The 57,671-nt window shown below is 69.6% G+C and carries 50 protein-coding genes (1 of these 50 running past the window's edge); 22 read left to right on the top strand and 28 right to left on the bottom strand.

The window, feature by feature from the left end; all coding sequences use genetic code 11:
* The 4 genes from tssF to GGR16_RS24335 form a co-directional block, all read left to right on the top strand.
* A protein-coding gene (tssF, locus tag GGR16_RS24350; protein ID WP_053193322.1) for a type VI secretion system baseplate subunit TssF crosses the window boundary here: on the top strand, positions 1-1,833 show its 3' portion. 123 nt of this gene lie to the left of the window's left edge; the window shows 1,833 of its 1,956 coding nt (coding positions 124-1,956); the start codon falls outside the window, past its left edge; its stop codon occupies positions 1,831-1,833.
* 16 nt (positions 1,834-1,849) lie between these two features.
* The gene (gene tssG, locus GGR16_RS24345; RefSeq protein ID WP_019401767.1) at positions 1,850-2,944 is read left to right on the top strand and encodes a type VI secretion system baseplate subunit TssG; all 1,095 of its coding nucleotides are present in this window, start codon (positions 1,850-1,852) and stop codon (positions 2,942-2,944) included.
* A gap of 15 nt (positions 2,945-2,959) precedes the next feature.
* On the top strand, positions 2,960-5,626 hold the full coding sequence (gene tssH, locus GGR16_RS24340) for a type VI secretion system ATPase TssH (protein ID WP_183318692.1): 2,667 nt from the start codon (positions 2,960-2,962) through the stop codon (positions 5,624-5,626).
* A gap of 350 nt (positions 5,627-5,976) precedes the next feature.
* A complete protein-coding gene (locus tag GGR16_RS24335) occupies positions 5,977-7,494 on the top strand; it encodes a caspase family protein (protein WP_183318690.1) in 1,518 nt (505 codons plus the stop codon).
* A gap of 654 nt (positions 7,495-8,148) precedes the next feature.
* On the opposite strand, the gene GGR16_RS24330 is transcribed toward GGR16_RS24335, so the two are convergent.
* The 7 genes from GGR16_RS24330 to GGR16_RS24300 form a co-directional block, all read right to left on the bottom strand.
* Entirely contained in the window at positions 8,149-10,788 is a 2,640-nt protein-coding gene (locus tag GGR16_RS24330) for a caspase family protein (protein WP_183318688.1), read from the bottom strand.
* A gap of 84 nt (positions 10,789-10,872) precedes the next feature.
* Positions 10,873-11,361: a nucleoside deaminase gene (locus tag GGR16_RS24325; protein ID WP_183318686.1), complete on the bottom strand. Its 489-nt coding sequence runs from the start codon at positions 11,359-11,361 to the stop codon at positions 10,873-10,875.
* Positions 11,358-11,987, bottom strand: a complete 630-nt coding sequence (locus GGR16_RS24320; RefSeq protein ID WP_019401772.1) for an ankyrin repeat domain-containing protein — start codon at positions 11,985-11,987, stop codon at positions 11,358-11,360. The genes GGR16_RS24325 and GGR16_RS24320 overlap by 4 nt, the downstream gene beginning before the upstream one ends.
* 99 nt (positions 11,988-12,086) lie before the next feature.
* Complete coding sequence (locus GGR16_RS24315) at positions 12,087-12,809, bottom strand: hypothetical protein (protein ID WP_019401773.1); 723 nt, start codon at positions 12,807-12,809, stop codon at positions 12,087-12,089.
* Between the two features lie 28 nt (positions 12,810-12,837).
* On the bottom strand, positions 12,838-13,377 hold the full coding sequence (locus GGR16_RS24310) for an invasion associated locus B family protein (protein ID WP_157672229.1): 540 nt from the start codon (positions 13,375-13,377) through the stop codon (positions 12,838-12,840).
* 50 nt (positions 13,378-13,427) lie between these two features.
* Positions 13,428-17,795, bottom strand: a complete 4,368-nt coding sequence (locus GGR16_RS24305) for an autotransporter domain-containing protein (protein ID WP_183318684.1) — start codon at positions 17,793-17,795, stop codon at positions 13,428-13,430.
* The gene (locus tag GGR16_RS24300) at positions 17,716-18,147 is read right to left on the bottom strand and encodes a hypothetical protein (RefSeq protein WP_019401776.1); all 432 of its coding nucleotides are present in this window, start codon (positions 18,145-18,147) and stop codon (positions 17,716-17,718) included. The genes GGR16_RS24305 and GGR16_RS24300 overlap by 80 nt, the downstream gene beginning before the upstream one ends.
* A gap of 155 nt (positions 18,148-18,302) precedes the next feature.
* Here GGR16_RS24300 and GGR16_RS24295 point away from each other — a divergent pair, with 155 nt between their 5' ends.
* A complete protein-coding gene (locus tag GGR16_RS24295) occupies positions 18,303-18,815 on the top strand; it encodes a hypothetical protein (protein WP_019401777.1) in 513 nt (170 codons plus the stop codon).
* A complete protein-coding gene (locus tag GGR16_RS24290) occupies positions 18,812-19,171 on the top strand; it encodes a hypothetical protein (protein WP_156332683.1) in 360 nt (119 codons plus the stop codon). The genes GGR16_RS24295 and GGR16_RS24290 overlap by 4 nt, the downstream gene beginning before the upstream one ends.
* Here GGR16_RS24290 and GGR16_RS24285 read toward each other — a convergent pair.
* Complete coding sequence (locus GGR16_RS24285) at positions 19,155-20,111, bottom strand: helix-turn-helix transcriptional regulator (protein ID WP_019401779.1); 957 nt, start codon at positions 20,109-20,111, stop codon at positions 19,155-19,157. The genes GGR16_RS24290 and GGR16_RS24285 overlap by 17 nt on opposite strands.
* A gap of 204 nt (positions 20,112-20,315) precedes the next feature.
* Here GGR16_RS24285 and GGR16_RS24280 point away from each other — a divergent pair, with 204 nt between their 5' ends.
* The gene (locus GGR16_RS24280) at positions 20,316-22,316 is read left to right on the top strand and encodes a hybrid sensor histidine kinase/response regulator (RefSeq protein WP_019401780.1); all 2,001 of its coding nucleotides are present in this window, start codon (positions 20,316-20,318) and stop codon (positions 22,314-22,316) included.
* 75 nt (positions 22,317-22,391) lie between these two features.
* On the top strand, positions 22,392-22,823 hold the full coding sequence (locus GGR16_RS24275; RefSeq protein ID WP_019401781.1) for a globin family protein: 432 nt from the start codon (positions 22,392-22,394) through the stop codon (positions 22,821-22,823).
* Between the two features lie 75 nt (positions 22,824-22,898).
* Here the strand turns inward: GGR16_RS24275 and GGR16_RS24270 are convergent, their stop codons facing one another.
* From GGR16_RS24270 to GGR16_RS24255, 4 genes are all read right to left on the bottom strand, one after another.
* A complete protein-coding gene (locus GGR16_RS24270; protein WP_050996538.1) occupies positions 22,899-23,648 on the bottom strand; it encodes a response regulator in 750 nt (249 codons plus the stop codon).
* Positions 23,649-23,762: 114 nt separating this feature from the next.
* Positions 23,763-24,692: a hypothetical protein gene (locus GGR16_RS24265; protein ID WP_019401783.1), complete on the bottom strand. Its 930-nt coding sequence runs from the start codon at positions 24,690-24,692 to the stop codon at positions 23,763-23,765.
* A gap of 9 nt (positions 24,693-24,701) precedes the next feature.
* Entirely contained in the window at positions 24,702-25,010 is a 309-nt protein-coding gene (locus GGR16_RS24260) for a hypothetical protein (RefSeq protein ID WP_019401784.1), read from the bottom strand.
* A 106-nt stretch (positions 25,011-25,116) separates the two neighbouring features.
* Positions 25,117-25,650 carry a hypothetical protein gene (locus GGR16_RS24255; protein WP_019401785.1) on the bottom strand — a complete coding sequence of 178 codons (534 nt, stop codon included), beginning with the start codon at positions 25,648-25,650 and terminating at the stop codon, positions 25,117-25,119.
* Between the two features lie 189 nt (positions 25,651-25,839).
* Between GGR16_RS24255 and GGR16_RS24250 the strand changes: the two genes are divergently transcribed.
* A complete protein-coding gene (locus GGR16_RS24250; RefSeq protein ID WP_019401786.1) occupies positions 25,840-26,916 on the top strand; it encodes a DUF1176 domain-containing protein in 1,077 nt (358 codons plus the stop codon).
* 23 nt (positions 26,917-26,939) lie between these two features.
* On the opposite strand, the gene GGR16_RS24245 is transcribed toward GGR16_RS24250, so the two are convergent.
* The 9 genes from GGR16_RS24245 to GGR16_RS24205 form a co-directional block, all read right to left on the bottom strand.
* A complete protein-coding gene (locus GGR16_RS24245; protein ID WP_019401787.1) occupies positions 26,940-27,518 on the bottom strand; it encodes a hypothetical protein in 579 nt (192 codons plus the stop codon).
* A gap of 122 nt (positions 27,519-27,640) precedes the next feature.
* Positions 27,641-29,257 (bottom strand): GMC family oxidoreductase, encoded by a 1,617-nt coding sequence (locus GGR16_RS24240; protein WP_026015073.1) that lies wholly within the window; start codon positions 29,255-29,257, stop codon positions 27,641-27,643.
* Between the two features lie 37 nt (positions 29,258-29,294).
* The gene (locus tag GGR16_RS24235) at positions 29,295-31,499 is read right to left on the bottom strand and encodes an alpha-ketoacid dehydrogenase subunit alpha/beta (RefSeq protein ID WP_040404137.1); all 2,205 of its coding nucleotides are present in this window, start codon (positions 31,497-31,499) and stop codon (positions 29,295-29,297) included.
* A 293-nt stretch (positions 31,500-31,792) separates the two neighbouring features.
* A complete protein-coding gene (locus GGR16_RS24230; protein WP_019401790.1) occupies positions 31,793-32,551 on the bottom strand; it encodes an SDR family NAD(P)-dependent oxidoreductase in 759 nt (252 codons plus the stop codon).
* Positions 32,548-33,342 (bottom strand): shikimate dehydrogenase family protein, encoded by a 795-nt coding sequence (locus GGR16_RS24225; RefSeq protein ID WP_183318682.1) that lies wholly within the window; start codon positions 33,340-33,342, stop codon positions 32,548-32,550. Before GGR16_RS24225 ends, GGR16_RS24230 begins: the two co-directional genes overlap by 4 nt.
* Positions 33,343-33,360: 18 nt before the next feature.
* A complete protein-coding gene (locus GGR16_RS24220; protein ID WP_019401792.1) occupies positions 33,361-34,065 on the bottom strand; it encodes an ABC transporter ATP-binding protein in 705 nt (234 codons plus the stop codon).
* Positions 34,049-35,866, bottom strand: coding sequence for a branched-chain amino acid ABC transporter ATP-binding protein/permease (locus GGR16_RS24215; RefSeq protein ID WP_246373297.1), 1,818 nt, complete (start codon positions 35,864-35,866; stop codon positions 34,049-34,051). Before GGR16_RS24215 ends, GGR16_RS24220 begins: the two co-directional genes overlap by 17 nt.
* 22 nt (positions 35,867-35,888) lie before the next feature.
* Positions 35,889-36,761, bottom strand: coding sequence for a branched-chain amino acid ABC transporter permease (locus GGR16_RS24210; protein ID WP_053193324.1), 873 nt, complete (start codon positions 36,759-36,761; stop codon positions 35,889-35,891).
* Positions 36,762-36,842: 81 nt separating this feature from the next.
* Positions 36,843-38,057 carry an ABC transporter substrate-binding protein gene (locus GGR16_RS24205; protein WP_183318680.1) on the bottom strand — a complete coding sequence of 405 codons (1,215 nt, stop codon included), beginning with the start codon at positions 38,055-38,057 and terminating at the stop codon, positions 36,843-36,845.
* A 228-nt stretch (positions 38,058-38,285) separates the two neighbouring features.
* On the opposite strand from GGR16_RS24205, the gene GGR16_RS24200 reads away from it, so the two are divergent.
* The 7 genes from GGR16_RS24200 (at position 38,286) to GGR16_RS24170 (ending at position 43,683) form a co-directional block, all read left to right on the top strand.
* On the top strand, positions 38,286-39,290 hold the full coding sequence (locus tag GGR16_RS24200) for an NAD(P)H-quinone oxidoreductase (RefSeq protein WP_053193325.1): 1,005 nt from the start codon (positions 38,286-38,288) through the stop codon (positions 39,288-39,290).
* Positions 39,283-40,062, top strand: coding sequence for a 3-oxoacyl-ACP reductase FabG (locus tag GGR16_RS24195; protein WP_183318678.1), 780 nt, complete (start codon positions 39,283-39,285; stop codon positions 40,060-40,062). The genes GGR16_RS24200 and GGR16_RS24195 overlap by 8 nt, the downstream gene beginning before the upstream one ends.
* Positions 40,059-40,811, top strand: coding sequence for an SDR family NAD(P)-dependent oxidoreductase (locus tag GGR16_RS24190; RefSeq protein ID WP_183318676.1), 753 nt, complete (start codon positions 40,059-40,061; stop codon positions 40,809-40,811). The genes GGR16_RS24195 and GGR16_RS24190 overlap by 4 nt, the downstream gene beginning before the upstream one ends.
* A gap of 47 nt (positions 40,812-40,858) precedes the next feature.
* Entirely contained in the window at positions 40,859-41,575 is a 717-nt protein-coding gene (locus GGR16_RS24185) for a FadR/GntR family transcriptional regulator (RefSeq protein WP_019401799.1), read from the top strand.
* A 316-nt stretch (positions 41,576-41,891) separates the two neighbouring features.
* Complete coding sequence (locus GGR16_RS24180; RefSeq protein ID WP_026015075.1) at positions 41,892-42,404, top strand: superoxide dismutase family protein; 513 nt, start codon at positions 41,892-41,894, stop codon at positions 42,402-42,404.
* 38 nt (positions 42,405-42,442) lie between these two features.
* Positions 42,443-43,174: a cytochrome c oxidase assembly protein gene (locus GGR16_RS24175; RefSeq protein ID WP_343059947.1), complete on the top strand. Its 732-nt coding sequence runs from the start codon at positions 42,443-42,445 to the stop codon at positions 43,172-43,174.
* Positions 43,171-43,683, top strand: a complete 513-nt coding sequence (locus GGR16_RS24170; RefSeq protein ID WP_019401802.1) for a CopD family protein — start codon at positions 43,171-43,173, stop codon at positions 43,681-43,683. The genes GGR16_RS24175 and GGR16_RS24170 overlap by 4 nt, the downstream gene beginning before the upstream one ends.
* On the opposite strand, the gene GGR16_RS24165 is transcribed toward GGR16_RS24170, so the two are convergent.
* Entirely contained in the window at positions 43,647-44,147 is a 501-nt protein-coding gene (locus GGR16_RS24165) for a DUF2231 domain-containing protein (RefSeq protein ID WP_019401803.1), read from the bottom strand. The genes GGR16_RS24170 and GGR16_RS24165 overlap by 37 nt on opposite strands.
* Positions 44,148-44,150: 3 nt before the next feature.
* On the opposite strand from GGR16_RS24165, the gene coxB reads away from it, so the two are divergent.
* Genes coxB through GGR16_RS24150 form a run of 3 tightly spaced genes read left to right on the top strand, consistent with a single transcriptional unit; the run spans position 44,151 to position 47,763 of the window.
* Positions 44,151-44,858: a cytochrome c oxidase subunit II gene (gene coxB, locus GGR16_RS24160; RefSeq protein ID WP_425486603.1), complete on the top strand. Its 708-nt coding sequence runs from the start codon at positions 44,151-44,153 to the stop codon at positions 44,856-44,858.
* Positions 44,855-47,404, top strand: coding sequence for a cytochrome c oxidase subunit I (gene ctaD, locus GGR16_RS24155; protein ID WP_183318672.1), 2,550 nt, complete (start codon positions 44,855-44,857; stop codon positions 47,402-47,404). The genes coxB and ctaD overlap by 4 nt, the downstream gene beginning before the upstream one ends.
* A complete protein-coding gene (locus GGR16_RS24150) occupies positions 47,401-47,763 on the top strand; it encodes a hypothetical protein (protein WP_019401806.1) in 363 nt (120 codons plus the stop codon). The genes ctaD and GGR16_RS24150 overlap by 4 nt, the downstream gene beginning before the upstream one ends.
* A 13-nt stretch (positions 47,764-47,776) precedes the next feature.
* Here GGR16_RS24150 and GGR16_RS24145 read toward each other — a convergent pair whose 3' ends face one another.
* Positions 47,777-48,478 (bottom strand): methyltransferase, encoded by a 702-nt coding sequence (locus GGR16_RS24145; RefSeq protein WP_183318670.1) that lies wholly within the window; start codon positions 48,476-48,478, stop codon positions 47,777-47,779.
* Positions 48,479-48,815: 337 nt separating this feature from the next.
* Between GGR16_RS24145 and GGR16_RS24140 the strand changes: the two genes are divergently transcribed.
* Genes GGR16_RS24140 through GGR16_RS24130 form a run of 3 tightly spaced genes read left to right on the top strand, consistent with a single transcriptional unit; the run spans position 48,816 to position 50,798 of the window.
* The gene (locus tag GGR16_RS24140; RefSeq protein ID WP_183318668.1) at positions 48,816-49,952 is read left to right on the top strand and encodes a prohibitin family protein; all 1,137 of its coding nucleotides are present in this window, start codon (positions 48,816-48,818) and stop codon (positions 49,950-49,952) included.
* 52 nt (positions 49,953-50,004) lie between these two features.
* Positions 50,005-50,619 (top strand): YcjF family protein, encoded by a 615-nt coding sequence (locus tag GGR16_RS24135; protein WP_019401809.1) that lies wholly within the window; start codon positions 50,005-50,007, stop codon positions 50,617-50,619.
* Complete coding sequence (locus GGR16_RS24130) at positions 50,619-50,798, top strand: hypothetical protein (protein WP_019401810.1); 180 nt, start codon at positions 50,619-50,621, stop codon at positions 50,796-50,798. The genes GGR16_RS24135 and GGR16_RS24130 overlap by 1 nt, the downstream gene beginning before the upstream one ends.
* Positions 50,799-50,811: 13 nt before the next feature.
* Here GGR16_RS24130 and GGR16_RS26550 read toward each other — a convergent pair whose 3' ends face one another.
* The 5 genes from GGR16_RS26550 to GGR16_RS24105 form a co-directional block, all read right to left on the bottom strand.
* Positions 50,812-51,492, bottom strand: coding sequence for a 4'-phosphopantetheinyl transferase superfamily protein (locus tag GGR16_RS26550; protein ID WP_183318664.1), 681 nt, complete (start codon positions 51,490-51,492; stop codon positions 50,812-50,814).
* Between the two features lie 64 nt (positions 51,493-51,556).
* Entirely contained in the window at positions 51,557-53,227 is a 1,671-nt protein-coding gene (locus tag GGR16_RS24120) for a cyclic peptide export ABC transporter (protein ID WP_183318662.1), read from the bottom strand.
* Between the two features lie 37 nt (positions 53,228-53,264).
* A complete protein-coding gene (locus GGR16_RS24115) occupies positions 53,265-53,474 on the bottom strand; it encodes an MbtH family protein (protein ID WP_019401813.1) in 210 nt (69 codons plus the stop codon).
* Between the two features lie 23 nt (positions 53,475-53,497).
* Complete coding sequence (locus tag GGR16_RS24110) at positions 53,498-55,024, bottom strand: 4-hydroxyphenylacetate 3-hydroxylase N-terminal domain-containing protein (RefSeq protein WP_183318754.1); 1,527 nt, start codon at positions 55,022-55,024, stop codon at positions 53,498-53,500.
* A gap of 28 nt (positions 55,025-55,052) precedes the next feature.
* Positions 55,053-57,671 (bottom strand): amino acid adenylation domain-containing protein (locus GGR16_RS24105; RefSeq protein ID WP_183318660.1); only part of this gene is annotated, 2,619 nt, incomplete at its 5' end.

The raw sequence follows: 57,671 nt of genomic DNA, 5'->3' as shown, positions 1-57,671 counted from the left end.
ATGGACCCCATGGTCGCCGGCCTCCTCGAAGGCGCGGCCTTCCTCGCCGCCCGCGTACAGCTGAAGCTCAAGCACGAGTTCCCGGAATTCACCAACAACCTCATCGAACAGCTCGTCCCGAACTATCTCGCCCCGACGCCCTCGGCGATGCTGGCGAAGATCGTGCCGCCCTATTCCGACCCTGCCCTGCGCGACGGCAGCCGCATTCGCCGCGGCGCCAGCCTTGACGCAACCTATCGCGAGCGCGACCGGCGCGTGACCTGCCGCTACCGGCTCGCCGCCGACGTGACGCTGTGGCCCTTCGACGTGGCGGCGGCCGAATACATCGCCAATCCCGCGAGCCTCCAGGCGCTCGGCGCCGCCATCGGGCCCGACGTGGCGGCGGGCCTGCGGCTCACCCTCACCCACCGCCTCGCCGCGCGGCGGGACGACGAGCCGGCCGACAAGGATGCCAGGGAGCCCACGGGATGGTTCGCCGGCTGCCGCACGACGGATCTTCCGGTCCACATCCTCGGCGCCGAGGCCGATGCGATCGCGCTCTACGAGCAGCTCTTCGCCCACTGCAACGGGGTCTATTTCCGCTATCTCGACACCTATGGAGATCCCGTCGTCATCCCGATGCCGGCCGACATCATCGAGGCGGTCGGCTTCGGCGAGGACGAGGCGCTCCTGCCGCAGGACAAGCGCATCTTCCGCGGCTTCGAGCTGCTGCGCGAATATTTCCTCTTCCCCCGCAAGTTCCTCGGTTTCCGGCTGAAGCGGCTCGCCGAGGTGCTGCCGCAGGTCAAGGCCAAGTCGCTCGACATCCTCTTCGCCTTCGACGAGGCGCACGCGCGCCTTCCGGCGGCGGTGGAGCCCGGGATGTTCGCCCTCTATGCGGTGCCGGCGATCAACCTGTTCGAGAAGACGACGGAGCGTATTCCCGTCCGGCCGAACCAGCACGAATATCACGTCGTGCCGGACCGGAGCCGCAACCTCGACTACGAGCCGCACCGCATCCTCGAGGTGCACGCCCATTACACCGGCGGGCGCGAGAAGGTGCCCGTGCGGCCGCTCTATTCCGCCGCGGCGGCGGGTCATCCCGGCGGGCCGTTCTACACCGTCCGCCGCCTGCCGCGCCGCCGCTCCGCCGAGGAGCGGCGCTGGGGCGCCGCCTCGGATTACACGGGCACCGACGTCTTCATCGCGCTCACCCAGCCGGCAGACATGGAGGACGGGGAGGCGATCGCCGAGCTCAGCGTGCGGGCCCTGTGCTCCAACCGCCACCTGCCGGAGCATCTGCCCATCGGGGAAGGCGGGGCGGACTTCCGGCTCATCGACAACGTGGCACTCGACGTCTTCTGCATCGCCGGGCCGACGCCGCCGCGCGAGCCCGTCGTCTCCCACCGGCAGAGCCGCGGGGAGAGCGCCTCCACCGGCACGGTCGCCTGGCGGCTCATAGACATGCTCAGCCTCAACCACCTCGGCCTCGTCCGCCACGGCGCCGGCCAGAATGCCGAGGCGCTGCGCGAGATCCTGTCGCTCTTCGCGGATCTCTCCGACAGCGCCACAGAGCGCAAGCTGCGCGGCATCCGCTCGCTGAGCAGCCGGCCGGTTGTGCGGCGGCTGCGCGAGCGCGCCGGCACCGGTGCCGCACGCGGCCTCGAGATCACGGTCACCCTCGACGAGAAGGCCTTCGAAGGCAGCGGCGCCTTCCTGCTCGGCACGGTGCTCGACCGCTTCTTCGCCGAATATGTCACGCTCAACCATTTCACCGAGACGGTGATCCGCTCGACCGAGCGCGGCGAGATCCTGCGCGGCCCGCCGCGCGCCGGATCGAGGAGGCTGCTGTGACCGCCGGGGGCCCGCCGTGAACGAGGATGCGCGCATCGCCATGGCCGACGCCGCCGAACTGCCGGCTGCGGAAGACACCGGCGCGACACCGGACCGCTTCCTCGACGCTCTTCGGCGCGAGCCCTGGCGCTTCGACTTCTTCACGGTCCTGCGGCATCTCGAGCGCAGCCATCCCGGGCGCCCGCGCATCGGCGACAGCGCCACCCGCCGCGACGACTACGTCGCGCTCGGCGAGGATCCCTACCTCGACTTCCCCGCCTCGACGCTCGCCCGCGCGGACCGCGACAGCCGCGAGCGCGTGCGGCTCTTCGTGAAGTTCCTCGGCCTGCTCGGCCCGCAGGGCGCCCTGCCGCTCGCCACCACCGAGGAGGCCCACGCCTGGCACCTGGCGCATGACGACGCCTTTCCGCGCTTCCTCGACATCTTCAACCACCGCTTCCTGCAGCTCTTCTTCCGCGCCTGGGCCGACGCACGGCCCGTCGCACAGCACGACCGGCCCGATCTCGACCGTTTCGGCGCCTATATCGGCGCGGCCGTCGGCATCGCCTCCCCGCACATGCGCGGGCGCGACACGGTGCCGGATGCCGAGAAGCTCGCCTTCGCCGGGCTCCTTGCGCCCCAGGCGCGCTCGGCTTCGCGGCTGCGCAGCTTCCTCGCCGGCCTCTTCGGCACCGAGGTGGAGATCGAGGAGTTCGTCGGCTCGCGCCTCGTCTTCCAGAAGGACGAGCGCACCCATCTCGGCCGGCAGCACTGCGGCCTCGGTGTGGACGCATTGCTCGGCGCCAGCGTCTTCAGCGTGGAGGACAAGTTCCGCATCCGCCTGTTCACGGCGAGCCTCGCCGACTACCGCCGCTTCCTGCCGAGCGGGGACCGCTCGGCCATGCTGGCGGATGCGGTGTTCCACGTCCTCGGCGAAGAACTCGACTGGGACGTGGAACTCGCCCTGCCCGCCGGCCGCGTCGAGCCGGTACGCCTCGGCCGCTCCGGCGAGCTCGGCTGGACGAGCTGGATGGCCCCGAACTGGGCCGCGACGGACGAAACAATGCGGCGGGATGCGCGCTTCCACCCCGCCGAGCGTCTGCGGCGCGCACGCGAAACCAACGCCCGATAGCAAAGGGGGCGATCCATGGCCGACATCTCGCTCGAAGCAGTCACCGGCAAGCTGAACCGCATCGGATACGAGACCTTCATCCAGGCGCTGCGCCACGCCAAGGGCGCCGGCAATCGCCATGTCGAGCTGGCGCACTGGCTGTTCCACATCCTGCAGCACGACGCGGCCGACATCACCCTGACCGTCGACCATTTCGGCCTCGACCGCGGTCGGCTGCTCGCCGACATCGGCCATGTCGTCGAGGGCTTCGCCAAGAACGAAACCGAGATGCCGGGCGTCTCCAACGCCGTCATCGATGCGCTCGACCGCGGCTGGCACTACGCTACCCTCTTCTTCGGCGAGACGCAGATCCGCACGGGCCATATCCTCGTCGGCGCGCTGAAGTCGCTCGAACTGCGCCGCGCCCTGACGAGCGCCTCGCGCGAGTTCGGCAAGATCCCGGTCGATCAGCTGGCGAGCGAATATCGCGCCATCTGGGCCGGCTCCGAGGAGGAGAACCTGCGCCCGCTCGACGGGGCGGGCCTCAGGGCCGCCGGCACGCCGGGGGCGGAAGCCGTGGCGGGGCAGGCCGGCACCACGGCGCTCGACCGCTTCTCGCACGACCTCACGGCGAAGGCGCGCTCGGGGGAGATGGACCCGATCGTCGGCCGCGACGAGGAGATCCGCCAGATCGTCGACGTGCTCATGCGCCGGCGCCAGAACAACCCGATCCTCACCGGCGAGGCCGGCGTCGGCAAGACGGCGGTGGTCGAGGGCTTCGCCCAGCGCATCGCCGCCGACGACGTGCCGCCGCCCTTGCGCGGCGTGCGCCTGTGCGCCCTCGACATCGGCCTGATGCAGGCCGGCGCCTCCATGAAGGGGGAGTTCGAGCAGCGCCTGCGCTCGGTCATCGACGAGGTGCAGAGTTCACCGCAGCCCATCATCCTCTTCATCGACGAGGCGCACACCCTCATCGGCGCCGGTGGCGCGGCCGGCACGGGCGATGCCGCCAATCTGCTGAAGCCCGCCTTGGCTCGCGGCACGCTGCGCACCATCGCGGCCACGACCTGGGCGGAGTATCGGCAATACTTCGAAAAGGACCCGGCGCTGACCCGCCGTTTCCAGCCGATCCAGATCGACGAGCCCGACGTTCAGCGCTGCTGCGACATGCTGCGCGGCATCCTCGCCCCCATGGAGAAGCACCACGGCGTGCGCATCTCGGACGCGGCCATCGTCGCCGCCGTCGAGCTGTCGCATCGCTACATCCCCGCCCGGCAATTGCCGGACAAGGCCGTGAGCCTGCTCGACACGGCCTCGGCCCGCGTCGCCATCAGCCAGAACGCGACGCCCGCGACGATCGAGGACACGCGCGTCGCCATCGCGGCGCGGGAGAAGGAGAAGGCAGGCCTCATCACCGAGCGCGACCTCGGCACCGCCGACGAGGCGCGTATTGGCGCAATCGATACCGAGATCGGCGCGCTCACCGAAAAGCTCGCCCGCCTCGAGGAGGAATGGCAGGCGGAACAGGCGATCGTCGCCGAAATCCGCGCCCTGCGCGACAAGCTCGCCGCGCCGAAGGGGGAGGGGGAAACGGAGGTTGAGACAGAGACCGATGCCGAGGCGACGCGCATCGCGCTTCGGGAGAAATTTGCCGCGCTCGATGCCATGGAAGCCGAGGCGCGCAAGATCTACGCCCATGTCGACGAGGCGGCCGTCGCCTCCGTCGTCTCGGACTGGACGGGCATACCCGTCGGCCGCATGGTGCGCGACGAGATCGAGACCGTGCTGGCGCTGCCGGATATCCTCAACCGGCGCGTCATCGGCCAGTCGCACGGGCTCGAGATCATCGCCAAGCGCATCGAGACCAACCGCGCGCGGCTCGACAATCCGAACAAGCCCATCGGCGTCTTCATGCTCTGCGGACCCTCCGGCGTCGGCAAGACGGAGACGGCGCTGGCGCTCGCCGAGGCGCTCTACGGCGGCGAGCAGAACGTCATCACCATCAACATGTCCGAGTTCCAGGAGGCGCACACGGTCTCGACCCTTAAAGGCGCGCCGCCCGGCTATGTCGGCTACGGCGAGGGCGGGCGGCTGACGGAGGCCGTGCGGCGCAAGCCCTACAGCGTCATCCTGCTCGACGAGGTGGAAAAGGCCCACCCGGACGTGCACGAGATCTTCTTCCAGGTCTTCGACAAGGGCCAGATGGAGGACGGCACGGGCCGGCGCATCGACTTCCGCAACACGCTCATCCTCCTCACCTCCAATGTCGGCACGGAGGTGATCATGGAACTCGGCCAGGACCCGGGCTATGCCGGCAATCCGGAAGCCCTTGCCGCCGCCCTCAGACCGGAGCTGCTGCGCGTCTTCCCGGCGGCGCTGCTCGGCCGCATCGTCACCATTCCCTACCTGCCGCTGTCGCAGGAGGTGCTCGCCGGCATCGTGCGCCTGCAGCTCGGCCGCATCGCGAGGCGCATCGACGAGGCCCACGGCGCCGCCTTCGTCTATGACGATCAGGTGGTGGACCATATCGTCGCTTTGTGCCGCGACCCGGAATCCGGCGGGCGCATGATCGACAACGTCATCACCAACACGCTGCTGCCCGCCCTCTCGCGCGAGTTCCTGAAGCGCTCCCTTGGCAAGGGAGAGGTCGAAGAGGCCCGGGTCTTCATCGAGGATGGCGCCTTCGCCTATGCCTGGCGCTGATGAACGAGCAAAAGAAAGCCCCTCCACCATGGGAAGCGGAGGGGCGAAAGTCGTGTCTTCTGGTCGAGACAGGCGTAGAATGCCTGAGGAAGAGACCGGCAGCGGTGCGCAACAGCACGAAGAGGGCTGATGGCACGGAAGCCGGCGGGAACGGTCGGCGGGCCGGCATGTGCGCCGCCTCACGGCAGCTGGCGAAAGACCCGCCTAACGTCGGACTGCACCGGCAGGCAGGCGCGGCAGCCTGCGCGGCGAAATCGCCCGGAAGAGACGAGGCCGACAGCCTGCCGCCTGTGAAGAGATGCCCGGTGCGCGCGCGAGACGCCGTCTCGCAGGCTGAGGAGGGTATTTCCATGACCAGTCCAGCCGTGGCTCCCCGGCCGATGCGGCCGGGCCATCTCATGAACTGGCTTGCCGCCGCCGTCGTTGCAGTCATCCTCGCCCCATGGCCAGCGGAAGCCGCCAAGCGCGTCGCTCTGGTCGTCGGCAACGCGTCCTACGAGGCGATCCCCGCGCTGCCGAACCCGATGCGGGACGCGGCGGCGACACGCGATGCACTGACGGAGGCGGGCTTCGACGTCGTCCATCTCGCCGATGCCACCCTGCCCGCCTTCCAGGCGACGCTCGATGCCTTCGCCAAGAAGGTCGAGGCGGCGGGCGAGGATGCGGCGGCCGTCGTCTTCTATGCCGGCCACGCCGTCCAGCTCACCGGCACGAACTACCTCTTGCCGATCGACGTCAAGCCCCGCACCGATGCCGACGTACCGGGCCAGTCGGTCTCGCTCACCGACATCCTGAAGCGCCTCGACGCCACGAAGGCGCGCACCAAGATCGTCATCCTCGATTCCTGCCGCGACAATCCCTTCGTCAACCCGACCGGGGCGCGCGGCCTCGCGCTGACGCTCCTCGACGGTGCCGATGCCGGCCCGCCAGGCGAGACCGGCTTGGCGCGCATCGAATCGAAGGGCGGCACCCTCGTCGCCTTCTCGACCTCCCCGGGGGCGACGGCGGCCGACGGCACCGGCGAGCACAGCCCCTTCGCGGCCGCCTTCCTCAAGCTGGTGCGCGAGCCGGGCCTGCCGGTGGAGCAGCTGTTCCGCCAGGTGCGCCTCGCCGTCTACGAAACGACGGGAGGTCAGCAGACTCCGTGGGAGACTTCGTCGCTGACGACGCAGTTCAGCTTCTTCGAGGGTGCGCTGCAGACGGCGGCGGACACGGTCGAGACCACCGGCTCAACGGGGGCCGCCCAGGTCACGACCGCCGCCCTCGGCGGACGCACGGCGGCGGAAGCCTTCCGTAGCGCCCTCTACTGGGACACGCCGGACGCCTACCGCCTGTTCCTCGCCGCCCATCCCGACGACCTGCTGGCGCTGCGCGTGCACCGCATCCTGACGCTGCGGCAGGAGGAGATGGCCTGGGCCGAGGCCGTGCGCGACGGCACCAAGGACGCCTTCGCCCTTTATCTGCGCCTGTTCCCCGGCTCCTCGCACGCCGAGGCGGCCATGCGGCTCGCCGCCACCGCGCCGGAACGCGCAAGGCTGCAGCTGGCGGCCGTATGTCCCGCGCCGGCACCCGCGCTCAAGCCCACGAAGACCAAGACGACGCCCGCGCCGGCACCGAAGAAGACGCAGAAGGCCACGACCAAGCCGCGCCGCGCGCCGGTCGACGACTACGCCGAGCCCGTATGGGTCGAGCGGCCCGTGCGCAGCTATGACCCCGGCCCGGCCATCGCGGTCGACATCATCGGCGGCGCCATCCTCGGCGGCATGAGCCGGCCACGCCCCCCGCGCATGCGCGGTGATGGCGGCGGCTATCGCCCGATGCCGCAGCGCCAGCCCATGCCGACCTCGCCGAGTTACGGGTATCGGTAGGATCAGGTGACGCCTGGCCCGGCTGTGAGGGCCCGGCGTCAGCAGCCGGCAACGGCTTGTCAGGCGGGCTGGAGAGCGCCCGCCCGTCCCTCGAGGCCGTCATGCCCGCGCTCGTCGCGGGCATCCCGCCGTGGAAGCAGTACGCAGGGTCAAAGGCGTGGATGGCCGGGGCAAGCCCGGCCAGGACGTGTTGCACTTAGCTGGCCTTTGCTTCTGCTCGCGGTCGAATTACGGGCTGCAGCATTCAGCCACCCCAGCCGCCGCCGGCGTCGCCATCACCGCTACCGCCGCCGGTGCCTCCGCCACCTGCGCCGCCACCTCCCGATCCGGCGCCTCCCGATCCGCCCCCCACGCCCCCGCCGCCTGCGCCGCTCCCGCTGTCACCATAGCCTCCGCCGCTATCGCCACTGTTGCCGGAATCGCCCGGCGTGAAATAGCTGGGGCCGGTCGTTGTGGTGGGACGGGCCGTGCGTGTCCGCGAGGTCGTTCCACGCGGTGCCGCCGTCGTCGTGCGGGAGGTGCGGGGCTCCATCGCCGTGTCATAGGGGCGTGGCTGCGTCATGCATCCCTGAAGGGAGGTTGCGCCGAGCAGCAACAACGCCGCCACAGCGACGCTCGTCGTGGCACCGTGGGACATCTGCGTCTTCCTTTCCGTCAGAAGAGATCGACCCGGGGATTGCGTTGCTGCCAGGCGTCGCGGGCGAGTGCGACGAGGGTGTCGTCGAGCGCGCCGCCACCTGCGTCGAAGCTGCGCCCGAGCTGACGGGCGAATTCGCGGGCGGCGGCCGTCTTGGCCTCGGCGGGAAGCTGCGTGAGGCGCTCCCGCGCCGCCGTATTGCCGTTGGTGCGGTCGAGCGCCACGGCGAGGGCGAAGAACTGCGCGGCGATCTGTTGGTTGCGGGGCGTCGACCGGCTGAGAACGAGCTCGCCCCGGGCCGACGCGCCCCAGGTGTCGCCACGCTCGGCGGCCTGCTCGAACCAGCGCGCCGCCGCCGCCGCATCCCGCTTCACGAAGATGCCGTCGCGGTACATGCGGCCGATGTTGTAGGGCGCGGCCGGGTGCCCGTCCTTGGCGGCGGCCGTGAAGAAATCATAGGCCCGCTTCGGATCCCTCGGCACGCCGGTGCCGCCGAGATAGGCAAGGCCGAGATTGTTGAAGGAATAGATGTCCTTGCGCGCCGCCCCGGCACGGTAGAACGCGACGCCCCGGCCCTCGTCCGGCGACATGTTGCGGCCGTAGAGGAAGATGGCGCCCAACTCGTTCATGGCATAGGTGTGGCCCATCTCGGCCGCCCTGAGCAGCATCGCAAGGCCACCCGGCACATCCTGCGGCAGGCCGCGGCCGTAGAAGAGCGCCCGGCCGTAATTGTAGACGCTGTAGGGGTCTCCCAGGTCGGCGCCCCGCTTGTAGTAGTCGTTCGCCTTGGCGCGATCCATCGGCCGGCCGGCATTGACCGTGTACAGATACCCGAGCTGGTAGAGCGCGCGCACATGGCCGCGCGCCGCGCTCTCCTCAAAGCTCGCCCAGGCGGCGTCGAGCTCGCGGCTCGCCAATTGGGCGCGGCCGAGCTGGTAGAGGAAGCGCGTCACCTGGGGATAGTCGCGGCGCGCCTCGTTGCAGGCGGCAAGCGCCTTCGGCCCGTCGACCTCGTTGGGCAGGACGCCGGCCGTGACACCGGCAAGGTCGAGCGGCTCTCCGGCCAGCACATCGCAGGCATGCAGCACCGGCTCGACGGCGACCTTCGCCGCCAGGGGCGCGCGCGCCGCCGCCGTCGGCAGGCCGAGCGTCAGCGAAAAGGCCTGGGCCTGCGTGCCGATCTGCGGCTCGTAGGCGAGGCGGGCGAGGCTCGAAGCGCCGATGCGTGCCCCGGCGAGCACCGTCTTGCCGTCGAGCCGCAACACGCCCTTCGGCGGGATGGCATCGACCGAGACGATGGGCTCGCCCGCACCGGTCGGCGCCTCGAAAGCGGGAAAGCCGAGCGGTACAGGGCCGACACCGATGGGCACGCGCGCCTTGTGCGCGGCGAGGCGCTTGGCGAAGCGCTCCATCACGGCGCCGTCGTCGGCCTCGGCGGAGCGGGTCGGCCCGGTCTTCGTATCGCGCACTCCTGCCTGCGCGACGGTCGCTTCCGTCACGGTGAGCGCAACGAGCCCGCGGCTCGACTGCTCGAAGCGGTTGGACACCGTGTAGCCGAGAATGCCGACGAAGCCGGGCGCTGCCCCCTCGCTGCGGTAGGCGATCCGCCCGAGGGCGGAGGACGGATAGGGCTCGGCGACGGCGACGGGCGCGCCGTCGAGCAGGATCTGGCCCTGCTCCGGCAGAAGGTCGAAGGAGACCTTGAGGTCCGCCTCCTGGTAGGTCTGCGGCTCGGGGATGCCGACGCGGATCGTGCTGCCGGCCGCGAGCTGCACGTGCTGCATCGGCGCGACCACCGGCGCCACGTCGCGCGAGATGAAATAGAACGCGTCGGTCAGCGAGGAATTCTCCCACGGCACCTGCCGGCCGCCGGTCGCCTTGATGACGTCGCGGCGCACGTCCGTGAGGAGCGAGCGGATTTCCTGGTTGGGCGTCAGGGCGCGGGAGGTGAAGGCACGCGTGAAGGGGCTGAGCGGCCCTTCGCCATCGTAGGAGACATTGCCCGGCTCGGTCGAGAACGAGATGAGGGTGCCGATGCCGGGCCGGATGTCGGCAAGGCCCTGGCGCTGCTCGACCGGCTGCAGCTTCTCCGCCACCCAATAGCGCTCGGCCCGGAAGGGATTGTTGCGGCAGGCGTCCAGAAAGACGATCTGCGTCTTCGCCGTGCGCCGCATCTGGTCGAGGATCGCCTCGAGATCGACGGTCTGGATCTCCACGTCGTAGGCCGTGGACAAGGTGGCGTCCGTCGGCACCACATAGTTCCGGCCAGACAACTGCACCGCGTGGCCCGAATAGTAGAAGAGCCCGACATCCGCCCCGTTGAGCGAACGGAAGAAACGCTTGATGCTCTCCTCCAGCGCCAGCCGGTCCTGGTCGATGCCGGCAATGACGTCGAAGCCCGCCCGTCGCAGCGTCGTCGTCACCTCCTCGACCTCGTTGGCCGGGTTCTGGAGGGATGGCAGGGCGGCGTAACGCGCATTGCCGATGACGAGCGCGACGCGGCGCGTGTCGGCCTGTGCCGGGAATGAGAGGGTGCCGGCGGCGAGGACGAGAGCGCACAGACATGCGCTGAGGAACGTCGCAAGGGCGCCCCGCCCGGAGCGACGAGGGCGATACGACAATCGGCAGAAAGGCAACGAGAGAATGCTTGCGATCACCGCAGCCCCCTTCTCATCGTGCGCCAATTCTACTCGCACGGGGTGAAGGAGGAAAGCGTGTTACCGCACCGACAGGCGCGCCGGTCAGCCTCCGCCGCGGCTTTCCTGCCTCTCCTGCCGCTGGTGCCAGGTCGCATAGAGGTCCGGACGCCCGTCGAGGCGGATGGGATCATGGCCGATGGTCATCGACTGCTCGGCGAAGGGCCTCGCAAGATCGGCATAGATCGCCGCCGTCGACAGACCGTAAGGCGCGGCATCCTCGTTCGAATAGGCGTAGACGACCGCGCCGACGCCGGACAGGCGCATGGCGGCGAGGCACATCGGGCAGGGATGGCCGCTGGCATAGACGGTGCAGCCCTGAAGATTGGCCGAGCCGAGCCGGCGCCCCGCCGCCCTGAGGGCGAGCAATTCCGCATGGGCCGTCGGATCATGCGTCGCCACCACCTCGTTGACGCCGGTCGCGATGACCTCGCCGTCCCTGACGACGACGGCGCCGAAGGGCCGCCCGCCCTTGGCGACATTGGCATAGGCGAGCTCGATCGCCTCGCAGAGGAACCGCTCCCGGGCCGTCATGGCTTTCTCCCTTCGGCTCCTGCTGCGACGAGGATCCGCTCGATCTCGGCGTAGTCGCGGCTCAGCGCATGCGCGCGGGGCGTCACGCCGTCCCGGTCTGCGAGATCGACCCTGGCGCCGGCGTCAACCAGAAGCTGGACGATCTGCTGATGACACTGGCCGCCGTCGCCGAGGATGATGGCCTCGAGCAGCGTGCGCACGGTCTCCACATGGCCACGCTCGGCCGCGGGGATGAGCGCCGTGCCACCGTATCGGTTGGTGCTCCTGAGGTCGGCACCATGCGCGAGCGTGATGCGCAGGATCTCGAGGTGGCCGCGCGCGCCCGCATAGAGATAGGGGCTGTCCTCGATGTCGTCCTTGGCATTGACGTCGGCGCCCGCCTCGATCAGCGCCTGCGCGGCCGCGATGTGGTTGGCATGGGTCGCCACCAGCAGCGCGGTGCGGCCGTTGCGATCACGCGCATCGACGGCAGCCCCCTGCGACAGGAGCCCGCGGATTGCGGCGACGTTCCCCTCGGCCGCCGCCGCATGCAGTGGAAACTCGCTCACCGATTGTCCCATGGCCGGCATCAGCTGGAGGGCCATGGCCATGAGGCCGGCGACGGAAATGACGGCAACCCTACGCACGGTCCCCCCACTTTCGGCAGGCAGGCCATGCATCCCGGCCAGCCTGCCGGCATCATAGCCGCCATGACCTGGTAAGCTCAAACGGTAGCGCGCCGGTTTTCACGGCTGCGACGGACCGGCCTCCGCCAGCCGCGGCACCACGCGGAAGCGCAGGGCAAAGGCCTCTTCGGGCGCCGGCGCGGAGCCGTCGAGCAGGCGGGACGCCCCGAGCCAGTCGCTCCATGCGGTTGACGGCTGCGGCATCGCTGGCAAGGGCAGGTCGAAGAACTGCTCCGGCGCGACGCGCAGGAAGACGCCGATCTGCCGGCGGGCAGCCGCGTTGTGGATCTCCACGCGCGCGGCAAGAAGGGCCCGGCCGTCGTCGCCGCTTCCCGCCTGCGCGGTGATGTCGCCGCGCCGCCAGGTCTCGCCGCCGTAGAGGATGACGAAGGGCAGTTCTCCCCGTTCTGCCATGGTGGCGACGAGCGCCACCGGCACGCGGATGTCGAGCAGGAGATCGAGCGGGGCCCTGAGCGGCGGCTCGCGACGGTCCGAGAGCCAGGCAAGGCCGCCCAACGCCGTGATGAGCGCACCGGCCACCACGACAGCGCGGACGAGCGTCCACCACCCGCCTCCGCCCGCCCACAGGCGCCCGACGAGAATGCCGATAATGAGGCCGGCCACGAGCGCGACGAGGGCGCAGAAGACCACGAAATAGCCGAAGGTTCCCTCGAAGGCGGGAATGCGCAGCCACTCCCCGGCCGCATGGGCGACGAGAAAGCCGTAGAATGCGGCGAAGATCGCCGTCGCGAGGCCGATGGCGAGCGAAACGGGCCAGTTCACGGGTCGCCATCCGGCATGAGGCAGCCGCCTACTTCAGGAGTATGACGGTGCGATCATAGGCGCCGGCGAAGCCTGCCAGGGAAAGGGACAGGTTTGTCTCCTCCCCGCCGTCGGTCGTTGCCTTGACGCGCAGCGCCTTGCCGCCCCTGAGCGCCTTGACGGTGGCGGCGTCGAAATCGACCTCGATCAGGCAGCCGGCCGGCAGGCAGGTGCGGAAACGCTGCTGTGGGCCGGCCGGCCCCTCGTCGAGCTGGTAGGCGGCCCCCTTGTCGAGCAGGAGCCCGAAGGGCAGCACGAGGGTGCCCCTGGCGCCGCCGCCCGCCGGCCTCAGCTCGACGGCGAGCACGCGCTGGCGCGTTTGCGCATGGAACTGCTCCTGCGACAAGGCGCAGACCCGTGTCTTCTTCCCGCCCCCGGTCTTCACGGCACAGGTGACGAGCCAGTCGCCATGCGCCTCGCGCAGGGAAGTGGCGCCGCCGGGCAGCGCCGCCTCCTGGGCTGCGGCGCCGGCAAAGCCGGTCGACACTGCGGCGAACATCATGGCCGCGATCCCAAGACGCAACGACATGGACAGGTTCCGGCAACGTGGAAGGACGGGCGACTGCCCAGCGGATGGCATCAGAATTTCACGCTGATGTTCGCCTTCAGGCTCTGGTCGCTGGCCCCCGAGCCGAACTGGCCGCCATAGGCGAGGCCGAGCGTGGCGTTGGCGGCGAGCGCGACATCGAGGCCGGCGTCGAGCACGAGGGCATTGCGGGCGATCGGCACGCCGGCGACGGTGAAGGGATTCCCGCCGGCGAGGAAGAACAGCCGCGAGGTGGGCACGTCGCCGAAGGCATGGCGGTAGCCGATCGTGCCGCGCAGCGTGGCGTCCCGTCCGCCGAGACTGACGGACGTCTCCGCCCGCACGCCGAGGGTCGCGAAGGTGGCCGCGCTCGTGCGCCCGTTCGCCGCCAACGCGGCAGCCCCGCCCCTTTCGGCGAAGCTGTCCGTATGCAGGTTCACGTAGGCGAGGCCCGCGAAGGGCTCGAACCGGACCGCACCGGCGGCGATGCCGTAGCCGAGCTCGCCGAATGCCTGGACCGTGCGCGCGTCATAGGAGGCGGAGAGATTGTCCGCGAAGCCGGTGAAGAGAACCTGCCGCCTGACGTCGATGTCGTGCCAGCCGAGGGCCGCGCCCGCCCGCAGCGCCAGCGCGCCCCATTGGCCGCCGCCATAGGCGCCGAGGGTATAGGTATCGGCTGAGCCGGATGACATGCGGCCGTCGACGTCGAAGCTCATCCGGCTGTAGCCGCCCATCACGCCGAGGCGGATGTTGTCCGCAACCTCTGCGTCCCCACCGAGGAAGAAGCCGCCGATGCTGCGCTCGAGCTTGTCGGCATTGCCGTCGCCATCCCAGGAGCCCCACGCGCCGAAGCCCTGGCCCCACAGGGCGAAGGTCTCCGCCAGCGGCCGCTCCGCCACGGCGCCAGCGCCCGCATTGCCGAAGGCGCTGCGCAGCCGGCCGATCGCCGCCTCGCGCGCAAAGCGGCTGTCCTCAATCAGCGCCGTGCGTGCCGACGCGTGGATCTCGCCCGAGAGCGCGTCAAAGGCGGCGCGGGCAACGGTTCCATCGGTCAGCTGAAGGATCGCGTCATAGGCGGCGTTGCCGGCGCCGAGGCTGTCCGCCGCGCCCGCGGCCGCCTGCTGATTGGGGGTCCAGGCCGCGCTGGTGAAGGCGTTCTTCGCCAGAGAGATATAGACGTTGTTCGCGTCCTGGAAGAGCGTCGGCGTGACGAAGAGCGAGCCGCCGTTGAACACGGCCGTGTCGAAAGCGCCATTGAGGGTGTTCGCCGTCAGGATCGTGTAGGTCGTGCCGAACGCATAATCGGGAAAGGGCACGACATTGACCGTGCCGCCGTTGAGGGTGGCCGTGCCGGTCGCAACGATGAGGTCGCTGTTGCCGGCTCCATCGACCTCCACCTCGTAGATGGAGCCCGGGTTGAAGGTGATGTCCGCGACGGTGAGCGTGCCGATGGAATTGCCCGGCGCGACGGTGCCGCCGGCGTTGATGATCGCAGCGCCGAGCATGCCGGAACCGCCGAGCACCCCTCCCGTCACCAGCACGTCGCCGCCGAGCAGGTTGTTCACGTAGAGGCGTCCGCCGGTGACGTTGACGACGCCGGTGAAGCCCGAGGAATCGGCTGCGAGCTTGGTGACGCCGGCGACGTGATTGACCGTGCCATTGCCGTTCAGCGAGGGGATGAACGTGTAGTCGAGTTCCGTGTGATTGAAGTTGACGACACCGGTCCCGGCGCCGAAGTCGAGGCCGCCGAACTGCAGGGTCCCAGCACCGGCTGCCTGCTCACCGAGGCCCGCGCCGATGTTGAGTGTTCCCGTCGACCCCGCCATCTGCGCCAGATGCAGGCTGACGTTGCCGAAGATCGAATCCTCCATCAGCACCGCACCGTCCGCGAGCGTCAGCATCCCCGTGCCGGCGCGTCCCAGGGTCACCTCTCCGAAATAACGCCAGATCGTGTTGGCGCCCCGAAGCGTGACCGTGCCGGTCGAGTCGATGTCCTCGCCGAGGATCGACGTCGCACCGGTCAGCAGGCCACCGCCGTTGACCACGGTCACCGTGCCTGCGCCCTTGGCGCCCACCGTCAGGGTGCTGGCGAGCACACCGGCGCTGCTGCCGGAGATGAGGACAGTCCCGACCCCGTCCGTCTCGAAACCAACCCGCATGTCCATGCTTGCGAAGGACCCGCCGTCCGTGACCACGAGCCGGCCCTCGCCTTCGCGGCCGACGACCGTGCCGACACCATCGGTGAAGGAGGAGCCGCTGCCGGTGACGACGACGGTCCCAACCCCGTCTGCCTGACCGCCGATCGTCAGATGCGTGCTTGCGAAGGATCCGCCGTCGGCAACCACGAACCGGCCCTCGCCTAGCCGGCCGACGACCGTGCCGACGCTGTCGATGATGGACGAGCCGCCGCCGGTGACGACGACTTCGCCCCGCGAGCCCACCTCCCCGGCGACCGTCAGACCCGCGGCATTCACGGCGCCGCCGTCCGCGACCGCGAGTGCCCCCTCGCCGAACTGGCCGACGACAAGCCCGCCGGATACCGTGAGCGCGGAGCCGGTGCCCGTGACGACGGCGAGCCCCTTCGATCCAACATCGCTGCCGACCTCGGCCCCACCCGTCGCGCTGACTTTGCCGCCGTTCGAAACGCGCAGTTCGCCAATACCACTGGCCCCGACCGACAGCCCCGCATTCTCCCAGCGCGAGCCGGCACCGTCGACGATGACGGCGCCGTCGCCCCCCGCATAGCCGATGAAACCTTCGCCATTGGCGACGACGCTGCCGCTCCGGATGGCAAGGGTCCCCGTGCCTTCGTCGCCGATGAACAAGTTTCCGGTGAGATTCCACTGGCCGCCGTTCGTGAGCGTGACGGCGCCGGAGCCGCCGAGGAGATAACCGATGCTTGCCTCGCCGCTGGTGACGACGCCACCGTCGGCAATGTTCAGCACGCCCGTGCCGGCGCCGCCGACATGGAGGAAGGACGTGTTCGTCCAGCTGGAGCCGGCCCCGGACACGGTCACGCTGCCGCTGCTCCCGGCCTCCCAGCCGATGTGCCCCTCCGCATTGCTCAGGGCGCCGCCGGCCGAGATGTTGACCGTGCCCGTCCCGAACCCGCCGATGGTGAGATCGCCGTTATTGTCCCAGCTGGAGCCCGCACCGTCGATGGTAACGGTTCCGAAGCCGCCGATACCGTTGCCAACATGGCTTTCTCCCATGCTCGTCACCACGCCGCCATTGGAAATGGTGAGCGTGCCGGTGCCAAGGACGCCGACAGTGACGTGGGATGTTGCGGTCCAGGTGGAACTGGCGCCATCGACGGTGACGCTTCCCTTCGCATCAGCGCTGATACCCAGCGCAGCGCCGCCGCCGCTCGTGACGGCGCCGCCGTTCGTCACCGTCAGCCCGCCGGTGCCGCCAAACCCAACATATAGATCGCCGACGGAAGTCAACGTGCTGCCAGCGCCGTCGACCGTCGCGAACCCGGCGGAGCCGGCACCCCACCCCAAGCCGAAAGCTCCGGCGGACACCGTCCCACCGGTGAAGATGTTCAAAACGCCCACGCCCCCTTGGCCGACCATTAAGTTGCCCGTACTCGCCCAGGACGCCCCTGTGCCGACTGCAGCAGTGCCGACGCCAAAAGCATGATAGCCAAGAAGGGCGTTGTTGTTCGTGACGGTCGCCCCGTCCTGGATATTGAGCGTGCCGGTGCCCAGGAAGCCGACGTTCATATTGCCGTTCAGCGTCCAGGCGGAGCCTGCGCCGAAAACGGAAACCGAACCGGAGTTATTGAGGCCAATCTCGGCACCCGCGCTCGCGAGCGTGCCGGCGTTGAAAATCTGCAACGCCGCTCCGTCAACGGTGCTGCCCACCACCACCACCCGCCCCTGCTCATTCGTTCCGTTGATCGCAGGTGCCGGCCCTGTATTGTTGATGATGACGTCGACCCCCGCCGTCGGCACCGTGTTGGTGTCCCAGTTCCCCGCCGTCGCCCAGTCGTTCGAGACGGCACCCGTCCAGTCCGCCGCGGCGGCGAGGCCCGGCAGCATCGTCATGGCGAGCGTCAGCGCGGATGTCGACGAGAGCCGTTTGCGGGCAATGGGAGCGATGCCCCCGTTTGGACAGGAACCGTTGTTGCCTCTGGCGTTGCGAGAAACCATCGCGCCCTCTTGCTGCGAATTATTGTTTGATGATCCGGCAGACCTGCCCATCCAGCCCGGAAGGTAGCGATGCCCCGGCGCCTGTCCCGGCGTTGCGCGACACGGAAATAGGCGTGAGGCGAACTGCGAACGGATCGGTGGGAATCGTTGCACGAAGGCAACATCCCGGCCCTCGGACCGGGCGGCCCTAGCGCCTGAACAGCCGCTCCTCGTGAGCGAGCGCGACGTTGACGCCGTCGAGGCGCTCCACCGACACCGGCTCGGCATCGAGGGTGATAACCGCCAGCCGCGTGTGGCCCGCGATCAGGTCTGGCGGCACGAATTCGCAGGAAATACTGCGCTGCGTGCCGGCGTCGAAGGTCAGGACGACCACCGGGGGCTCGCCCCTCTCCCGCATGTTCACGAGGCGAGGGGAGCCGGCGCCTGGCACGAGCTGCGCGAGCGCATAGCGGCAATAGGCCTCCCGCACCTCGCCCACCGCGGCACGGAAGGGATCGAGGCCAAGCCCGCTCCCGGCCGGTGCCTCCCCTCTCAGCAGCGTCACGATGCCGATGGCGGCAGCGGCGCTGAACACCACCCCTGTCGCGATCGCCGCAAGGAGGGGAATGGAAGGTTTCATGAGTGTCTTCTGCACCGCGGCACCTCGGCTGATTTCGCTGTCCTGCCGTACTTGGCCGAAGAGGATTTCAGGCCCATGTCCCTCGCGTTTCGCGTGCGGAAACAGGGCGGAAACCGGAAAGCGGCAAGGAATGGGAAACGACCGGAGAGACGTGGATGAAAGGACTTCTCGGTCTTGGCCTGTTCGGTCTGCCGCTCAGCGCCTCGCCGGCGTCGGCGGCAGACCTCTGCGATCCTCCCCCTGAACGGCTCGTCGGGCATGGCGCCGCCGTAGTTGTGCTGAGCGGCCCGGAATGCCTGCCGCGCGACGGTATCGTCTGGCGGCAGATCCATGTCCGCGCCTCGTCGGGCGAGCTCGTCGCGCCTGCCGGGGCCGAGGCGGGCGACGCCGCCCGCTATGGGCTGGAAGAGGACCGGGCCGTGGGCTTCTCGCCCGACGGACGCTTTCTGACGCTCTTCCGCATCGCCAACCACGGCCGCGGGCCGTGGTCACGCGTCTTCCTGGACGCGGCACGGGGCGAATGGACAATTTTCGTGACCAGCGACGGCACCCGCCACGCCTCGACGGACACCTTTGTGCAATGGGCAGGGGACGAGCCGCATACAGCCCTGCTGGTGCAGGACGTCAGGGCCTACCCGGCAGTCGGACAGGGAGACGAGCCACGATGAGCGCAATGCGACCGTTCCTGCCGTGCAACGGCTTCTTCGCCATCGCAGCCGGAACCTCCTTTCTCGCCCTCGAAGCCCTCGGCGCCCTCGCCCCGCATCTCGGTGCCGATCCGTCGCCTGCGCTGCGCACCGCGGCCGTCGCCGCCTTCGGCCTCGGCATGCTCGTCCTCGCCTACAGCCTCATGCCGCTGATGGTGCGGGGCTTCGTCGCCCTCGCCATCCGGGCGGGCATCCTCGCCCCGGCCACGAGCCTCGTGAACCGGGCCGTGACGGACCGCATCGTCGTCGGCATCTGGTGCCTGTGGACCCTCGGGCTCGCTATCGCCCTCCCGGCCATCGTCAGCGATCTTGCCTGAGGCGGTTCTCCCGCGCCTCGCGCGGCGTGACGCCGAAGGTGCGGCGGAAGGCGCGGTTGAAGGTGGTGATGTCGTTGAAGCCGCATTCGAGCGCAACCGACAGGATGCGCCGGCCCGCCTGTCGCGGATCCGTCAGCGTCAGCCACGCCTGGGCGAGCCGTTCCCGGCGCACGAAATCCGAGAAGCTGTCCCCCGAGCGCTCGAACAGTCGCTGGACGTAGCGCGGCGTGATGCCGTGCAGCTGCGCGATGCGCTCCAGGCTGAGCCCCGGCAGCAGGAGATTGCTGCGAATGCTGCGCTTGATCGCCTCGAACCGCGCCTCGGCGAGACGCTCCGGGTCGCTCGCGCCGCCCGCCTCGCGGCCGGGGTCGATGATCGAAGCCATCAGCTCGAGGAGGTGGGCAGCAGCCTTCTCCCTCAGTTCCGGCGTCGCGGAGCCACTCGTGGCGACGAGCGAGGCATAGCCGAAGACGAGGTCGAGCCCGGCGGTCCCCGGCGCAAAATGCATGTGGGGCGCCTCCCCCAGATGCGGGAGCAGCATCGCCATCCGCGCACGCGGGACGAGGATGCAGGCCGTCTTATCCGGGCCGTTGTTGAGATAGCGATAGGCCCGCGCCTTGGACAGGAGGAGGGCGCCTCCCGGCTGCACGGCGAACGCATCCTGCCCCACCTCCACCTGCAGCCCAGCAGTGGTCACCGCGAAGAACAGGTCGTCGCAGCCGTCCTCGAGCAGCGGCTTGGTGCGGACGCCCGCGAATGCCGAACCATCGCAGGCCGCCCAGGTGGCCCAGGAGAGATTCGCGATCCGCGCATCGAAATACGTCGGGCCGCCCGTGTCCTGGGCGATGACGTCGAGGCGCATCAGCTCCCGGCCGTAGAACTCGCGCAGGGCCGCCGCCTTGTCCGGCCCTGTGATGTCGCGCGACGACAGCTTCAGCAATGGCGCCTGTGACGTGTCCGCGGCACCCGCATCTTCCCTTACAGACAATGCCCACCCCCCCATTTGAAGAACACTGCCTGAGAGTGAGCCCGCCACATTTCCCGCAGACGATCAAGCTGAAACACCGCCGAAACGTTGCTGAAATCAGCGGCAGATAAGTGTATCGACAGTTGTTCCGCTTCTGCAGCCTGGGACGAGCGAGGGATGCCGGACCCCGACAAGCCTTTGCCCCTCGACATCAACGAAATCGCACCCGAAACCGTCGGCGGGGACCTGAGCCTCATCGCCGAGGGGCACCGGGCGCTGTTTTCCGCTCTGTTTCAGGGCATTCCCGGCCGTGCCGTCCTGGTCGACACGCAAGGGCATTATCGCCTTGTGAACCAGGAGTTCCTGGACTTCGTCGGCCGCAGCGAAGCCGAGGTGATCGGGGCCCACGTCTCCGATATCCTCGATCCGGACGTCTATGCCTCCTATGCGCCGGTGATCCCGCGCCTCCTCGCCGGGGAGCCCCTGCGCTGGGAGGGCTGGGCCGACTACGGCTCCCTCGGCCGGCGCTACGTGCAGGAAAGCGTGACGCCGTACCGCCCGATGCCCGAAGGGCCCGTCGAGGGCTTCCTCGCCATCGCGCGCGATCTGACTGACCTCAAGCTGCGCGAGCAGGAGCTTGCCGGCCGCATTGCCGCCCACGAAGCGGCCGAGGCCCGCCACGCCGCCATCGTCCGCTCCGCCCTCGACGGCATCGTGGTGATGGACGCGAACGGAACGGTCGTCGACTTCAACCCGGCCGCACAGGCCATCTTCGGCTATGGGCGCGGCGAGGCGATCGGCCGCCCCGTGGCCGACCTCATCGTCCCGCCGGAATACCGCGCGGCCCACAGGGCGGGCCTTGCCGCCTACCTGGCGACGGGCGACGCCCGCGTGCTGGGGCGCAGGCTGGAGCTGTCGGCAATGCTCGCCGGTGGCGAGCGCATCCCGGTCGAGCTGGCGGTCACCGACATCAGCGACGGCGAGGAACGGATCTTCGCCGCCCATGTCCGCGACCTCAGGGCGGCGAAGGCCGCCGAGGAGGAGATCCAGCGCCAGCGCGGCGCCCTTCACCAGAAGGAGAAGCTCGCCGCTCTCGGCTCGCTGCTGGCCGGTGTCGCCCATGAGCTGAACAACCCGCTCTCCATCGTCACCGGCCAGACGCTGATGCTGCGCGACCAGGCCATCCGGATCGGCGACGAGCGGCTGATCGAGCGCTGCGACCGCATCGGCGCCGCCGCCGACCGCTGCGCCAGGATCGTACGCAGCTTTCTCGCCATGGCCCGCCAGCGCGAGGCGGAGCGTCGCCCGGCGGATCTTGCCGCAGTGATCGACGAGGCCGTCGAGCTGCTGGCCTATAATCTGCGCGCCGCGGGCGTCACCGTGGACAGGGACATGCCTGCACGCCTGCCGCTCCTGATGCTCGATGCCGGGCAGATCCACCAGGTGCTGCTCAATCTCATCGTCAATGCCCAGCATGCGCTCGAGGAGAAGGACGGCGACAGGCGCATCCGCATATCGGCCGTTCCGGAGACGGGAACGGTGCGGCTCACGGTGGCCGACAATGGCCCGGGCGTGCCGCAGGCGATCGCGTCACGCATCTTCGACCCGTTCTTCACCACGAAGCCGCAGGGATCGGGCACCGGCATCGGCCTCGCGGTCTCGCGCGGTCTCATCGAGGCCCATGGCGGGACGCTGGAGCTCGAGCGGCCCGCCGGCGGCGGCGCGGCTTTCACCCTGCGCTTGCCGGTCAAGGCTACGGGACCCGGGCCCGCCGCAGCGGAGGACCGCCCCGCGCCCCACGCGGCCGGAGGCGGGCAGGTGCTGATCGTGGACGACGAGACGGAGATAGCCGCGCTCCTCGGCGAGATCGTCGAGGCCCTCGGCTATACGCCGGTGCTCGCCCATTCCGGCCGCGAGGCCAAGGCCGTGCTTGCGCATGGGGCCGAGCGCTTCAGTGCCATCCTGTGCGACATCCGCATGCCAGACGGGGACGGCCCCAATCTGTACGACTGGCTGCTCGAACATTGCCCGGCCCTCGGGCAGCGCATCGGCTTCATCACCGGCGACGCGCTCGGGCCAAGCGCCGGGCGCTTCCTCGCCCGCTCCGGCAGCCCGGTTCTCGAAAAGCCGTTCGTGCCGGCCGACATCCGCGTGTTTCTGGCCGATCTCACCGCCTGAAACACTGACGTACGACGGCGGAAACACGCCTCCTCCAGGATGCTGGCATTCAATTGTGCCTTGCGGGATGCATCCATGAACGACGAAACCATCCATCTGCTGGAAACGAGCTTCGCCGAAGTCGCCGCCATCAGGGAACCGGCGGCCGCCCTCTTCTATGAGCGCCTCTTCGCCAACGACCCGTCGCTGCGCAGCCTCTTCGGCGGGGCCGACATGAAGGCCCAGGGGCAGAAGCTCATGGCGGCGCTCGGCTTCGTCGTCGGCGGCCTGCGCAAGCCGGCAACGGTCGTCCCGACGCTGGAGAGCCTCGCGATCCGCCATCTCGACTACGGCGTCAGGGACAGCCACTATACGACCGTCGGCACCGCGCTCATCGAGACGCTCGCCCTGAGCTTCGGCGCCCGCTTCACGCCGGAGCTGCGGAAAGCCTGGACCGAGGCCTACGACCTCGTCAGCACCATCATGCGCGAAGCAGCCGTGCGGTCGCGAGCGCCCGCCGTCGCCTGACCGACCGGGCCCGGTGTCGGCAGACGGCACGCCCGGCGTCGCTGCCCTCGCATCAGCCGGTGGAGACCGTGTCCCTCACCGGCTGCCGCCCGGCGAGAACATGTAGCCCACGCCGCGCACCGTCTTGATGACCTTGGGATTGGCCGGGTCCGCCTCGACCTTGCGTCGCAGCCGCGTCACGCGCACGTCGATGCTGCGGTCGAACGGCTCGTTGTCGCGATGGTGGGCGAGATCGAGCAGCCGGTCGCGCGTCAGCACCCGGTTCGGGTTTTTCAGGAAGACGTGCATCAGGTCGAATTCCATCGCCGTCAACATCTCGCGCGCTCCGTCGGCGCGTACGAGGCAATGGGCGTCGAGGTCGAGCAGGACCGTCCCGAACCGCACCAGGGACGCCTGCGCGCCGGCCGGCTCCGGCAAGCCGCCCCCGGCAGAACCATGGCGGCGCAGCACCGCGCGGATGCGGGCCTTCAGTTCGCGCAGGTCGAAGGGCTTGGTGACGTAGTCGTCCGCCCCCAGCTCGAGCCCGACCACCCGGTCGACGATATCGCCGGCCGCGGTCAGCATGATGATCGGGATCTGCGTCGTGGCGCGCACCCGCCGGGCGATGGAGAACCCGTCCTCCCCCGGCATGTTGACGTCGACGAGCAGGAGGTCCGCCGCCGCCTCGCCGAGCAACTGGTCGAGCCCGCGGCCATCGCCGGCGGCGCGCACGGCGAAGCCCTGGGAGGCGAGAAATTCGGACACGGTCTCGCGCACCCCGGCTTCGTCGTCCACGACGATGATCCGATACCCTTGAGGGGCCTCTGAAAGAACCTGTGTCGTCATGCCTTCCGTCGGCCTCCGGGAAATGGAACGTTTCCTGATAAGCGTCGAAGCGGCGACCGTCTGTGCAGGAGACGACAGGATTCTGGGCGCCAGACGAACATGGGCGCCGTCGCCTCAGTTGCAGAGCGTCACCTGATTGGAACATGTGCCGCGCCACCAGCCGCGCTGGAAATCGCGGGCCGTGGTCAGCGCCCAGTTGGCAGAGCACGCATGCAGGCGCATGAGCGTGCCGTCACCGTCGAGATGGCCGTCGTGCCCTCGCGCGCCCTCTGCGGGCTGATAATCGGCCGCATCGACGTGCGGATATTGCAGGAGGCGGGGAACAGGCATCTGCGTATTGGCATAGCCTGCGTGGACTTCCGTCGCGCGCAGCCAGCCGACACCCCCATAGGTCGGCGGATGGTTCGGCGGCAACGGCTCGCCATAGGCCGCACCGGGCGGGGTCGCGTTCTCGATCCGGAACCAACCGTCGACATAGCCCGTGATGTCGAACTCCGCCCGCAGCCCCTCGATGCCGGCAGCCTCCGACAGGCCTTGCCAGACGGGCGGCCCCAGACGGCCCACGATGCCGGCCCCGTCATCGGGCGCGCCGCGCACGGGCGTGCCGGTGCCGGCGTCCGATGCCGCCCATCCCCGGATCTGGCAGGGCACGACGCCCGGCTCGGCCTCGGCCCGTGCATAGAGCCGCTGAAGGATGCCGGCGTGATGATCCTCGTTCCCGGTCCGCAAGCGGTCTTCCGGCGAACGCGCGTGGAGGCTCGCGGAGACGATGACATCGGCCTCGCCCTCCCGCTTCAGCGTAACCTCGAGCACCTGGCCCGCATCGAAGGCGTTGCCCGGCGTCGCCGGATGATCCGCACCGGCCGGGAAGACGGCGATGAAGACCTTCCGACCGTCATCCACGACGCGGTAGATCCGCCCGGGAACCCAGCCGTCGGGGATGCTGGCGGCAGCCTCGGCGAACCAGCCGGGCGGCCCCGCCTCGGCCGCCGCCGGGAGGGCCGGCACAACGAAAGCGAGCAGAAGGGGAGTTGCCGTGCGCATGAAGGCCCCTCACTCGGACACCGGCACGACCCGCAGCGGGCTCGCATAGGGCTCGACCCGCAGGCTGGCGTGGTTGAGGATGCTGATGCGCCGCAGCGGCGCCTGCTCGAGCTCGCCGTCCGGGCCCTTGCGCACGGCGAACTGCCAGAGGGTCAGTTCGCCCCGCGCGGCAAGCGCGCGACCGACGGCGGATACGTCCCGCCCCTGGACGTCGTCCATATCCCGGTCGGTGACGCCGACGACGATCTCATCCTTCACCGTGACGATCCTGAACAGCGTGACGGCATCCTCGGCCTGGACGGGGACGGCAAGCGACATGAGAAAAGCTCCTGTGAAAAGGCTGCGGAGAGCCTGTCTGGTGATGGACATGGTGTGCTCCTGCTGAGGTGGTCGAGGCCTTGGGATTGGCTGCTTCAGGCGCATGTCATCCATCCGAGCGAGCCCCCGAGAGCTCGCGCACGAGGAACGCGACCGCATCGGCATCCGCGATGCGGCGGAAGCCGATGTTGCCGTCCGCGTCCACGAAGCGGTCGCGCCGGTGATTGCCGGCCCTGCGCGACAGGAAGAGCGTGGCGGTGCCGCAGCTCTCCGGCACGATCCATGGCCTGAGCCCGTGACAGAGATCGATCGACGTGAAGGCCGACAGGCCGAAGCCGTCGATGACGAAGAGCGCCCGGCGCTGCGTGAGCGCATAGAACGTCCGCCCGGCGATGAGGGCAGCCGGTACCGCGCAGACCGTCAGCGCCGTGAAGACGAGGAACGGCATCGCGGCGATGCCGCCGGACTGCGCCAAGGGATAGGTGACGAGGGCGGCGGGCAGCGTGACCACCCACATCCTCGCATAAGCCCGGAAGCTGGCGCACGTGCTGCTGCGCCCGGCCCAGATGAGGCTCTCATGACGCCGCAGGTGGCGAGCGAACCGCTCGGCATGCGCGGCGACGGGTGAATGCTTGCTCATTCCCCCTCAATGACAGCTCCGCGTTTCCGCTCTCGTTCAGCTCTGTTTCGTCCCGGCCATGATCCGGCACCGACGAAACAATTCCCGATATCGGCGTGAAACCGAGCCCCCCGATCGTGCAGTGGCGCTGCCCCGCAGGCCGCGTGCTGACAGTGCATCGAGCACCTCGAACCCAGGGTACCGCCGTCCATGCGCTTCCCCGTTCTCTCCTTCGCGCTCTGCCTCGGCCTGTCGGCTCAGCCGGCCCTGGCGCAGGTCTTCGAAACTCACGGCGACTGGATGCTCGCCTGCAGCAACCTGAACGCCTGCACCGTCCTCGGAGCCACACGCCCGCAGCGGGACCGGGCCGTCTTCCTGCGGATTTCGCGGGAGGCAGGGCCGGACGCGCCGGTCGTCCTGTCGGTCGGCGGGCTGCTCGACGACAATGACCCGGATGAACGGCCGGTCGGTCTGGCTTTCGAAGGGCAGACGCCCGGCCTGCCGGGACCACTCGCCGTGTCCCAGGATGACGACGCGAGCGGTCACGCGACTCTTCCGGCGCAGGACCACGGGCATGTTCTGGCGGGACTGCGCAAGGCCGACCGGGTGCTCTTGACCATCCCGACCGCACCGGATGCGCCCGCGACCTTCGTCGTGGATCTTGAAGGCGCCATGAAGGCCCTGTCCGGCATGGACCGGATCCAGCGCCGCGACGGCACCGTCACCGCCCTCGCGTCGCCTGGCGGCCGGCCGGCGAGTGCGGTTCCCGAGGCGCCAGCCGTGCCCGAGATCATCGCCGCACGAACGCCGGCGGATGCGCCGCCCGCGGCGCTGCCGGAAGTCCTTCGTGATCACCTCTGCGAGGACGCGCGCCAGGCCGGGCTAGGCGTTCCCGGCGTGAACCTGAAGGCTTTGGTCGATTTCGCCGAGCGGCTCACGCCCGATCTCAACCTGTGGGGTCTGCGCTGCTCGGAAGGCGCCTACAATTTCGGCAACACGCTCCTCGTCGGCCGGGACGACGGCCCTGTCGAGCAGATCGAGCTGGAAGTCCCTACCCCCCTCGAAGAGCGGCTCAACGGCGCGGAGCTCGTCAACGGCTTCTTCTCGCCGGCCGACATGACGCTGACCGGCTACACGAAGAGCCGCGGCATGGGTGATTGCGGATCCCTCGCGCGCTGGGTCTGGGACGGCAAGCGCTTCCGTCTCGTTCACCTGAAGGCGATGCCGAGCTGCCGGGGCATCCTGTCCGAGGATTGGCCGAGCCTCTGGCAGGCGCAGGTCCGCTGACGCGGACTTGTTCCCGCCTTGGATCACGCCGATCCCGCTTGACCCATGCGGAAGGACCGGGCGAGCACGAGGCCGCCGGCGAGCAAGATGGCGACGGCCTGCGGGAAGACCAGCGTGACGAGGAAGGTCGCAAAGGACAGCCTGAGGGCCAGGACCATGGCCGAAAGCGCCATCGCGGTGAGCACAAGGGCCGTTCTCCCTATCCCGAGAGGCCGCCGTGGCCGGCCTGCGCCCTGCCGTTCGGGCCCGCTCCCGTCGCGCTGGCGCAGGAGCGTAAAGGTGAGGACGGCGACGAAGGGTCCGAGCGGCAGGATGAGGAACTGGATCACGGCCGCGAACCGCAGCGCCCGGGCGGCCCAGCGGTGGCCGAGGAGAACCCCGGCCCCGCCGAGAAGGCTGGGGCCTGCGTAGAGACCGAGGACGGGCAGATAGACGTAGGTGATGATCGGGGTGACGAGGCCCGGATGATCCCATTGCCCGGCCCGCAGCGCCGCAGTGAGCGGCACTGCCACCTCAAGGGCGGCAAGGCCGCCGATGATGAGATGAACGCCCGCGAGAAGGTTGCGCGCGCTTGTGTCCGTGTCCTGTTGCCCGCTTTTCATCTGTGCCACCCGGTTCCGGCGGCGACCTCGTGTCGCCGCGATCGGGGCACCCTCGTCGACCCGCGTTTCGCCCGTATTTCCGGTGGGTTGCCGGACGCGCCAGCCCCACGCCGCAGGTGGCGCTAACGCTGCGCCGCGTCGGCGAGGATGAGGTCCGCAGCCTTCTCGGCGATCATGAAGACCGCCGCCTGGGTGTTGGCGGAGACGATGGTCGGCATGATGGAAGCATCGACGACGCGCAGCCCCTCAAGCCCGCGCACCCTGAGGCGCGGATCGACGACCGCCTTCTCGTCCGCACCCATGCGGCAGGTGCCACAGGCGTGATAGATGGTCTGGCCGTTGCTGCGCGCGAATTCGAGCCAGTCGTCATAGCTGCGGCAGTCGGGGCCCGGGCTCATCTCGTGGGCGCGGAAGGCGTCCATGGCCGGCTGCTCGACGATGCGGCGCGCGATGCGCATGCCCTCCACCATGCAGTCGCGGTCTTCCTGCGTGGCGAGGAAATTCGGCCGGATCACGGGCGGGGCGAGCGGATCCGGCGAACGGGCGTGGATGCTGCCGCGCGATTCCGGCCGCAGCTGCGTGACGCCGATGGTCATGCCCGGCTCGCGGTCGAGCTTGCGCTCGGCGGCATTGGCATAGCTCGCGTGCATGAAGAAATACTGGATGTCCGGCCCCGCAAGCTCCGGCCGCGTCCTGACGAAGCCGTGCGCAAGGCCGGTGCCGAGCGTCAGGATGCCCTTTCGCGTCAGGAAATATTGCGCGACGGCAAGCGCGAGGCGGTAGCCGCGCGTCGCCTCGTTAAGCGTCACCTTCTGCTTCACGCGCCAGTTCATGCGCGTGCAGAAGTGGTCCATGTAGTTCGCGCCGACCCCGGCGAGCGCGTGCCGCACCGGCAGGCCGAGCGCGGCGAGCACCGCCGGATCGCCGACGCCCGAGAGCTCGAGCAGCTGCGGCGTCTGCATGGCGCCCGCGGCGAGGATGACCTCGCCGCGCGCCTTGACGCTGACGTCGCGGCCGCCGCTGCGATAGGTGACGCCCGCGGCGCGGCGGCCGTCGAAATCGACGCGCAGGACATGCGCATGGGTGCGAACGGCCAGGTTCGGCCGGCCGCGGGCCGGGCGCAGATAGGCATCGGCCGCACTGACCCGCCGGCCGTTCCGCTGGTTGACCTGGTAATAGCCGAAGCCCTCCTGGTCGCGGCCGTTGTAATCGCTGTTGCGTGGAAAGCCGGCTTCGCCCGCCGCCTTGATGAAGGCCTCGGCCAACACCGGCCGCTCGGCCACCGTCGTGACGGCGAGCGGCCCATCGCGGCCGCGGGTCTCGTCCCCCGCACCGTCGAAGGCCTCCAGCCTGCGGAAATAGGGCAGGACGTCGTCGAAGCCCCAGCCGGTGCAGCCCATCTGCGCCCAGGTGTCGTAGTCCTGCGGCTGGCCGCGCACGTAGATCATGCCGTTGATGAGCGTCGAGCCGCCGAGCCCCTTGCCGCGCGGGATGGCGATGGAGCGGCCCTTGACGCTGTCCTCGGGTTCGGTGGCGAAGCGCCAGTTGTAGACGTCATTGACGAGCAGCTTGCTGAACCCGGCCGGGATCGGGATCCAGAAGCCGCTGTCACGCCCGCCGGCCTCGAGGAGGAGCACGCTGTGCCGCCCCCCGGCACTCAGCCGATCGGCGAGGACGCAGCCGGCATTGCCGCCGCCCACGATGATGAAATCGAAGGTCTCCATGCTGTCCGTGCTCATCGCTTCACCGGCCGGCGCATACCTGTCCTGCCCGCCGTCACGCCAGCGCCTCCAGCGCCGCCGCATCGAGCGGCCTGCCCTTCTCGGCCATCGTCCGCGCAAGGCCTGCGGCGATCTCGGCCGGCCCGGCGAAGGCGGCGCGCTCCAGCACCTTGGAGATGGTCGGCGAGGCTTCGCGCCCGTGTACCCGCTGCACCGGCTGATCCAGCCAGTCGAGATAGCGGCGCTGGATCTCGTCGGCGAGCATGCCGCCGTAGGACGTGCCGCGCGCACCCTGCTCGACGATGAGGACATTGTGCGTGCGGCGGATGCTGTCGCCGATCGTCTCCCAGTCGAGGCTCAAGCGGTCGAGCGTGCGCAGGTCGATGACCTCCGCGTCGAGGCCGAGCGCGTCCACCGTCTCCAGCGTGCGGTGAACCATGGCGGAATAGGTGAGGACGGTCATCTCGGTGCCGTGCCGCACGATCCGTGCCCGGCCGAAGGGGACGAGATAGTCGAGATCGTCCGCCGGCACCTCGCCCGTCATCTGGTAGAGATCGACGTGCTCGATGACGAGGACCGGGTCGCGGCAGGCGAGCGCCGCGTTCATCAGCCCCACGTAGTCGAAGGGCGTCGCCGGCGCCACGATGCGCCAGCCGGGCGCGGTGGCGAAGACGCCGGCGGGATCGAGCGAATGCTGGGACCCGTAGCCGGTGCCCATCGCGATCTTGGTGCGCAGGACGAGCGGCACGTCGGTGTCGTCCCCGAACATGTGGCGCGCCTTGCCGATCTGGTTGAACACCTGGTCGGCCGCGACCCACATGAAGTCGGGATACATGAACTCGACGATCGGCCGGTAGCGCCCATCGATGGCGAGCCCGCCGGCAAGGCCGGTGAAGGCGCCCTCGCTGATCGGCGTGCCGAGCACGCGGCCGGGATGGGCATCGGCGAGGCCACGCGTCGCCCCGTTTGTGCCGCCCTTGAGGCGATGCACGTCCTCGCCCATGAGGACGAGCGAGGGATCGGTGGCGAAGCGGCGGTTGAGCAGGTCCGCGATGGCATCGACGAAGCGGCGCTCGGCCATGGCGAGGCCACGCGCCTCCTCCTCGCTGCGACGCCCGGGCGGATGGGCCGGCAGGGGCGCGCGGATGCCGACGTCGACGAAGGCCTTGTCCGGCCACAGGCCGGGGCGGATGCGCCGGCGGTTGGCCTCGGGCTCGACGAGGCGCCCGGCGATGTCCCGCATCAGCGCCTCGCAACGGTCCCTGAGATCGGCAACGGCCGCTTCGTCGATGAGCTTGCGGCGGATCATCTCGTCGGCGGTGCGCTTGAGTGGATCGCGCGCGCGCCACGCCGCCTCCTCCTCCTTCGGCCGATAGCCGAAGGCCGAGCCCGGGAAGGGGCCGTTCTGGTGGAAATAGCGGTAGACCTCGACCTCGATGAGCGCCGGGCCGCGTCCCGCGCGCAGCAGCGCCGCCGCCTCCTCGGTGGCGAGATGAACGGCGAGCGGGTCCATGCCGTCGACGCGCCAGGCGGGAATGCCGAAGCCCGGCGCGCGGGCGGAGAGGCGCGCCTCGCGCGTCACCTCGTCGACGCGGGTGGCGACGGCATAGAAATTGTTCTCGACGAAGAAGAGGAGCGGCAACGACCAGGCGGCGGCGAGATTCATGGTCTCCAGCGTCGCGCCGATGTTCATGGCCCCGTCGCCGAAGCAGGTGACCGCGATGTCTCCGGTGCCGGCGAGCTTGTGGGCCATGGCGGCGCCGGCCGCCAGCGGCACCCCGCCCCCGACGATGGCATTGGTGCCGAGCGCCCCGGCCTCGGCCCAGCGCAGGTGCATCGAGCCCCCGCGCCCGTGGCCGAAGCCGGGTTCGAGCCCGAGGATTTCCGCGAGCGTACGGTAGAGAACCCCGTCGACCGCGTCGGGGAAGGCGCCTGTCGGATCGAGCCCCGGCGCCGCATAGGCGAGCGCCTTGGCGAGGAACTGGTGATGCCCGCGATGCGAGCCGTTGATCTGGTCACTCGGCCGCAGGCCGACGATGGAGCCGACCGCCCCGCCTTCCTGGCCGATGGAGGAATGCGCCGGCCCGTGCACCAGCCCTTCGCCCGCGAGCACCAGCACCTCCTCCTCGAAGGCGCGAATGAGATGCATCTGCGCCAGCATCTTCCCGAGGAGAGCCGGATCGGCCGCATCCCAGTCCTCCGGGCCGGTGGCGAGCGCCGTCCAGGGCGCTGCTGCGGACAATGTCGTGCGGGTGACCACGGACGGCTCCTAAAGCTTGTCGGCGATGGGCTCGGCGCGCGGAAGAGAGCGCAGAGCGTCCCCTCCCCCCGCGAAGTGGCGGAGAGGGGCGAGGGGTGGGGGGCTGGCGTGCGCGGCTGCGATGCGATCCCTTGCCCCCGCTGAGATCCTCGGGCTCGCCGGCATGCGGCACCGCCCCCCACCCCGGCCCTCCCCACCGCAAAGCGGGGAGAGGGGGATGGCGGCGCTCCGCCGTTGAGGGCGGCACTCCACCGGTGCCCCGGCTGTGGGCTTTGTCTGCATCATGGCAGCCCCTAGATGTACCCGTAGGCGGTCCAGCCGCCGTCGGCGCCTGCGACCTGGCCGGTGATGGCGGAGGCTTCGTCCGATGCCAGGAAGGCGGCGAGTTGGGCGATCTCGTCCGGGCGGATGAGGCGGCCGATGGGCGTACGACCCTCCATGGCCGCGGGGTCGAGCCGGCCGCGCGCGATCAGCTCCTCCAGGAAGGGCGTGCGTACGTAGCCCGGGGCGATGGCGTTGACTCGCACGCCGTGGCGCGCCCACTCGATGGCGAGCGCCTTGGCCATCATGGCGACGCCCGCCTTCGACACGCAGTAGCCGAGGCGCTCGGGCGCCGCGACCACGCCATACATGGAGGAGACAAGAAGGATGACGCCGCGCCCGCGCGGCACCATGCGCCGGCCCGCCTCGTGCGCCGTGACGAAGACGCCGTCGAGATTGACGCTCATCACCCGCCGCCAGCCGGCGAGGTCGAGCTCCAGCGTCGGGCCGTTCTGCGACACGCCCGCATTGGCGATGACGATGTCGAGCGGACCGAACGCCTGCTCGACCGCATCATAGGCCCGCGCCACGGCGTCCGGATCCTCGACGCTGGCCGTGTGGAGCGCGACGCCCGCGGGCAGGGCCCCGGCCACCTCCGCATCGCGGTCGAGCACCGCCACGCGCGCGCCGCGCGCCGCAAGCAGCCGCACCATGGCGAGCCCGATGCCGGAGCCGCCGCCGGTGACGAGCGCGACGCGGCCGGCAAGATCCTGCGAACGATCCGTGCTCATGCGCGCATCCCCAGGAAATCGGCCATCAGGTCGAGCTGGCATTCGAGCATCGGCTTGCCGGGATGGACGCGGCAGCCGCGCGCCCGGGCCGCGGCCATGAGCGCCGTCTCCGCCGGCTGCATGATGACCTCCGCCACCGTCTGGCCGCTCGTCAGCCCCGTAGCATCGACCGGCAGCGGATCCCCCTCGCGCAACCCCAGCGAGGTCGCGTTCACGACGAGGTCGTAGCCGCCGACGCCGCCCGGCTCCGTCGTGACGGGCAGCGCGGGGAAGGCCTTGCTGAGGCGTGCGGCCAGATCATCGGATTTCGCCTTGGTGCGGTTGGCAATGGCGAGGCGCTTCACGCCCGCCTCGGCGAGCGCGAAGGCGATGGCATTCGCCGCGCCGCCGGCACCGGCGAGGAGAACGCCCATCCCCTTCGGATCGATGCCCTCGCGCTTGAGCCCGGCGACGAAGCCCTTACCGTCGAGCATGTCGGCGACGAGCCGGCCATCCTGTTCGCGACGCACGCAATTGGCGGCCCCGACGCGCCGGGCGGTCTCGGAGGCTTCGTCGCACAGCGCGACGATCGCAGTCTTGTGCGGCACGGTGACGATGAAGCCGCCTAAGTTGCGCACATGCCGCACGGCGCTGACCACCGCGGCGAGCTCACCGGCGCCGACATGCATCGGCACCATGACGCCGTCGACACCGCGCGCCGCCATCATGGGGTTGAGCGCCTGCGGCGTCTTCACGTGGTGGATCGGGTCGGCAAGGATGCCCCAGACCCGGGTGGTTCCGGTGATGTTCATCTTGGGTTCCCGCGGCTGTCAGATGCCGAGATAGGCAGTCTTGATGTGCGGATCGGCGAGCAGCCCGGCGCCCGTGTTCTCGATGGCGATGCGGCCGTTCTCGATGACATAGGCGCGATGGGCGATCTTGAGCGCGTGGAACGCCTTCTGCTCGACGAGGAGCACGGTGGTGCCCATCTCGCAGATGCGGTCGACGATGCCGAACATCTGCTGCACGATGATCGGCGCGAGGCCGAGGGACGGCTCGTCCAGCATCAGCAGCTTGGGATTGGCCATCAGCCCGCGGGCGATGGCGACCATCTGCTGCTCGCCGCCCGACAGGGAGCCGGCGAGCTGGTCGAGCCGCTCGCCGATGCGGGGGAAGAGGTCGAGCACCTCGGCGAAGCGCCTGTCCGCTCCGGCCCGCGCGGCGGGATGGTAGGCGCCCATGAGCACGTTGTCGCGCACGCTCATCACCGGGAAGAGCTGGCGCGCCTCCGGCACCTGGACGAGGCCGCGGCCCACGATGTCGGCCGGCGCCATGCCGGCGATGTCGGTGCCGTCGAACGTGATGCGGCCGGCGCTCGGCTTCACGAGCCCCGAGATGGCGCGCAGCAGCGTCGTCTTGCCCGCGCCGTTGGCGCCGATGATGGTGACGACCTCGCCGCGCCCAACCTCGATCGACACATCCTGAAGGATGACGGTGCGCCCGTAGCCGGCGGTGATGTTAGAGACCTTGAGCATCGACGAAGTCCTCTCCGAGATAGGCCTCGATGACGCGGCGGTTGCGTACCACCTCCTGGGGATCGCCCTCCGCGATGACCTTGCCGGAATCGATGACGACGATGCGGTCCGACAGGCTCATGATGGCCTGCATGTTGTGCTCGATGGCGATGACCGTGACGCCCGTGTCCCGGATGGTGCGGATGAGCTCCACCATCTTCTGGGTGTCGGTCTGGTTCTGGCCCGCCATGACCTCGTCGAGCAGCAGGATCGACGGCTCGGTGGCGAGGGTGCGGGCAACCTCGAGGCGCTTCAGGTCGCCGATGGGCAGGTTGCGCGCCTCGACATCCTTCACGTGGAGGAGGCCGACGAGCCGCGCGATGCGCAGGGCCGCGGCGCGTGCGTCGTCCACCGACGTGTGGCGCATGAAGGCGCCGATCATGATGTTCTCGATCACCGTCAGCTTGCCGAAGGGCTGCACGATCTGGAACGTGCGGCCGACGCCGAGGCGGGCATATTCGTCCGCCCGCGCCGGCGTCACCGGCCGGCCTTCGGCATCATAGATGACCACCGTGCCGGACGTCGGCTTCAGGAAGCCGGAGATCTGGTTGAACACCGTCGTCTTGCCGGCGCCGTTCGGCCCGATGACGCCGAGGATCTCGCCGCGCCGGAGCGTGATCGACACATGGTCGGTCGCCGTGAGACCGCCGAACTTCATGACGAGGTCACGCGTCTCCAGCACCGGCTCGCCGGGCGTGCCCTCCATGCGGCGCAGGGCCGGCGCCTCCCGGTCCGGCGGCACGCGCCGGCCCGGCAGCCTGTCGATGAGGGCCGTGACGCGCGGCCCGAAGGTGCCGGCGAGGCCCCCCGGCAGCGTCAGCGTGATGAGCACGAGCACGACGCCGTAGACGAAACCGTGCAGGCCGTTGGCGGAAGCGCCGAGCCAGCCGCGCGCGAGCTCCGCGATCGGCACGACGAGGACGGTGCCGAGGAGCGGCCCCGCCACCGTGCCGAGCCCGCCGATGAGCGCGAACATGGCGATCGACACGGAATTCGCCAGCGAGAACATCGTCTCCGGCTCGAGGAAGGTGAGATACATGGCGTGGAAGGAGCCGAAGAGGCTCGTCAGCGCCGCCGAGATCATCACGGCCTTGAGCTTGACGCCCGTGTTGGAGATGCCGGCCGCCGAGGCGGCCTCCTCGCGCTCGCGCACGGCGGTGAGGTAGTAGCCGAGGCGCGAGGAGCGGATGGCGTAGGAGATGGCGAGCGTCAGGAGCAGCAGGCCGAAGGCGATGTAGAGATAGTTGATCTTGTCCTGGAAGATCATCCACGTCCAGCCGAGCTTCAGCGGCACGATGAGCCCCGCCGAGCCGCCGGTGAAGCCGTGGAAATGGATGGCGAGCAGGCGCACGACCTCCAAAAAGGCGATGGTCGCGAGCGCGAAGAATGGCCCGCGCAGACGAAAGCACGGATAGCCGATGAAGACCGAGACGGCGACGGACACGACGGCGCCCACCCACATGCCGAGCCACGGCGTCAGCCCGAAGTGCTGGATGAGCAGCGCCGTCGTATAGGCGCCGATGCCGTAGAACACCATGTGGCCGAGCGACAGTTGCCCGGCATAGCCGCCGACGATGTTCCAGGCCGTCGACAGGCCGGCGAAGACGCAGATCGTGACGAAGACGTGCACGATGAAGGGCGAATCGACGACGATCGGAATGACGAGGATGAGCGACAGGGCCGCGAGCGACGTGTAGACGCGCGGGTTGCCGAGCCAGGCCATGAGCGCGGCGAGACGGCCGGCGGGGGGAGCTTCGCTCAACGAGACTCTCACGGTCATGGGCTCACTCCGTGCCGCGGCCGAAGCCGAACAGGCCGGTCGGCTTGAAGATGAGGATGAGGATGAAGATCGCGAAATAGACGACCTCCTTGAGGTCGGGCGCGATGTAGTAGCCGGACAGGCTGTCGACGATGCCGATGATCATGGCGCCGAGAAAGGCGCCGTACATGCTGCGCATGCCGCCGAGCACGACGACGACGAAGGCGGTGAGCACGAAATAGGTGCCGATGGTCGGCGTCACCGGGAAGAGCGGCGAGATGAGCGCGCTCGCAAGGCCGACGCAGGCGGCCCCGAGGCCGAAGGCGATGACGTAGATGCGGTCGACGCGGACGCCCATGAGCTGAGCCGCGTTGCGGTTCTGGGCCGTGGCGCGGATGGCGCGGCCGAGCGGCGTCCTCTGCATGAAGAGATGCAGGCCGGCGACGAGCACGAGCGCGCTCACGAGCATCACCACCTGGGCATAGAGCACGGTGTAGCCGCCGATCGACAGCGGCTGGCGCACGCCGGGCGCCTGCACCGAATAGAGATCGGCGCCGAAGACGAGGAGCGCCAGATTGATCAGCGCGGTGGAGAGGCCGACCGTGGCGAAGATCTGGATGTGCTCGTCGGCCCCGAGAAGCGGCTGGATGATGAAGCGCTGCACCAGCGCCCCGACGGCGAACAGCATGAGCACCATCGGCACCGCCGAGACATAGGGGTGCAGGCCGAGATGCAGCGACAGAAGATAGACCGCATACATCCCGACCATCAGGAATTCGCCGTGCGCGAAGTTGACGACCCTGACGATGCCGAAGATCAGCGTCAGCCCGACGCTGATGATGGCGTACATGCTGCCGAGCATGATGCCGTTGAGGATGAGCTGGACAAGCACGTCCATCGCGAGGCCTCCCGACCGCGAAACATTGTTCTTCGTTGCTGACCGGGGCGCGGCGAGCGCGCCCCGGCTTGGGCGGGCGCGCTACTCGGCTCCGATGCCGGTCTTCATCTCGGCAACCGCGGCATCGGCCGGGAAGACCGTGAGGAGCTCGCCGCCCTGCCACTGCATCAGGAAGGGCGTGGCGCGCTCGTTCTGGCCGGCCTCGTTGAACTTGGCGCCCCAGCCGGTCGCCGTCGTGCCCTCGGCGACGTCAACCGCCATCACCGCCTCGCGGATGGCCGGGGCGGTCAAGTCCTTGGCGGAGGCCATGGCGTCGAGCAGCACCTTGGCGCCCATGTAGTTGGCGAGGCTGTGGCCGGAGCGCGGCGCCGTGCCGTACTTCGCCTCGTACTTCTTCACGAATTCCCCGATGCCGGGAGCGGCCTTGGGATTGGTGCGGTATTGGGTGAAGTCGACGTTGAGCGCTCCTTCCATGTTCTCGGGGCCCACCGCCTGCATGGTGTCGCGCAGGGAATAGCCGCCGCCCGCGCCCATCACGGCCTTGGGCTTGAAGCCCTGCTCCTTCATCTGGCGGAAGAAGAGCACCGTGTCGTTCTGGTAGGAGGTCTGCAGCACGACGTCGGCCCCGGCCGACTTGAGGCGCAGGATGACCGGCGTCAGGTCCACCGACTTCGCCGAATAGGGCAGCGTCTCGACGAGGTTGAGCCCCACCTCCTTGGCGCGCGCCTGCTGGTAGCCGGCGACCGTCTGGCCATAGAGCGAATCCTCGTGGATGATCGCCACCTTGAGGCTCTTGGCGTCGGTGCCGAGCGCCGGCGCCACCGCCTCGGCCACCGCATCGACCATGCGGTTGGCGAAGATGCGCGCCGTCGGATTGGTGCGGTAGACGTTCTTGAAGCCGCGCTCGGTGATCGGATCGGAAATGGCGCCGAGCTCGAAGTAAGGCACGCCGGCAAGTTCGGCGACCTGGGTCGCGGCAAGCGACAGCGACGAGGAATAGGTGCCGAAGATCACCGACACCTTGTCGACGGAGGCGAGGCGCCGCGCCTCGCCCACCGCCTGGTTGGGATCGACGGCGTCGCCCCGCACCATCTCGATCTTGCGGCCGTTGAGGCCGCCGGCGGCGTTGCGCTCCTCGATGGCGAGCTCGAGGCCGCGGAAGCTCTCGTCGCCGAGCAGGGCAAGGCCGCCGGAGAACGGATAGAGCGCGCCGATCCTGACGGCATCCTGAGCGAAAGACGGCGCTGCGGACAGCGCCAGGCCGGCGGCCAGCGCCGCCTTGATAAGAACCTTCATCGTTTCCTCCTTCTACCCCGCGGCGGCGCCGCGCGGGCAGCCCCATGGCAGGCGGCCTCTTGGCAGTCCCTGGGCCGGCGGCCGGTCTTATTGTTCCCGGTCCGGCGCGGATAATGAAGATAACCAAGTTGCCTGACAAGTGGCAAATTGCTACGAACGACGATGATGATTAGATGCGACGGTGGCCCGCTCCCGGGCCGGCCAAGTTGCACAGCCGGAGGAAAGTCCATGACCGTTCCCGCTTCCATGCGGCAGGCCCGTTTCGACGGTGCCGGCGGCCCCGAGGTGATCCGCGTCGAAACCGCGCCCGTCCCGACACCCGGCCCCGGACAGGTGCTCATCGAAGTGGCGGCGGCCGGCGTCAACCGGCCGGACTGCCTGCAGCGGGCCGGCAACTATCCCCCGCCCCCCGGCGCGACCGACATCCCGGGGCTCGAGGTCGCCGGCACCGTCGTCGCCGTCGGCGAAGGTGTGACGAGCCCGCGGCCGGGCGAGAAGGTCTGCGCCCTCGTCATCAGTGGCGGCTATGCGGAATATTGCGTGGCCGACGCCCCGCTGTGCCTGCCCGTGCCGGCGCCGCTCTCCCTGACCGAGGCGGCCGGCCTGCCGGAGACCTATTTCACGGTCTACGACAACCTCTTCACCCGCGGGCGGCTCCGGGAGGGCGAGACGCTGCTCGTCCACGGCGGCTCGAGCGGCATCGGCTCCACCGCGATCCAGCTCGCCAAGGCTTTCGGCGCCACCGTCTACGCCACCGCCGGATCGCAGGAGAAATGCGACTTCTGCCTCGGTCTCGGCGCCGATGCCGCCATCAACTACCGCGACAAGGATTTCGTCGCCGGGGTCAAGGCGCTCACCGGCGGGCGCGGCGTCGACGTGGTGCTCGACATGGTCGGCGGCCCCTATATCGCGCGCAACCTCAGCGTCCTCGCCGTCGAGGGCCGGCTGGTGCAGATCGCCTTCCTGCAGACGAGCAAGGTCGAGCTCGACCTGATGCCGCTGATGCTGAAGCGCCAGACCATCACCGGATCGACGCTGCGCGCCCGCTCCGTCGCGCTCAAGAAGGCGATCGCCGACGAACTGCGCGAGAAGATCTGGCCGCTTCTCGAAGCGGGCAGGGTGCGCCCCATCGTGCACGCCACCTTCCCGCTTGCCGAGACGCGCGCCGCGCACGAGCTGATGGAATCGAGCGCCCATCAGGGCAAGATCATGCTGGAGATGCGCCGTGACTGACGCGAGCTCCCATGCCGGCCGGGTGGCGCTGGTGACGGGCGCCGGGCGCGGTATCGGCCGCGCCATCGCCGATGCGCATGCAGCCGCCGGCGCCGGCGTCATCTACCTCGACCACGACAGGGCGCTCGCAGAGGAAGCGGCCGGGGCCGCAATGGCCCGGGGCTGGCGCGCCGTCGCCGTGGCGGCGGACGTCGCGGACGAGGCGTCGGTCGCGGCGGCCGTCAGGCACGGCACCGAGACGCTCGGCCCCGTCACGCTGCTCGTCAACAACGCCGGCATCTCGCCGAAATCGGGCAGCGCCGGCGGCAAGGCCTTCGTCTGGGAGATGCAGGCGGCCGAATGGCGCCGCGTGCTCGACGTGAACCTGACGGGCGCCTTCCTAGTGACGCGCGCGGTCGTGCCGCAGATGCGCGAGGCCGGTTACGGGCGCATCGTCAGCATCTCCTCCGTCGCCGGCCGCACCTATTGCGACATCGTCGGCGTGCATTATGCGGCGACCAAGGCGGCCCTCATCGGTTTCACCAAGCATCTGGCCGGCGAGCTCGGCCCCGCGGGCATCACGGTCAATGCCGTCGCCCCGGGCCGCATCGACACTCCCCTCATGCGCGGCACGGCCGCGGAAGCAAACGAAGCCGTGCGGCTGGCAACGCCGCTGCAAAGGCTCGGCACACCCGACGAGGTCGCCGGGATGTGCCTCTTCCTGACCTCCGACAAGGCCGCCTTCGTGACCGGCCAGGTCTGCGACGTCGCCGGCGGATGGCTGATGACATGAGCGCGCCCGCAATCCACTTCTCGCAGAAGACCCTGCTGCTGACCGGCGCCAATGGCGCCATCGGCCGCGCCGTCGCCCGCCTCTTCCATGCGCTCGGCGCCAACTGCGCCCTGACCGATCTCGATGTCGAAGGTCTCGCGGCCTTCGCAGGCGAACTCGACCCCGCCGGCGCCCGCACCATCGTGCTGCGCCAGGACGCGGCGTCGCAGGCGGATGCCGATGCGGCGGCCCGGCGCACGGCCGAGCGCTTCGGCCGCATCGATCATGTCGTCACCTCCGCCGGCATCTACCGGGAGCGGCTCGTGAAGGACATGAACGAGGAGCATTGGCGCCGCTCGCTCGCCGTCAATCTCGACGGCGTGTTCTACACCTGCCGGGCCGTCGAGCCGCATCTCGCTGAGGGCGGCGCCATCGTCAACATCGCCTCCATGGCCGGCCACCGCGGCAGCCTCGCGCATGCGGATTATGCCGCCGCCAAGGGCGGCGTGCTCACCTTCTCCCGCTCGCTCGCGCGGGAGCTTGCGCCGCGCGTCAGGGTCAACGCCGTCTCGCCCGGGCTCATCGAAGGGCCGATGGTGCAGCATCTGATGGAGGCGCGGGGCCCGGCGCTCCTTGCTGAGACGCCGCTCAAGCGCCTCGGGACGCCGGACGAGGTAGCCCGCGTCGTCGCCTTTCTTTGCTCGGACTGGGCCTCCTTCGTCACCGGCGAGACTGTGCACGTCAACGGCGGGCTGTACATTGCGAGCTGACGGCGGCACAGGGGCGGGAAAGGCCAGTCGATGCCTGGAATGATGCGATGACCCAGTCCCACGATTTTCTCGACCGAGCCCCCTCGCTCGCCGACACGCTGGCGCACAAGCTCCGCCAGGAGATCGCCGCCGGACGCATGCGGCCGGGCGAACGCCTGCCGACCGAGCAGCAGATCTCGGAACGTTACGGTGTCAGCCGGCCGACGGTGCGCGAGGCCATCGGCCGGTTGAAGCACGACGGCCTCGTCGTCACGCGCCAGGGCGCCGGCGCCTTCATCGCCGAGCCCGGCGCGCTCGCCGTCTTCCGTCTCGATGTCGAGGACTTCACCAACCGCGACGAGATCCGCAACATCGTCGAATTGCTCATGGCCGTCGAGGCGACCGCGACGGAGCTAGCCGCCCAGCGCCGCGGCGAGGAGGACCTCGCCGCCATCCAGGCGCAGCTCGACGCCATGCAGGCGGCGATCGACCGCGGCGAGCCCGGCGTCGACGAGGACATGGCCTTCCATCGCGCCATCGTCGACGCGACCGGCAATCCCTTCTTCCGCGACCTGTCCGACTTCCTCGACAGGCGCGTGCGCCACTTCATCCGCACCGCCCGCGCCAACACGGCGCGCATGGGCGGCCTGACCCAGGCAGTCCAGGCCGAGCACCAGGCGATCTTCGACATGATCGCCAAGGCCGACCCGGCCGGCGCGCGGCGCGCGGCGGAAACCCACCTGCGCAATGCCGCCGAGCGCCTGTCGCTCTATTTCGCGAAATAGCGGCACGGATCGGCGTCCCGCGCCCGCGCCACACCCCGGGAACCATTCGGCCTTCGTGACGTTACCCACGGACGTAACGGAGGCTGCGAGTGTCCGGCGGGCGCGTCCCTGAGCGATACCCCCTGATATCCTCGACTGGCGACGGCAGGTCCGACCCGCCGGAAGTGGCGGTTGCGCGCATGGCCATCCGCCCTCCGCGCGTCGAGCCGCGGTTCACGCGGGCGCACGCCGCCTCACCACCGGACCCTGCTGTTGGACGCCCGCGCCAGGCCTGGGGTCGCGGCCGCCCGGCAACCTGACGAGGAGGGAGATTGCCATGAGAATGATCGGAGCTATCGCCGCAGCATTGGCCTTCACGGCCGGCGGGGCCCTCGCTCAGGAACCCGCGACCGCGACGGCGAATTTCGTCGATGCCAAGGGCGAGGCGAACGGCAACGCCCGCTTGACCGCCGTTCCCAGCGGCGGCGTCCTGATCGCCATCGAGATCACGGGCCTGCCTGCCGGCCAGCGGGTCGCCTTCCACGTGCACGAGACGGGCAGCTGCGACCACACCACCGGCCATGATTCCGCCGGCGGCCATTTCAACCCGACCTCGAAGGAACACGGCTACAAGGTGGCGGGCGGGCCCCATGCCGGCGACATGCCGAACCAGTACGTCGGCAGCGACGGAACGCTGCGGGCCGATGTCTTCAATCCCGCCGTCACTCTGGACAAGGGCGAGGCCGGCATCGTCGGGCGCGCGCTCATGATCCACGCCGAGCCCGACGACTACGAGAGCCAGCCCTCCGGCAATGCCGGCAACAGGATCGCCTGCGCCGTCATCGAATAGCCGGCCGTGACACGGCCGCTCGAACGCCGAGGCCCATGATGGACGAGATCTACTGCGGTCCCGCGCCGACGCCAGCGACCCTGCCGGCGAGCTGGAATATCGACGCGCCCGCGGCCGTCCTGTGCCTTCTCCTCATCGCGCTCTATGCCATGCGGGGCGAGCGCGACCGGCGCGCCGCCTTCGCGCTGGCGGTGCTGCTCGTCGCCGCGCTGTTCATGTCGCCGCTCTGCGCCCTGACGGCGGCGCTGTTTTCGGCCCGCGCTGTCCACCACGTGCTGCTCGTGGCCGTGGCGGCGCCCCTGCTCGCCGCGAGCTTCCCCACCCGCCGCAGCGGCGGCCGGCCAAGGGGCCTCGCGCTCCTCGTCGCCCTTCACGGCCTCGTGTTCTGGGCCTGGCACGCGCCGGCACTCTATGACGCCGCCATCCGCTCGCCGGTGCTCTACTGGCTGATGCAGCTGAGCCTGCTCGGCACGGGCGTCCTCCTGTGGCGGGCGGTGCTGTGCGATACCCGCACCGGCGCCGCGCTCCTCGCGCTGCTCGCGACGGTGGTGCAGATGGGCTTCCTCGGCGCGCTGCTCACCTTCGCCCGGGAACCGCTTTACCAGGCCCATTTCCTGACGACGGCGGCCTACGGCCTCGACCCGCGGCAGGACCAGCAGCTCGCGGGCCTCGTCATGTGGGTGCCGGCGGCGCTGCCCTATCTCGCCGCCGCGCTCTACCTGGCATTCGTGCGGCTCGGTGCCGGCACGGCGGAGCCGCGGGCGGGATGATCTGGCTCAAGCTCGTGCATATCGCCGCCATCGCGCTGTGGAGCGGCGCCCTCATCAGCCTGCCGGCCCTCTACGTCCAGCGCGCGCATGTCGACAGCACGGCTTCCCTCCACCGCCTGCAGGCGCTCGTGCGCTTTCTCTACGTCAACGTGCTGTCGCCCGCCGCCTTCCTCGCCATCGCCTCCGGGACCGCCCTCATCTTCCTGCGCGAGACCTTCGAGCCCTGGTTTTCGGTGAAGCTCGCCCTCGTCGGGGCGATGACCGTCATCCACGTCATGACCGGCCAGGTCATCCTCCGCCTCTTCGACGAGGAGGAGATCTACCCCCTCTGGCGCTTCACGGCGACGACGCTGCTCACGTTGGTCGTGGTGACGTCGATCCTGACCGTCGTGCTGGGAAAGCCGGATCTGCCGGCCCTGCTGCCGGACGCGTTCGGCGAGCCGGGGGCGCTGCGCCGCCTGCTTCCGTGGGTTCAGTCCTTGTCCGAAATCATGAGGCCGATGCCGTGATCGAAGACAAGCTTGCCGCCGTGCCAGCCGGCCATCCCCGTGAGAACCATGGCAAGGGCCGAAACGAGCAGCCCGTGCGGCAGCACCTCGATGTCGCCGGAAAGACGCAGGCCCCAATTCAGGCCCATGACGGCGATGAGGCTCATGGCGGCCACCGCATGGCTCCAGCTCGCCACGCGCACCCGGATGCCGGGCACGAGCAGCAGTTCGGCGGTGCCGACGAGGCCCGCGCCGATGCCGGCGGCGAAGGCGCCGCCCGAGGACCACAGGCCCGCCCGCACCCAGAACGGATCCCCGCTCCACCAGTAGAAGACATCGCAGCCCAGCGTCACGACGACGAGCGCGATGGGGAAATGCACGGTCATGGCATGGATGGGATGGCCGGCCACCGCGACGGTGGAACTCGTGTCCTTCCCCGCGACCTCCTCCATGACCGGATTGGGCGCCTCGCTCTTGTCGTTCATCGCATTCCTCGACCGATCTCGAACAACGTCGGCCCACATCCATGGTTCCACCGCGCCGCCGCCGTTGCCGCGGCCCTTCCCGCCGCCGGCTGCAGCCGCGCCTACTCGACGCTCGCCCCCGCGGGCCCCGCGGCCGAGGCCATCGCGCTCATCTGGTGGATCATGCTCGCCGGCGCGACCGTCATCTTCCTCGCGACGTCGCTGGCGCTGGCGGGCGCCTTCATCCCCTCCGTCCGTCCTCTCCTGACGCCGAAGCGGCTCATCCTGTGGGGCGGGCTCGTCGTTCCCTCGCTCGGGCTCGCCGCGCTGGTCGCGGGCGCCTTCGCGCTCGGCGAGCGCCTGCTGCCGCGCCAGGGCGCCGAGACCCTGCGCATCGAGGTCGTCGCGCGCCAGTTCGCGTGGGAATTCCGCTATCCCGGTACGCCAGTGGCGACGCGGGACGTGCTGCACATCCCGGTCGGGCGTGACATCGATTTCGCCGTGACCAGCGAGGACGTCATCCATTCCTTCTGGATCCCGCGGCTCGGAGGCAAGATCGACGCCATCCCGGGGCATGAGAACATCGTGCGGCTGCGGGCTGACGCGCCGGGCACCTATGGCGGCATCTGCGCCGAATATTGCGGCGAGGGCCATGCGCCGATGCGCTTCACCGTCATCGCCCACGCGCCGGAGGACTACGAGGCGGCGCTGACCTCGGAGGCCGCGCGATGACGACGGCTCCGCACCAATCGCGCGAGGCCCCGCCGGCCGCGCCTCCCTCCGCCCTCCGCCTGCACCGGGAACTGTCGGCGATCTGGGGCACGCCGCCCGGCTGGGGACGGCTCTCGGCGGTCAACCACACCATTCTCGGCAAGCGCTTCATCATCGCCGCCTTCGCCTTCTTCGTCATCGGCGGCCTGCTCGCCATGCTGATCCGCGTGCAGCTCGCCACCTCGGGCAGCGCCTTCGTCGGGCCGGAGATCTACGGCCAGATCTTCACCATGCACGGCACGGTCATGATGTTCCTGTTCGCGATCCCGATGTTCGAGGGCTTCGCGATCTACCTGCTGCCCAAGCTGCTCGGCGCGCGCGACATGGCCTTCCCGCGCCTCACCGCCTACGGCTTCTGGTGCTACGTGCTCGGCGGCTCGATCCTCGTCGGCGCCATGCTCACCGGCGTCGCGCCGGCGAGCGGCTGGTTCATGTACACGCCGCTCTCCTCCTCCGCCTATACGCCCGGCATCAGCGCCGACGTCTGGCTGCTCGGCATCACCTTCGTCGAGATCTCGGCACTCGCCGCGGCGGTCGAGATCATCGTCACGGTGCTAAAGCTGCGCGCGCCCGGCATGTCCCTCGACCGCATGCCGATCATGGCGTGGTACCTGCTGATCGTCGCCTTCATGATGCTCTTCGGCTTCCCGCCGCTGATCCTCGGCTCGATCCTCCTCGAGCTCGAGCGCGCCGCGGACCTGCCCTTCTTCGACCCGACGCGGGGCGGCGATCCCCTGCTCTGGCAGCACCTGTTCTGGCTCTTCGCTCATCCCGAGGTCTACATCATCTTCCTGCCGGCGGCCGGGGCGATATCGACCATCCTCCCGACCTTCGCCCGCCATGAGCTCGTCGGCTACCGCATCATCGTCGTGGCCGTGATCGCGGTGGCTTTCCTCTCGTTCGGGCTGTGGGTGCACCACATGTTCACGGTCGGGATCCCGCATCTGGCGCTCGCCTTCTTCTCCGCCGCCAGCGGCCTCGTGGCGATCCCTACCGCCGTGCAGATCTTCGCCTGGATAGCCACCCTGGCCCAGGGACGCCTGCGCTGGGACGTGCCGATGCTCTATCTCGCCGGCTTCTTCGTCATCTTCGTCATCGGCGGGCTGACCGGCGTCATGGTCGCCATGGTGCCCTTCAATCTCCAGGCCCACGACACGCACTTCATCGTCGCGCACCTGCACTATGTGCTCATCGGCGGCTTCGTCTTCCCGATGATGGCGGCCACCTATTACTGGCTGCCGCACTTCACGGGCCGCCTCGCCGACCACCGCCTGTCCGTCCCGGCGTTCTGGCTGATCTTCGGCGGCTTCAACCTCACCTTCTTCCTGATGCATCTGACGGGCCTCCTCGGCATGCCGCGGCGCGTCGCGACCTATGCCGCCGAGGCCGGCTGGGACTGGCTGAACCTCCTGTCCTCCGTCGGCGGCTTCTTGATGACGGTCGGCTTCGCCCTCTTCGCCGCCGACGTTCTCGTGCAGATCCGCTTCGGCAAGGGCTTCCGCCGCAATCCCCACCAGGCCCGCACCCTCGAATGGGCGATGCCCACGCCGCCCCCGCCCTATGCCTTCGCCTCCCTGCCGGACATCACCGACCGGGCCGACAGGCTGGAGCCGGGCGGCCTCGGCAACCGGCTGGCCCGGGGCGAGGGCTATCTCGGCTTCGCCCGCAACCGCTGGCTCGAGACGCTTGGCGTCGACATGGTGTCCGGCAGGCCCGAGCAGCTGATCGTACTGCCGGGACCGACACGCCTGCCCCTCTGGAGCGGTCTCGCCACCTGCGCCTTCGTGCTCTGCCTGCTGTTCAAGCTCTACCTCCTGTCGCTCCTGCCACTCATCGCGGTGGTGTGGCTCTTTCTCGGCTGGACGGCCGCCGCCGCCGCGAAGGCGGACCTCGGCCCGCTGCCGGTCGGCCGCGGAAGGGAGCTGCCGCCACACTGGGAGGCCGAACGCCCGCCGTCATGGTGGGCGATGATCTTCACGCTGGCCGGCGACGGGACGCTCTTCCTCTCCCTCGTCTTCGGCGCGCTCTTCCTCTGGCTCGTGGCGCCGGGCTGGCCGCCGGGGGAGGTCGTCCTGCCCGCACCGGTGCCCGTCGCGGGCTGCGTCGCTGTCTCTGTGCTGGCCGCCATCGCGGGCCGGAAGGCCGTCGCGGTCCTGAGAGCGGGTGGTTCGCCCGCCCTCTGGCTCGGCCTCGGCGCATTGATGCATGCGGCCACCGTCGCGCTCCTCGCCGCGCTGGCCGCGACCGTGCCCGGCCCGACGACGCACAGCCTCCATGCCGTGACCTTCACCCTTCTCTTTTATGCCGGGCTGCATGCCGGCATCGGCCTCGTCTATGCGGGCTATTGCCTCTGGCGCCAGGGCGGCGGCTATCTCTCGCGCCGGCGCAGCCTCGACCTGCGGATCGCGGCGCTGTGGCACGACTACACGGCCGTCTCCACCATCGTCGCGCTGGCCGTCATCGTTGCGCTGCCGCTTCTGGCCGTCGTCCCGGAGACGCGGCCATGATCGATGCAACGTCCCGCCGCACGGTCCTGCTCCTGTCGCTCGCCGCGGGCTTCGGCCTGTGGGCAGTCGCCTTCGTGGTGCTCTATGCGATGCTCTCCGTCGGCTGCGCCTTCGGCTGGGACAGGGGAAGCCTCGTGCTCGGCCTGTCGCTGCAGCGCCTGCAGCTTCTTTTGCTGCTCGGGATCTTCCTCGCGCTGCATGTCGCCCTCGTCGTGGGGCTGAAGGCGCGGCAATCTCGCGCCGACGCTGCGACGGACCGGTTTCTCCGTTCGGCCGCCCGCCTCGCGGCCATCGCCGCTCTGGCCGCGAGTGTGTTCACCTATTTCGGCGCCGTCGTCCTGACCACCTGCAATCCGTGACGGCCGGGCCGCCTCAGGCGTCGGCGCCCGCGTTCGGCCCATCCGCCGGCTTGCGGAACACCCGCAGGACATGGCCGTAGACGAGGCGCGGCAGATATTCGGACGCGACGAGCTCCAGCCCCTCGCCGGCCGCCCAGCGTTCCACCGCCTCCGGCGACACCTGGCGCACGAGCTCATGGGAGAAGATGAGGTCGTCGATGGTGTGGGCAAGCCGCCGGCCGCCCGGCTCGTCCGTCATGTCCTTGTAGATGAACACCCCGCCCGGCGCGGTCCGCCGGGCGGCCGCCGCGACGACCTTCTGCCGCTCGGCCTCCGGCACATGGTGCAGCACGTCGACCATGACGACGACGTCGAATGGCGCGTCGACGACGCCGTCGATCGTCTCGATATGGTCGAAGCGCAGGCGCTCGCCGCCGGCGAGGCGGCCTGCCGCGCCGCGCGCGAAGGAAAGCGCCGGCGCCGAGACGTCGCAGCCGACCCCCTCGGCGATTCGCTCGATCGCCACGAGAAGCGCCAGCAGCGCCCCGGTGCCGCAGCCGACGTCGAGCACCCGCGCGCCCTGCGGCACGAAGGGCACGATCCGGTCGTAGGGGCAGACATAGGGCCGCGCCGCGCTCAGGAGGCGCAGCGGCTTCGGCGCGTCCTCGTAGAGGTCGTAGAAGAAGCCGCGCAGGTCCGCCGGCGTGCATGCGGTATCGGGAGACGGAAGGCGCACTTCGGGACCTCCGGGTCCATCTTTCGCGATCGGGTGATGTACGACGCCGCCGGATGACGGTCTTTCGCCGGCGAAACGGAGCACTTGCTTGCCCCGCATCCGGACGAGGCGGCAAGATGCCCGAAATCCCGGCGAGTCGATACAGGAAATACGATTTAGACTTGCGCGCCACGCCTGATCTTGCAAGTTTCAGCCAGCATTCGCGAATGGTGTGGGCTTCGCCCCGAAGATCAGGATTGATGCAAGCCGTGCCCGTGCTCATGCAGACAGGGAGTGTTCGTCGTGAGCCGGCCCCGCCGGGCGCCCGGAGGCGCTCGCTCCGCGGCGGGGCGCGCCGATGACCCTCGCCGATGCAAGGCCTGCGGCGGCACGCAAGCGGCGCGACTTTCGCCTGAAGCGCGGCGACAAGATCATCGCCTTTACGCTCTTCTTCGGCCTCCTGGCGCTGCTGCTGTGGCCGTTCACCTTCTTCATCATCCGCCCGGGCGAGGTCGGCGTCCTCTTCCGCGTGCTGACCACCGGCACCGAGACGACCTTCGTCTATCGCGAAGGTCTCGGCATCAAATGGCCCTGGAACACCATCTACCGCTACGAGGTGCGTACCCAGGCGCAGGAAGAGCGCGTCCACGGCCTGGCCCATGACGGCCTCAGCATCAACATCGACGTCACGGTGCTCTTCCGTCCCCAGGCGGAAAAGGCCGGCGTCCTCCACCAGCAGGTCGGGCCCGACTACGTCGAGCGGCTCGTCAAGCCGCTGACCATCGAGGCCGTGCGCGCCGTGATCGGCAAGTTCGGCCCGCACGACCTCTACCGCATCGAGGTCAGCAAGCTCGAGCGGGACATCCTCCTGGAACTGCAGGATTCGCCGGTCGATCTCATCACCTACCAGGGCGTCGTCATCCGCAACATCGACCTGCCCGATACGCTGAACACCGCGATCACGAACAAGCTGACGCAGGAGCAGAACGCCCAGGCCTACGAATACATCATCGATCAGGAGAAGAAGGAGGCCGAGCGCAAGCGCATCGAGGCCGTCGGCATCCAGACCTTCTACTCGATCGTGGCCGACGCGCTCTCGCCGCAGCTTCTGACCTGGCGGGGCATCGAGGCGACGGTGCAGATCGCCCGCTCCAACAACAGCAAGGTGGTCATCGTCGGCGGCGGCAAGGATCAGCTGCCGCTCATCCTCGGCAGCGACATCGCCACCCAGCCGAACATGCCGGCGCCGCCGGCCGTCGATCCCGAGACCCACCGCCTGCCGTCCTTCGACGGCCTGCCGCCCCTGTTCCCGATCCGGCCGGGTTCGCCCGGCTCGACCTCCGAGGCGCCTGCGCCGCGTGACGGATCGCGCGAGACCTCGCAGACGGCAGGACCATCCGACAGCGATGCAACCGGGACCGGCACGACGCGCCCCGAACCGGCATCGACGCGTGTACCGCCTCGGCAGCCCCAGGGCACCCGCGACGGCAGTTGAACCGAAGAGCCGCCGGAGCGCCGGCACACGGACGAAAGACGAGGAGGCAGTCATGAATTCTGTCAACGACGCAGGCCAGAAGGTGCATCTCGTCGAAGAGACCGACGGGCAGGTGGAGACCGGCGCGGTCAGTCCGGAAGAGCGGCTGAAGCGGGCCGAGAAGATCATCAAGGACCACGTCCTCGTGGGTGCCGCCTCCGGCCTCGTGCCGGGCCCCGGCATCGACATGGTCCTCGCCTTCGGCACGCAGCTCAACCTGGTGCGGCGCCTGTCGCAGCTCTATGGCGTGCCCTTCCGCGAGAATGCGGCGAAGTCGACCATCACCGCGCTCTTCGGCAGCCTCGGCGCCGTCGGTGCGGGCGCGATCGCCGCGATGAGCTTCGTGAAGGCGATCCCCGTCCTCGGCACCGCCGTCGGCGTCGCCGGCACCAGCGTCTCGATCGGCGCCTTCACCTATGCCATCGGCAAGGTGTTCCAGCAGCATTTCGAATCGAACGGCACCTTCCTTGACCTCGATCCCGGCGCCTACCGCGCCTATTTCCGCGAGATGATGAAGCGCGGCAAGAAGGTAGCCGAGGAAGAGGCCGAGGACATCGAGGAGGTCGTCGTCGTCAAGAAGCGGCCGGCCAAGGCCGCCAAGCCGGCGACGGTGGAAGCGGGGGCGTAATGGTCGCCATCCCGATCGCCATCTATGCGCTGCTGTGCCTGCTCGTGGCTTTCCGCGGGCGGCACACGCAGCTCGGCTTCCTCGGCACGCTGATCGCCAGCGTGTTCCTGACACCCATTCTCGTGTTCCTGGCGCTGGTGCTGCTCTCTCCGCACCCGAGTGATGTGGCGCGGCAGTAAGGTCGCGCTACGGTCAGACGCGCATGCGCCACAGATGCACCCGCGCCGGAGCGCCGTCGGCGGCAAGGGCCGCATAGGCCGGCGGCGCCGACAAGTCGGTGAGCCACCACCCCGGCTGCCCGGTCGCGCCGGCGTCGAAGAGCGGCCGGAACGTCGCCCCCTCGGGCGCCGTGCCGACGGCGAAGGTGTCGAGCGGCGCGTGCAGTCCGACGCCCATGGCCTTGGTCAGTGCCTCCTTGCGCGTCCAGCAGCGCAGGAAGGCATCCTGCTTTGCGGCCGGGTCGCGTTCGGCGACGATGGCGCGCCATTCACGTGCATGGAAATGCTGTCGGGCGATGTCGTCGATATCGTCCATGGCGCGTGCCACCTCGATGTCGATGCCGACACGCATGCCGGCTGCGACGGCGACCAGCGCCATGTCGGCGCTGCGCGAGGCATTGAAATCGAGGCCCTGGCCAAGCGCCCCTCCCCGATGGGCAAGGCACGGACGCCTGATGCCGGTTTCGCCGAAGGCGATGTCACCGGGCGCGCAGCCGAGGTAGCGCGCAAGCACGAGGCGCCGCAGGGTCCGTGCACGGCTGAAACGCTCGGCATCGCGGATAAAGCGGTAGCTCGCGGCCTTCGCCTGCTCGTCGGGGCCTAGCACCCTCTCCGCCCAGTCGCCCTCGTCGAGAGCCGCGCTCCAGACGTGCACCTCGCCGTCCCCGGGCCAGGGCGGCGCGCCCGGCCCGATCGGCCAATGGCGCGGAGCGCCGGCATCAGGGGTGGAGCGGGGGACCATCATCGGCGTCGGCAAGGGCGCGTTGCGGCGCATCGACCCGCACGATGCGCCCCTCCTCCATCCACACCAGCTTGTCGGCGAGATGGAAGTAGCGGTCGTCATGCGTGATGGCGATGACCGTGCGCCCCTCGGCCTTGAGGCGCGGCAGCAGCGCCTCGTAGTAGCTGCGCCGGAAATCCGGATCCTGGTCGGCCGCCCATTCGTCGAAGACGCAGACCGGCCGCTCCTCGAGCAGGGCGACGATCATCGCAAGGCGCTTGCGCTGCCCCGTCGACAGGTCGGTGGTGCTGAAGCGCCCGTTGCGGAAGGCGACCTTGTCGGCCAGCTGCATGTCCTTGAGCAGGGCGTGCACGCGGGCCGGGTCGATGTCGTCGATGCCATAGAGCCGGTCGAACAGGTGGAAATCGGTGAAGATGACCGAGAACAGGCTGCGATAGGCCTCGACATTGCCATTCGCGACCGCCGCCCCGTCCCAGAGGAGGACGCCGTCGCTCGGCTCGTAGAGCCGCGTCATCAGCTTGACGAAGGTCGACTTGCCGCTGCCGTTGCCGCCGACGATGAAGACGAGCTCGCCGGCGTCGATGTCGAGGTCGCAGGGGCCGACCGAGAAGCCGCGCTCGCCGTCCCGCGCGTCGTAGCGATAGGCGAGCCGGCGCATGGTGAGGCCGCTGCCGAGCGAGGCCGGCTCCGTGATCACCGGCTTCTCCGCCTCCTTGACGCGCCGGGCGAACTCCTCGTCGAGCGCCTCGAGGCTCTCGACCGCGAGGTTGGCGCGGGAGACCATGGGCAGGGTGCGCACGATGCTGGTGATGGCGCCGCTCGAGAAGACGATGACGGTGATGATCTTGCCGGGCACCGAGAGGTCGGTGACATAGTGCGGGATGGCGAAGACCATCGCCCCCATCAGGGCATAGAAGAAGACGTCGCTGATCGACTGGCCGTGGTTGAAGCGCCTGCCGGAGCGGATGCGCAGGTCTTCCACCAGTTCCGAGCGGGCGACGATGTAGTTGGCGTAGAGGTCCTCGCTGCGGCTCGAGTTGAGCTTCACCTCCTTGAAGCCGCCGAGGAGGTGCTCGAAGCTCTTGTGGAAGGCCGCTTCGCCTGCGCTGGCGCGTCGCCACAGGTTCTCCGCGTCGGCATAGCTGCGCCGGTAGAAATAGACGGCGCCGGCGAGGAACACCATCGTCACGGCGAAGGCCGTCGGCGACAGATAGCCGATGTAGATGGCCGAGACGATGAGCTGCATCGTGAAATAGATGAGCCCGACGACGGCCGGCGCCGTCTCCTCCACGGTCTGCAGGTCATGGCCGACGGCATTGCGGATGCGGACGATGCCGATGTTCTCGAAGGCGGAGAGATTGAGGCTGCGCACCTGGTCGGCGATGTGGATGCGCATGCGGCTGAGATAGCCGGCGACGATTGCCGTCATGGCGTTGAGCGCCCTGTTCATGGTGAACAGGACGACGGCGCAGCCGAGGACGAAGAAGGCGAGGAGCTGCCACTGCAGGCCCTCCGACTGCTCGTAGTCCGTCACCGTGCTGACGACCGCGATGACGAGCGCCATGGCGATGCCCGGCACGAGCGAGATGATGAGGAGCTGAAGGCGACCCTCGCCCGCCTCTTCGTAGAGAAGCCTGAAGAATTTCATGAATCAGCCGCAGCCCCGAGCCTGTTGGCGCAATGGATCACGTCTCTTCGGCCGCGATCAAGCTGCGCGGGCGCATGTCGGTCCAGTGGGCCGACACATAATCGAGGCATTCCTGGCGGGCGGCCGGCCCGTGCACCGTCTGCCAGCCCGCGGGCACGTCCGCGAAGGACGGCCAGAGCGAATGCTGGCCCTCGTCGTTGACGAGCACCAGGAAGACGCCGTCCTCATCGTCGAAGGGATTGGCCATGCGCTCACTCCTCTCACTTCCGCTCAGGCCAGCCACGTCTCGGTGAGCCAGCCGTTCTCGTCATAGTCGCCGAGGCACTGGTCGACCAGCGACAGCATGGCCGCCATGGATCCGTCGGCCCGCGCCAGCGCCGGCAGCTGCAGCTTGATCTCCTCGTGGTTGCCGGCGTAGTTGCGCTCGTAGAGCTCGTGCCGGCCGGCGAATTCCGAGCCGACCGCATCCCACATCAGCTTCATGATCTTGATGCGCTCCTTGTAGCCGATGCCGTTGGAGCCACGCACGAAGCGCGCGAGATAGGGGTCGATCTCCGGGTTCTGGAAGTCTCTGGCCGACGACGGCAGATAGATCAGCGCCGAGGCGACGATCTTGTGCACGATCTCCTTCACCCGGCCATAGGCGTCGGGCGCCAGGGCGCGATAGGCCTGCGCGGCCGTGAGCCCCGGCAGCACGGCGCCGCCGGTCCAGGCCTGCGGCTTCAGCGCCATGGCATCCGACAGGGACCAGAAGAGGTGCCGCAGCGCGATCACCTCCCCGAGCAGCACCTGGTTGCCTCGGAACTCATCGCCGCTCGTCGCGTGCAGGGCCTTGGTCAGGAGGCCGGTAAGGAAGTCGAGCTTCACGGCAAAGCGCGTGCAGCCGTGAAAGCAGGTGCCGTGCAGATAGCCGGAATCGAGCGTGAAATTGACCGGATGGTGCGCCGGGCCGTGCACCAGCACGTTCTCCCAGGGCACGAAGACATTGTCGAGCACGAGGATGGCGTCGTTCTCGTCGAAGCGCGAGGCGAGCGGCGAGTCATAGGGCGTCGAGGCGACATGCGCCGCATATTCGTAGGAGTTGCGGCAGAAGAGCTTGAGGCCCGGTGCGTTCATGGCGGTGAAGAACATCACGGCCATGCTCGGGTCGCTCTTGGCCACGGTCGCGTGATGGCTGAGGAAGTTGAAATGGGTGAGGGCGGCCGAGGTGGCGACCACCTTGGCGCCGGAGACGTAGAGCCCGGCATCCGTCTCGCGCTCGACGCGCACATAGACGTCGCGCGCCTCGCTCGCCGGCTTTGCCCGGTCGATCGGCGGATTGGCGAGGGCGTGGTTCATGAACAGCGTCGTGTTCTGCGCCCGCGCATACCACTTCAACGCATTGTCCGCGAAAGGCCCGTAATAGTCGGCATTGACGCCGAGCGTGTTGATGATCGAGGCCTTATAGTCGGGCGTGCGGCCCATCCAGCCGTAGCAGAGCCGCGCCCAGCCGGCGATGGCGCGCTGCTGGGCGACGAGGTCCTCCCCCGAGCAGGCGGCGCGGAAATAGCGATGCGTGAAGCCCTCGCCCGCGTCCGTCGCCACGGTGAGCTCGCCCCTGCCCTCGCGCTCGTCCGCGTGCAGCGCGTCATAGAGCCGGGCGAGCGAGCGCACGGAATTGCGGAAGGCGGGATGGGTCGTCACGTCGGCGACGCGCTCGCCGTTGATGTACACCGAGCGGTCGTCGCGCAGGCTGGCGATGTATTCGGCGCCGGTGAACGGGCGCCCGCCCCTGGCGACGCTGTCTTCCGGCTGCATGGTCCTCGCGTTCACTGCACGTCCTCCGTCATTCGTCTGCCCGCGCGCTACGAAGGGCGGCGGCGATGATCGCGCCGATCTCGGCCAGCGGCCCCGGAACGGTCATGGAATTGTGGTCGCAGGCGATGTCGTGGGAAACGACGCGCCCGGCGACATGGAGCGCCCAGGCCTCGGCCGTCGGCGCATCCGGCTCCCGCCCGAGCGTTGCCGCGACATGCAGGATGTCGCCGGCGAAGCGCTGCGGCCGGAAGGCACCGGCCAGGCGGGCGTTGTTGTTGGCGACGGCGAGCATGCGCTCGAAATCCTCCGGGCGCAGCGTCGCAAGGGGATTCTGCGTGCGGGCGAGGAAGGCGCGCACCGCCTCCCAGCCCTCCGTGCCGTCCTCTTCGCCTTCCGGCGGACGATAGCCGATGAGGTCGAGCAGCGCGGCCCGGGCGCTGTCCCGGTCCATCCGCAGCGGTGCGCGCCAGTCGGCGAGCGGATAGCTGTCGAGAACGGCGAGCAGCGCCACCGTCTCGCCCGCCTGCTCCAGCGCCGTCGCCAGGGCCTGCGCGACGAGCCCGCCGAAGGACCAGCCGAGCAGGCGATAGGGGCCGCGCGGCTGCACCGCCCGGATCTGGCCGAGATAGTCGCGCGCCATCGCCTCAACGGTCGCCGGCAGGGCCTCGCCGGCGCGGAAGCCGCGGGCCTGCAGGCCGTAGAGCGGCACATCCGGCCCCAGCTGCCGGGCAAGGCCCGCATAGGACCAGGACAGGCCGTAGCCGGGATGGATGCAGAAGAGCGGCGGCTCGCTGCCGCGCGGCTGCAACGGCAGCAGCACGTCGAGCATGCCGCCGGCGGCAGCGGCCGGCGCGCCGAGAAGGTCGGCCACGGTCGGCCGCTCGAAGAGGTCGCGCAGCGTGAGCTCGATCCCCGCTTCCTGCCTGATGCGATTGACTAGCCGCGTCGCCAGCAGCGAATGCCCGCCGAGGGCGAAGAAGCCGTCGTCGATGCCCACGGCCTCGAGGCCGAGCACTTCGGCGAAGAGACGGCACAGCAAGGCCTCGCGGTCGTTGCGCGGGGGCGTGGTGCCGACGGGCGCGAGCTGCGGCGCCGGCAGCGCGCGCCGGTCGAGCTTGCCGTTCGGCGTCAGCGGCAGGCTGTCCAGCATGACGAAGGCCGCCGGCAGCATATGCGCCGGAAGCTGCGCCGCGGCATGGGCCCGCAGCGCCTCGCCGTCGATGGCCGTCCCCGCCCGGGCGACGCAATAGGCGACGAGCCGGCGGTTGCCCGGCCTGTCCTCACGCGCGATGACCACGGCCCGCGCGACGGCGGCATGGGTGTTGAGCACGGCCTCGATCTCGCCCGGCTCGATGCGATGGCCGCGAATCTTCACCTGCTGGTCCGCCCGGCCGACGAAGACGAGCTCGCCATCGGCGCGCCGGCGCACGATGTCGCCGGGGCGGTACATGCGCGCTCCCGGCGGCCCGAAGGGGTCGGCGACGAAGCGCTCGGCCGTCAGGTCCGGCCGGCCGCGATAGCCGCGGGCGAGGCCGAAGCCGCCGATATAAAGCTCCCCGGCGACACCGGGCCCGACGGGCCGCAGCGCCGGGTCGAGCACATGCAGCGTCGTGTTCCAGATCGGCGCGCCGATCGGCGGCGGGCGCGTGTCGCCGCGCCTGACCGTGCCGGCCGTCGACCAGATGGTCGTTTCCGTCGGCCCGTAGAGATTGACGACCTCGGATCCCGTCGCCAGCAGCGCCTCGGCGAGGTCGCCGTCGAGCGCTTCGCCGCCGACGAGGATCCTGACCGGCGGCAGCTCGCCCGCATCGACGAGCGCCCGCCACAGGGAGGGCGTCGCCTGCACCATCGTGGCGCGCTCGGTCACGATGAGCCGGCGCAGGGCTTCCGGATCGCGTGCCTCCTCCGGCCGCGGCAGGATGACCGTGCCGCCGCGAAGGAGCGGGCCGAACAGTTCCAGCACGGCGATGTCGAAGCCAAGCGTCGTGACGCTGACGAGCCGGTCCGTCGCGGCGAAGCCGAGCCGGTCCTGCATCCCGGCGAGGAAATTGGCGAGCCCGGCCCTCGTGACGACGACGCCCTTTGGCCGTCCGGTTGAGCCCGAGGTGTAGATGACATAGGCCGGATGGGCGAGGTCGTGGCCGGCCTCGTCCGGCGCCGTGTCCGGCTCGTCCGCCAGCGCCGCGATGATCTCCGGCGCATCGAGACAGATCACCTCCCGCCCGGCGAGCACCTCGCCGAGCGCCGCCGCCGTCGCGCGGAGCGTCACCACCGGCGCCGGGCCCGCATCCGCCAGCATGTCCGCCAGCCGCCCCCGCGGATAGTCCGGATCGAGCGGCAGATACGCCCCGCCCGCCTTCATCACGCCGAGGAGCGCCACTACCATCGCCGCGCCCCGCGGCAGCGCCAGCGCCACCAGCCCCTCCGGCCGAACGCCGCGCCCGCGCAGATGATGCGCCAGCCGGTTCGCCCGCTCTTCGAGCTCCCGGTAGCTCAGGCGCTCCTCGCCCGCGATCAGCGCCGTCGCCTCCGGCCGCCGCCGCGCCGCCTCGGCGATCAGCTGCGGCAGGCTGCGCGCCGGCACCGGCCGGGCCGTGTCTTCCACCCGCCCGAGCACCGCCGCCCGCTCCTCCGCCGGCAGCACCGG

This window comes from Chelatococcus caeni (genome assembly GCF_014196925.1).
Taxonomy (GTDB): domain Bacteria; phylum Pseudomonadota; class Alphaproteobacteria; order Rhizobiales; family Beijerinckiaceae; genus Chelatococcus_A; species Chelatococcus_A caeni.
This window is presented reverse-complemented; position numbering and strand designations above follow the sequence as displayed.

Excerpts from the sequence above, each read along its gene's own strand:
- GGR16_RS24335 (WP_183318690.1), top strand. The coding sequence starts at position 5,977 with ATGACCAGTCCAGCCGTGGCTCCCCGGCCGATGCGGCCGGGCCATCTC.
- GGR16_RS24190 (WP_183318676.1), top strand. The coding sequence starts at position 40,059 with ATGAGCGCGCCCGCAATCCACTTCTCGCAGAAGACCCTGCTGCTGACC.
- GGR16_RS24200 (WP_053193325.1), top strand. The coding sequence starts at position 38,286 with ATGACCGTTCCCGCTTCCATGCGGCAGGCCCGTTTCGACGGTGCCGGC.
- ctaD (WP_183318672.1), top strand. The coding sequence starts at position 44,855 with ATGACGACGGCTCCGCACCAATCGCGCGAGGCCCCGCCGGCCGCGCCT.
- GGR16_RS24225 (WP_183318682.1), bottom strand. The coding sequence starts at position 33,342 with ATGAACATCACCGGAACCACCCGGGTCTGGGGCATCCTTGCCGACCCG.
- tssH (WP_183318692.1), top strand. The coding sequence starts at position 2,960 with ATGGCCGACATCTCGCTCGAAGCAGTCACCGGCAAGCTGAACCGCATC.
- GGR16_RS24245 (WP_019401787.1), bottom strand. The coding sequence starts at position 27,518 with ATGAAAAGCGGGCAACAGGACACGGACACAAGCGCGCGCAACCTTCTC.
- GGR16_RS24220 (WP_019401792.1), bottom strand. The coding sequence starts at position 34,065 with ATGCTCAAGGTCTCTAACATCACCGCCGGCTACGGGCGCACCGTCATC.
- GGR16_RS24305 (WP_183318684.1), bottom strand. The coding sequence starts at position 17,795 with ATGCCGAGCCGGTGTCGGTGGAGCGCCTCGACGGCGTCAACGTCGCGC.
- GGR16_RS24150 (WP_019401806.1), top strand. The coding sequence starts at position 47,401 with ATGATCGATGCAACGTCCCGCCGCACGGTCCTGCTCCTGTCGCTCGCC.
- GGR16_RS24255 (WP_019401785.1), bottom strand. The coding sequence starts at position 25,650 with ATGAGCAAGCATTCACCCGTCGCCGCGCATGCCGAGCGGTTCGCTCGC.
- GGR16_RS24260 (WP_019401784.1), bottom strand. The coding sequence starts at position 25,010 with ATGTCGCTTGCCGTCCCCGTCCAGGCCGAGGATGCCGTCACGCTGTTC.
- GGR16_RS24135 (WP_019401809.1), top strand. The coding sequence starts at position 50,005 with ATGAATTCTGTCAACGACGCAGGCCAGAAGGTGCATCTCGTCGAAGAG.
- GGR16_RS24295 (WP_019401777.1), top strand. The coding sequence starts at position 18,303 with ATGAAAGGACTTCTCGGTCTTGGCCTGTTCGGTCTGCCGCTCAGCGCC.
- GGR16_RS24205 (WP_183318680.1), bottom strand. The coding sequence starts at position 38,057 with ATGAAGGTTCTTATCAAGGCGGCGCTGGCCGCCGGCCTGGCGCTGTCC.
- GGR16_RS24165 (WP_019401803.1), bottom strand. The coding sequence starts at position 44,147 with ATGAACGACAAGAGCGAGGCGCCCAATCCGGTCATGGAGGAGGTCGCG.
- GGR16_RS24130 (WP_019401810.1), top strand. The coding sequence starts at position 50,619 with ATGGTCGCCATCCCGATCGCCATCTATGCGCTGCTGTGCCTGCTCGTG.
- GGR16_RS24275 (WP_019401781.1), top strand. The coding sequence starts at position 22,392 with ATGAACGACGAAACCATCCATCTGCTGGAAACGAGCTTCGCCGAAGTC.
- GGR16_RS24175 (WP_343059947.1), top strand. The coding sequence starts at position 42,443 with ATGGACGAGATCTACTGCGGTCCCGCGCCGACGCCAGCGACCCTGCCG.
- GGR16_RS24110 (WP_183318754.1), bottom strand. The coding sequence starts at position 55,024 with ATGCAGCCGGAAGACAGCGTCGCCAGGGGCGGGCGCCCGTTCACCGGC.
- GGR16_RS24265 (WP_019401783.1), bottom strand. The coding sequence starts at position 24,692 with ATGCGCACGGCAACTCCCCTTCTGCTCGCTTTCGTTGTGCCGGCCCTC.
- GGR16_RS24290 (WP_156332683.1), top strand. The coding sequence starts at position 18,812 with ATGAGCGCAATGCGACCGTTCCTGCCGTGCAACGGCTTCTTCGCCATC.
- GGR16_RS24310 (WP_157672229.1), bottom strand. The coding sequence starts at position 13,377 with ATGTCGTTGCGTCTTGGGATCGCGGCCATGATGTTCGCCGCAGTGTCG.
- GGR16_RS24180 (WP_026015075.1), top strand. The coding sequence starts at position 41,892 with ATGAGAATGATCGGAGCTATCGCCGCAGCATTGGCCTTCACGGCCGGC.
- GGR16_RS24280 (WP_019401780.1), top strand. The coding sequence starts at position 20,316 with ATGCCGGACCCCGACAAGCCTTTGCCCCTCGACATCAACGAAATCGCA.
- GGR16_RS24325 (WP_183318686.1), bottom strand. The coding sequence starts at position 11,361 with ATGACGGCCCGGGAGCGGTTCCTCTGCGAGGCGATCGAGCTCGCCTAT.
- GGR16_RS24270 (WP_050996538.1), bottom strand. The coding sequence starts at position 23,648 with ATGACGACACAGGTTCTTTCAGAGGCCCCTCAAGGGTATCGGATCATC.
- GGR16_RS24210 (WP_053193324.1), bottom strand. The coding sequence starts at position 36,761 with ATGGACGTGCTTGTCCAGCTCATCCTCAACGGCATCATGCTCGGCAGC.
- GGR16_RS24240 (WP_026015073.1), bottom strand. The coding sequence starts at position 29,257 with ATGAGCACGGACAGCATGGAGACCTTCGATTTCATCATCGTGGGCGGC.
- GGR16_RS24115 (WP_019401813.1), bottom strand. The coding sequence starts at position 53,474 with ATGGCCAATCCCTTCGACGATGAGGACGGCGTCTTCCTGGTGCTCGTC.
- GGR16_RS24140 (WP_183318668.1), top strand. The coding sequence starts at position 48,816 with ATGACCCTCGCCGATGCAAGGCCTGCGGCGGCACGCAAGCGGCGCGAC.
- GGR16_RS24300 (WP_019401776.1), bottom strand. The coding sequence starts at position 18,147 with ATGAAACCTTCCATTCCCCTCCTTGCGGCGATCGCGACAGGGGTGGTG.
- GGR16_RS24185 (WP_019401799.1), top strand. The coding sequence starts at position 40,859 with ATGACCCAGTCCCACGATTTTCTCGACCGAGCCCCCTCGCTCGCCGAC.
- GGR16_RS24250 (WP_019401786.1), top strand. The coding sequence starts at position 25,840 with ATGCGCTTCCCCGTTCTCTCCTTCGCGCTCTGCCTCGGCCTGTCGGCT.
- GGR16_RS24120 (WP_183318662.1), bottom strand. The coding sequence starts at position 53,227 with ATGAAATTCTTCAGGCTTCTCTACGAAGAGGCGGGCGAGGGTCGCCTT.
- GGR16_RS24230 (WP_019401790.1), bottom strand. The coding sequence starts at position 32,551 with ATGAGCACGGATCGTTCGCAGGATCTTGCCGGCCGCGTCGCGCTCGTC.
- GGR16_RS24170 (WP_019401802.1), top strand. The coding sequence starts at position 43,171 with ATGATCTGGCTCAAGCTCGTGCATATCGCCGCCATCGCGCTGTGGAGC.